Source organism: Actinoplanes sp. NPDC049802 (assembly GCF_040656595.1).
In the GTDB taxonomy this organism is placed as follows: domain Bacteria; phylum Actinomycetota; class Actinomycetes; order Mycobacteriales; family Micromonosporaceae; genus Actinoplanes.
Genome location: NZ_JBFAMR010000011.1, coordinates 113,276 through 163,795 on the forward strand (window position 1 = coordinate 113,276; position 50,520 = coordinate 163,795).

Annotated in this window: 42 protein-coding genes (1 of these 42 running past the window's edge); 15 read left to right on the plus strand and 27 right to left on the minus strand. The window is 71.1% G+C overall.

The annotated features are described in order from the left end of the window. The 4 genes from AB0I88_RS11160 to AB0I88_RS11175 form a co-directional block, all read left to right on the plus strand. Nucleotides 1-739: the 3' portion of an amino acid ABC transporter ATP-binding protein gene (locus AB0I88_RS11160; protein WP_361021198.1), read on the plus strand. The gene continues 5 nt to the left of window position 1, outside the view; 739 of the gene's 744 nt are visible here — the last part of the coding sequence; its start codon lies off the left edge, out of view; its stop codon occupies nucleotides 737-739. Between the two features lie 82 nt (nucleotides 740-821). Beyond that, nucleotides 822-1,757: a glutamate ABC transporter substrate-binding protein gene (locus AB0I88_RS11165; protein WP_361021200.1), complete on the plus strand. Its 936-nt coding sequence runs from the start codon at nucleotides 822-824 to the stop codon at nucleotides 1,755-1,757. Between the two features lie 68 nt (nucleotides 1,758-1,825). Continuing rightward, nucleotides 1,826-2,482: an amino acid ABC transporter permease gene (locus AB0I88_RS11170; RefSeq protein WP_361021202.1), complete on the plus strand. Its 657-nt coding sequence runs from the start codon at nucleotides 1,826-1,828 to the stop codon at nucleotides 2,480-2,482. After that, nucleotides 2,479-3,333 (plus strand): amino acid ABC transporter permease, encoded by an 855-nt coding sequence (locus tag AB0I88_RS11175; protein WP_361021204.1) that lies wholly within the window; start codon nucleotides 2,479-2,481, stop codon nucleotides 3,331-3,333. Before AB0I88_RS11170 ends, AB0I88_RS11175 begins: the two co-directional genes overlap by 4 nt. Nucleotides 3,334-3,340: 7 nt before the next feature. Here the strand turns inward: AB0I88_RS11175 and rny are convergent, their stop codons facing one another. From rny to AB0I88_RS11205, 6 genes are all read right to left on the minus strand, one after another. Beyond that, nucleotides 3,341-5,065 carry a ribonuclease Y gene (gene rny / locus AB0I88_RS11180; RefSeq protein ID WP_361021294.1) on the minus strand — a complete coding sequence of 575 codons (1,725 nt, stop codon included), beginning with the start codon at nucleotides 5,063-5,065 and terminating at the stop codon, nucleotides 3,341-3,343. A 1,304-nt stretch (nucleotides 5,066-6,369) separates the two neighbouring features. After that, a complete protein-coding gene (locus tag AB0I88_RS11185) occupies nucleotides 6,370-7,125 on the minus strand; it encodes a regulatory protein RecX (protein ID WP_361021206.1) in 756 nt (251 codons plus the stop codon). Between the two features lie 14 nt (nucleotides 7,126-7,139). Then, nucleotides 7,140-8,186 (minus strand): recombinase RecA, encoded by a 1,047-nt coding sequence (recA, locus tag AB0I88_RS11190; protein WP_361021209.1) that lies wholly within the window; start codon nucleotides 8,184-8,186, stop codon nucleotides 7,140-7,142. Nucleotides 8,187-8,381: 195 nt separating this feature from the next. Then, the gene (locus AB0I88_RS11195) at nucleotides 8,382-8,582 is read right to left on the minus strand and encodes a DUF3046 domain-containing protein (protein WP_361021211.1); all 201 of its coding nucleotides are present in this window, start codon (nucleotides 8,580-8,582) and stop codon (nucleotides 8,382-8,384) included. A gap of 35 nt (nucleotides 8,583-8,617) precedes the next feature. After that, nucleotides 8,618-9,280 carry a UdgX family uracil-DNA binding protein gene (locus tag AB0I88_RS11200; protein ID WP_361021213.1) on the minus strand — a complete coding sequence of 221 codons (663 nt, stop codon included), beginning with the start codon at nucleotides 9,278-9,280 and terminating at the stop codon, nucleotides 8,618-8,620. 87 nt (nucleotides 9,281-9,367) lie between these two features. After that, nucleotides 9,368-10,714: an aminotransferase class I/II-fold pyridoxal phosphate-dependent enzyme gene (locus AB0I88_RS11205; protein ID WP_361021215.1), complete on the minus strand. Its 1,347-nt coding sequence runs from the start codon at nucleotides 10,712-10,714 to the stop codon at nucleotides 9,368-9,370. Between the two features lie 63 nt (nucleotides 10,715-10,777). Between AB0I88_RS11205 and AB0I88_RS11210 the strand changes: the two genes are divergently transcribed. Together AB0I88_RS11210 and leuE are read left to right on the plus strand one after the other, a co-directional pair. Next, a complete protein-coding gene (locus AB0I88_RS11210; RefSeq protein ID WP_361021217.1) occupies nucleotides 10,778-12,016 on the plus strand; it encodes a bifunctional pyridoxamine 5'-phosphate oxidase family protein/GNAT family N-acetyltransferase in 1,239 nt (412 codons plus the stop codon). Nucleotides 12,017-12,064: 48 nt separating this feature from the next. Next, complete coding sequence (gene leuE, locus AB0I88_RS11215; protein WP_361021219.1) at nucleotides 12,065-12,721, plus strand: leucine efflux protein LeuE; 657 nt, start codon at nucleotides 12,065-12,067, stop codon at nucleotides 12,719-12,721. Between the two features lie 12 nt (nucleotides 12,722-12,733). Here leuE and AB0I88_RS11220 read toward each other — a convergent pair whose 3' ends face one another. Then, nucleotides 12,734-15,598, minus strand: coding sequence for a protein kinase (locus AB0I88_RS11220; protein ID WP_361021221.1), 2,865 nt, complete (start codon nucleotides 15,596-15,598; stop codon nucleotides 12,734-12,736). A gap of 137 nt (nucleotides 15,599-15,735) precedes the next feature. Here AB0I88_RS11220 and AB0I88_RS11225 point away from each other — a divergent pair, with 137 nt between their 5' ends. Next, on the plus strand, nucleotides 15,736-20,496 hold the full coding sequence (locus AB0I88_RS11225) for an ATP-dependent helicase (RefSeq protein WP_361021223.1): 4,761 nt from the start codon (nucleotides 15,736-15,738) through the stop codon (nucleotides 20,494-20,496). 86 nt (nucleotides 20,497-20,582) lie between these two features. Here the strand turns inward: AB0I88_RS11225 and AB0I88_RS11230 are convergent, their stop codons facing one another. Further along, nucleotides 20,583-21,512, minus strand: coding sequence for an LLM class F420-dependent oxidoreductase (locus tag AB0I88_RS11230; RefSeq protein WP_361021225.1), 930 nt, complete (start codon nucleotides 21,510-21,512; stop codon nucleotides 20,583-20,585). Between the two features lie 74 nt (nucleotides 21,513-21,586). Here AB0I88_RS11230 and AB0I88_RS11235 point away from each other — a divergent pair, with 74 nt between their 5' ends. Then, on the plus strand, nucleotides 21,587-22,375 hold the full coding sequence (locus AB0I88_RS11235; RefSeq protein ID WP_361021227.1) for an SAM-dependent chlorinase/fluorinase: 789 nt from the start codon (nucleotides 21,587-21,589) through the stop codon (nucleotides 22,373-22,375). Between the two features lie 123 nt (nucleotides 22,376-22,498). On the opposite strand, the gene AB0I88_RS11240 is transcribed toward AB0I88_RS11235, so the two are convergent. Next, on the minus strand, nucleotides 22,499-23,236 hold the full coding sequence (locus AB0I88_RS11240) for an N-acetyltransferase (RefSeq protein WP_361021230.1): 738 nt from the start codon (nucleotides 23,234-23,236) through the stop codon (nucleotides 22,499-22,501). Between the two features lie 58 nt (nucleotides 23,237-23,294). Here AB0I88_RS11240 and AB0I88_RS11245 point away from each other — a divergent pair, with 58 nt between their 5' ends. Next, nucleotides 23,295-24,086: a DNA-formamidopyrimidine glycosylase family protein gene (locus tag AB0I88_RS11245; RefSeq protein WP_361021232.1), complete on the plus strand. Its 792-nt coding sequence runs from the start codon at nucleotides 23,295-23,297 to the stop codon at nucleotides 24,084-24,086. A 1-nt stretch (nucleotide 24,087) separates the two neighbouring features. On the opposite strand, the gene AB0I88_RS11250 is transcribed toward AB0I88_RS11245, so the two are convergent. The 6 genes from AB0I88_RS11250 to rimO form a co-directional block, all read right to left on the minus strand. Further along, nucleotides 24,088-24,858 (minus strand): hypothetical protein, encoded by a 771-nt coding sequence (locus tag AB0I88_RS11250; protein WP_361021234.1) that lies wholly within the window; start codon nucleotides 24,856-24,858, stop codon nucleotides 24,088-24,090. A 30-nt stretch (nucleotides 24,859-24,888) separates the two neighbouring features. Next, on the minus strand, nucleotides 24,889-25,749 hold the full coding sequence (locus tag AB0I88_RS11255) for a PspA/IM30 family protein (RefSeq protein WP_361021236.1): 861 nt from the start codon (nucleotides 25,747-25,749) through the stop codon (nucleotides 24,889-24,891). Between the two features lie 237 nt (nucleotides 25,750-25,986). Beyond that, the gene (locus AB0I88_RS11260) at nucleotides 25,987-26,361 is read right to left on the minus strand and encodes a helix-turn-helix transcriptional regulator (protein WP_361021238.1); all 375 of its coding nucleotides are present in this window, start codon (nucleotides 26,359-26,361) and stop codon (nucleotides 25,987-25,989) included. 158 nt (nucleotides 26,362-26,519) lie between these two features. Further along, a complete protein-coding gene (locus AB0I88_RS11265) occupies nucleotides 26,520-27,011 on the minus strand; it encodes a CinA family protein (RefSeq protein WP_361021240.1) in 492 nt (163 codons plus the stop codon). 12 nt (nucleotides 27,012-27,023) lie between these two features. Further along, nucleotides 27,024-27,617, minus strand: a complete 594-nt coding sequence (gene pgsA, locus AB0I88_RS11270; RefSeq protein WP_361021242.1) for a CDP-diacylglycerol--glycerol-3-phosphate 3-phosphatidyltransferase — start codon at nucleotides 27,615-27,617, stop codon at nucleotides 27,024-27,026. Next, complete coding sequence (rimO, locus tag AB0I88_RS11275) at nucleotides 27,614-29,071, minus strand: 30S ribosomal protein S12 methylthiotransferase RimO (RefSeq protein ID WP_361021244.1); 1,458 nt, start codon at nucleotides 29,069-29,071, stop codon at nucleotides 27,614-27,616. Before rimO ends, pgsA begins: the two co-directional genes overlap by 4 nt. Nucleotides 29,072-29,159: 88 nt before the next feature. On the opposite strand from rimO, the gene AB0I88_RS11280 reads away from it, so the two are divergent. Then, entirely contained in the window at nucleotides 29,160-29,801 is a 642-nt protein-coding gene (locus tag AB0I88_RS11280) for a transcriptional regulator (RefSeq protein WP_361021246.1), read from the plus strand. Nucleotides 29,802-29,832: 31 nt separating this feature from the next. Further along, on the plus strand, nucleotides 29,833-30,336 hold the full coding sequence (locus tag AB0I88_RS11285) for a DUF3291 domain-containing protein (RefSeq protein WP_361021248.1): 504 nt from the start codon (nucleotides 29,833-29,835) through the stop codon (nucleotides 30,334-30,336). Here AB0I88_RS11285 and AB0I88_RS11290 read toward each other — a convergent pair. After that, nucleotides 30,284-32,788, minus strand: a complete 2,505-nt coding sequence (locus AB0I88_RS11290) for a DNA translocase FtsK (protein WP_361021250.1) — start codon at nucleotides 32,786-32,788, stop codon at nucleotides 30,284-30,286. The genes AB0I88_RS11285 and AB0I88_RS11290 overlap by 53 nt on opposite strands. A gap of 86 nt (nucleotides 32,789-32,874) precedes the next feature. Here AB0I88_RS11290 and AB0I88_RS11295 point away from each other — a divergent pair, with 86 nt between their 5' ends. Continuing rightward, nucleotides 32,875-33,294 (plus strand): YbjN domain-containing protein, encoded by a 420-nt coding sequence (locus tag AB0I88_RS11295; protein ID WP_361021252.1) that lies wholly within the window; start codon nucleotides 32,875-32,877, stop codon nucleotides 33,292-33,294. A 129-nt stretch (nucleotides 33,295-33,423) separates the two neighbouring features. Here the strand turns inward: AB0I88_RS11295 and AB0I88_RS11300 are convergent, their stop codons facing one another. The 5 genes from AB0I88_RS11300 to AB0I88_RS11320 all read right to left on the minus strand — a co-directional run bounded on the left by AB0I88_RS11300 (nucleotide 33,424) and on the right by AB0I88_RS11320 (nucleotide 39,474). After that, complete coding sequence (locus tag AB0I88_RS11300; protein ID WP_361021254.1) at nucleotides 33,424-34,986, minus strand: S1 family peptidase; 1,563 nt, start codon at nucleotides 34,984-34,986, stop codon at nucleotides 33,424-33,426. 88 nt (nucleotides 34,987-35,074) lie between these two features. Then, nucleotides 35,075-36,763: a ribonuclease J gene (locus AB0I88_RS11305; RefSeq protein WP_361021256.1), complete on the minus strand. Its 1,689-nt coding sequence runs from the start codon at nucleotides 36,761-36,763 to the stop codon at nucleotides 35,075-35,077. Between the two features lie 13 nt (nucleotides 36,764-36,776). Further along, nucleotides 36,777-37,670, minus strand: coding sequence for a 4-hydroxy-tetrahydrodipicolinate synthase (gene dapA / locus AB0I88_RS11310; RefSeq protein WP_361021258.1), 894 nt, complete (start codon nucleotides 37,668-37,670; stop codon nucleotides 36,777-36,779). 26 nt (nucleotides 37,671-37,696) lie between these two features. After that, nucleotides 37,697-38,239 carry a DUF2752 domain-containing protein gene (locus AB0I88_RS11315; protein ID WP_361021260.1) on the minus strand — a complete coding sequence of 181 codons (543 nt, stop codon included), beginning with the start codon at nucleotides 38,237-38,239 and terminating at the stop codon, nucleotides 37,697-37,699. A 5-nt stretch (nucleotides 38,240-38,244) separates the two neighbouring features. Continuing rightward, nucleotides 38,245-39,474 (minus strand): crosslink repair DNA glycosylase YcaQ family protein, encoded by a 1,230-nt coding sequence (locus tag AB0I88_RS11320; RefSeq protein ID WP_361021262.1) that lies wholly within the window; start codon nucleotides 39,472-39,474, stop codon nucleotides 38,245-38,247. Between the two features lie 42 nt (nucleotides 39,475-39,516). Between AB0I88_RS11320 and AB0I88_RS11325 the strand changes: the two genes are divergently transcribed. Beyond that, the gene (locus AB0I88_RS11325) at nucleotides 39,517-40,092 is read left to right on the plus strand and encodes a GNAT family N-acetyltransferase (RefSeq protein ID WP_361021264.1); all 576 of its coding nucleotides are present in this window, start codon (nucleotides 39,517-39,519) and stop codon (nucleotides 40,090-40,092) included. Nucleotides 40,093-40,111: 19 nt separating this feature from the next. Here the strand turns inward: AB0I88_RS11325 and dapB are convergent, their stop codons facing one another. The 6 genes from dapB to AB0I88_RS11355 form a co-directional block, all read right to left on the minus strand. After that, a complete protein-coding gene (gene dapB / locus AB0I88_RS11330) occupies nucleotides 40,112-40,873 on the minus strand; it encodes a 4-hydroxy-tetrahydrodipicolinate reductase (RefSeq protein WP_361021266.1) in 762 nt (253 codons plus the stop codon). A gap of 4 nt (nucleotides 40,874-40,877) precedes the next feature. Next, nucleotides 40,878-41,756, minus strand: a complete 879-nt coding sequence (locus tag AB0I88_RS11335) for a phosphatase PAP2 family protein (protein ID WP_361021296.1) — start codon at nucleotides 41,754-41,756, stop codon at nucleotides 40,878-40,880. A gap of 105 nt (nucleotides 41,757-41,861) precedes the next feature. After that, nucleotides 41,862-43,133 carry a pitrilysin family protein gene (locus tag AB0I88_RS11340; protein WP_361021298.1) on the minus strand — a complete coding sequence of 424 codons (1,272 nt, stop codon included), beginning with the start codon at nucleotides 43,131-43,133 and terminating at the stop codon, nucleotides 41,862-41,864. Nucleotides 43,134-43,190: 57 nt separating this feature from the next. Further along, entirely contained in the window at nucleotides 43,191-45,515 is a 2,325-nt protein-coding gene (locus AB0I88_RS11345) for a polyribonucleotide nucleotidyltransferase (RefSeq protein ID WP_361021268.1), read from the minus strand. 196 nt (nucleotides 45,516-45,711) lie between these two features. After that, nucleotides 45,712-45,981 (minus strand): 30S ribosomal protein S15, encoded by a 270-nt coding sequence (gene rpsO / locus AB0I88_RS11350; protein ID WP_111651421.1) that lies wholly within the window; start codon nucleotides 45,979-45,981, stop codon nucleotides 45,712-45,714. Nucleotides 45,982-46,096: 115 nt separating this feature from the next. After that, on the minus strand, nucleotides 46,097-47,029 hold the full coding sequence (locus AB0I88_RS11355) for a bifunctional riboflavin kinase/FAD synthetase (protein WP_361021270.1): 933 nt from the start codon (nucleotides 47,027-47,029) through the stop codon (nucleotides 46,097-46,099). A gap of 76 nt (nucleotides 47,030-47,105) precedes the next feature. Here AB0I88_RS11355 and AB0I88_RS11360 point away from each other — a divergent pair, with 76 nt between their 5' ends. After that, nucleotides 47,106-49,811, plus strand: a complete 2,706-nt coding sequence (locus AB0I88_RS11360) for a response regulator (protein WP_361021272.1) — start codon at nucleotides 47,106-47,108, stop codon at nucleotides 49,809-49,811. 10 nt (nucleotides 49,812-49,821) lie between these two features. Continuing rightward, nucleotides 49,822-50,211 carry a response regulator gene (locus AB0I88_RS11365; RefSeq protein ID WP_361021274.1) on the plus strand — a complete coding sequence of 130 codons (390 nt, stop codon included), beginning with the start codon at nucleotides 49,822-49,824 and terminating at the stop codon, nucleotides 50,209-50,211. Nucleotides 50,212-50,520: the final 309 nt, after the last annotated feature.

Here is a 50,520-nt window from a genome sequence, read left to right on the forward strand (position 1 = left end):
AGACGAGGCTCTCATCGTCCTTGAGAACGTCAACAAGTGGTTCGGCCCCTTGCACGTGCTGCAGGACGTGGACCTGTCCGTCGCGCGTGGTGAGGTCGTGGTCGTGATCGGACCGTCCGGGTCCGGCAAGTCCACGCTGTGCCGTGCCATCAACCGGCTGGAGCCGATCGACTCCGGCCGGATCGTCTTCGACGGACAGGTGCTGCCGGCCGAGGGTCGCGGGCTCGCCCGGCTGCGCAGCGAGGTCGGCATGGTCTTCCAGTCCTTCAACCTGTTCGCGCACAAGACCATCCTGCAGAACGTGATGCTCGGGCCGATCAAGGTGCGCAAGGAGAAGAAGGCGGTGGTCCAGGATCGGGCCATGGCCCTCCTGGAACGGGTGGGCATCGCCAACCAGGCCGACAAGTACCCGGCCCAGCTCTCCGGCGGCCAGCAGCAGCGGGTGGCGATCGCCCGCGCGCTCGCCATGCAGCCCAAGGCGATGCTCTTCGACGAGCCGACCAGCGCCCTCGACCCGGAGATGGTCGGCGAGGTGCTGGAGGTGATGACGTCGCTGGCCGGTGAGGGGATGACGATGGTCGTCGTCACCCATGAGATGGGTTTCGCGCGACACGCCGCCGACCGTGTCGTATTCATGGCAGACGGCCGATTGGTCGAAGAGGCCACGCCGGACGAATTCTTCGCGAACCCGCGCAGCGAGCGGGCGAAGGACTTCCTGTCCAAGATCCTCACGCACTGAGCGTTCTCAGGCCCGCCGCCGCATGACGGCGGACCCGATCCGTCGCTCGGCGGCGGGCTGATCCACAAGAAGGAGAAGAGATATGCGTTTCACTCGCGTAGCCGTACTGGCCACTGCCGCGGCTCTCACTTTCGGCCTCGCCGCCTGCGGTGAGGAGGGAACCCCCACCCCCAGCGGTGCCGGCGGCACCGACGCCGCGGCGCCTTCGGACACCTGCCAGAGCTCGGGTACGACGTTCACCGCCGACTCCGCGGCGGCCGTCACCGGCAGCCCCACCTTCGACAAGATCAAGTCGGCCGGCAAGGTCGTCGTCGGCGTCAAGTTCGACCAGCCGAACCTGGGCTACAAGGACACCGCGGGCACCCGCTGCGGCTTCGACATCGAGATCGCCCAGTACCTCGCCTCCAAGCTCGGCGTCGACCCCGCGAAGATCGAGTACAAGGAGATCCCGTCCGCCAACCGGGAGACCGCGATCAAGGGTGGTGAGATCGACTACTACGTCGGCACCTACTCGATCACCGACAAGCGCAAGGCGGACGTCTCGTTCGCCGGGCCGTACTTCGTGGCCGGTCAGGACCTCCTGGTCCGCAAGGACGAGACCGCGATCACCGGCAAGGACACCCTCAAAGGCAAGAAGGTCTGCTCCGCGACCGGCTCCACGCCGATCCAGCGGGTCCGCGACGAGGCGCTGACCGAGCCGGAGAACATCGTCGAGTTCAAGACCTACTCCGAGTGCGTCTCGCAGCTGCTGGACAAGAAGGTTGACGCCGTCACCACCGACGACGCGATCCTCAAGGGTTACGCCGCGCAGAGCCCGACCGACCTGAAGGTCGTCGGCCAGCCGTTCAGCACCGAGAAGTACGGCATCGGCCTGCCGCGCGACGACAAGGCGTTCCGCGACTTCTTCAACGACAAGCTGGAGGCCGCCTTCACCGACGGCACCTGGAAGAAGATCTACGACGGCACCCTGGGCAAGTCGGGCTCGCCGGCCACCGCCCCGACCCTCGAGCGCTACTGATCGACGCCACGCCGGCCGGCGTCGGGTGGTCCGCCACCCGGCGCCGGCCGGTCAGTTGAAGGACGGGCATGACGGAATTCATCAACGTTCTGACGGACAACTGGTCCTTGTTCGTCCAGGGCTTCACCAACACGGTGTATCTGTTCCTCGTGAGCGCGGTCGGCAGCCTCCTGCTGGGCGTCCTGCTCGGCGCGTTCCGGGTCTCGCCGATCCCGGCGCTCCGCTGGTTCGGCGCCAGCTACGTCAACATCGTGCGGAACACGCCGTTGACGCTGGTCTTCGCGTTCCTGGTGTTCGCGGTCCCGAAACTGGACGTCAACCTCGACTACGACCAGGCCGCGTTCACCGCCCTCACGTTCTACACCGCGGCGTTCGTCTGCGAGGTGGTCCGCTCCGGCATCAACACGGTTCCGGCCGGACAGGCCGAGGCGGCCCGCGCCGTCGGCATGACCTTCGACCAGGTGCTCGTGCAGGTGATCCTCCCGCAGGCACTGCGAGCCATGGTGCCGCCGCTGGTCAGCGTCATGATCGCGATGCTGAAGAACACCACGGTGGCGGCCGGCTTCTCGGTGCTGGAGGCGGGCGCGATCCCGGCGTACATGGCCGAGCGCGGTGAACCGCAGTTCTACGTCCTGCTGTGGATCACCATCGGCTTCCTGATCCTGATCACTCCGCTGGTGTTGTTGCAGCGGTCCCTCGAGCGCAAGTGGGCGGTGGCGCGATGACGTCGGTGCTGTACGACCTGCCCGGCCCCAAGGGCCGCCGCCGCAACCTGATCATCGGCGTCCTGGCCACGATCGCGATCCTCGGCCTGATCGCGTTCGTGATCTACCGGTTCTGGGAGACCGGCCAGTTCGAGGCCCGCCGGTGGGACCAGTTCAAGTACAAGGCCGTGCAGATGGAACTGCTCAACGGCGTCTGGTTCACCCTCAAGGCGGCCGGCATCGCGGCGGTCCTCGCGCTGCTCTTCGGCGCCGTCTTCGCGGCCGGGCGGCTCAGCGACCACGCCGTCCTGCGAGCCCCGTCCACCGCCGTGGTCGAACTGTTCCGGGCCATCCCGCTGCTCATCCTGATCTTCTTCGGGTACTACGTGCCGCTCCAGTACGGGTGGCCCATCGACAAGATGTGGGCCCTCGTCATCGGCCTCACCCTGTACAACGGCTCGGTGCTCGCCGAGATCTTCCGGGCCGGCGTCAACGCGGTCGCCAAGGGGCAGTCGGAGGCCTCCTACGCCATCGGCATGCGGAAGAACCAGGTGCTACGGCTCATCCTGCTGCCCCAGGCCTTCCGGGCCATGCTGCCGGCCATCGTCAGCCAGCTCGTCGTCCTGCTGAAGGACACCGCGCTCGGGTTCATCATCACCTACCCGGAACTGCTGACCGTCGGCAAGACCATCGGCGGGCGGCTCGCCTTCGGGCTCCCCTACGTGCCGGCGTACCTGGTGGTCGGGGCCATCTACCTCACCCTGTGCGGCATGCTGTCGATCCTCGCCTGGTGGCTGCAACGCCACCTCAGCCGACTGCCGCGGGCCAAGGCCAAACCGCTGCCGCTCACCGACGCCACCCGACAGATCTGAGACCGGCTCACCGGGCCAGTTCGGTCACCCGCGACTCACGGACCACGGTGACCCGGATCTGGCCCGGGTAGGTCAGCTCCTCCTCGATCTGCTTCGCCACGTCACGAGCCAGCACGGCGGCGCCGATGTCGTCGATGTCGTCCGGCCGCACCATCACCCGGATCTCACGGCCGGCCTGCATCGCGAAGACCTTCTCCACCCCGACCTTGCCGCCGGCGATCTCCTCGATCCGCTCCAGGCGCTTCACGTACGCCTCCAGGCTCTCCCGCCGCGCCCCCGGCCGGCCGCCCGAGCAGGCATCCGCGGCCTGCGTCAGCACCGCCTCGATGGTCTGCGGCGGCACCTCGTTGTGATGCGCTTCGATGGCGTGTACGACATCCTCGTGCTCGCCGTACTTGCGGGCCAGATCGGCGCCGATCAGGGCATGGCTGCCCTCCACCTCGTGGGTCAGCGCCTTGCCGATGTCGTGCAGGAAGGCGGACCGCTTCATCGTCGGCACGTCCAGGCCCATCTCGGCGGCCATGATCCCGGCGATGTGCGCCGTCTCCACCAGATGCTTCAGCACGTTCTGGCCGTAACTCGTCCGGTACCGCAGCCGGCCCAGCAGCTTCACCAGCTCCGGGTGGATGTTCGTGATCCCGACGTCGACCAGGGCCTCCTCGGCCGCCCGGTCGCAGAGCCGCTCCACCTCGTTCTTCGCGCTGTCGAAGACCTCCTCGATCCGGTGCGGGTGGATCCGGCCGTCCAGGACCAGCTTCTCCAGCGTGAGGCGGCCCACCTCACGGCGTACCGGATCGAAGCAGGAGAGAAGAACCGCCTCCGGGGTGTCGTCGATGATCAGGTTGACACCGGTCGTCGACTCGAAGGCCCGGATGTTGCGGCCCTCACGGCCGATGATCCGGCCCTTCATCTCGTCACTCGGCAGATGCAGCACACTGACGACGCTCTCCGCCGTCTGCTCACTCGCGATCCGCTGAATCGCGTCGACCACGATGTGCCGGGCCCGGGTGTCCGCGGTGTTCTTCGCCTCGGTCTCGATGTCCCGGATCAGGATCGCCGCCTCGCGCTTCGCCTGCCCCTCGATCGCCTCGATCAGCTCGGCACGGGCCGCCTCCGCGGTCAGCCCGGCGATCCGCTCCAGCTCCCGGCGCCTGACCTCCTCGGCCTTCGTCAGATCGGCCTCACGCTTGGTGAGAGCCGCCTCCCGGGACGACAGGTCCGTCTCCAGCGCGGCCAGGCGGCGCTCCCGTTCGACGAGACGCTCCACCTCCTCGCCGTGCAGCCGCTCCCGCTCGTCGATCCGCGCGGCCCGGCGCTCCACCTCCGCCGCCTGTTCCTTCACCGTGACGTTGAGCAGCGCGATCTCCCGCTCCCCACTCCGGCGGGCGGCGGCGCGCAACTGCTCCGCGTCGGCCTCGGCCTGGCGGTGGGCGTGCTCCAGGATGGTGTCGGCCTCACTGTGCGCCGTCTCCAGAACGCGGCGCGCCTCGGCCCGGGCCGCGCTCGCCTCGGCCTTCGCAGCGGCGGCCTCCGCACGAACCGACGCGGCCTTGGCGTTGGCGTCCTCCACCTTCGCCCGGGCGTCACCGACCGCCTGCTCCTGACGGTCCTGGGCGTCCTGCCGGTCGGCACGCAACTGGCGCAGCGCACGCGCCCCGAGGACCAGCCCCGCTATCACCGCTACAGCGATCACGATGATGGCAACCACCAGCGCCCAGTCCAGCGGGGTCATCATCTCGCCGCGTCTCCCTTCGCCGCCGGCGCGGTGCACACGCGCGCGGGCCTCTCTACGGGATGCCCGACCAAGGCAGCAGACCGCGGGCGGCACCGGCCCCGGGTACACGCGCTCCGCCGTTCGGCTACCCCGAGGTTCCAGTCTCCGTCCGGCGCCGGATCTCCGCCGGGTGCGGCGCACCACGCCCGGGAGCGACCCTCTTTCCGCGGAACGCGTGGAGGCTTCCGGGCGGGCCGGTGGCTACGTGAGGACCGCGGCGTTCTGGTCGCCGCGGAGTTCGCAGTCGATCCGGTCGCCCGGACCTTCCCGTGCTTCGCCGCGCCCGTTGCGCGCGGCGGAGCGTCGGGCGGTCCGGTTCGCCGCCGTGGGTTCCGTCGCGCCGCCGGCCATGGATTCCGCGGTTACCCGAATCGGTGGGACCCGGCAGTTGCCCGGTCACCTCGATTCGGCCACGCGGGCCGCCTCCGGCACATGAACTGCCAGAACCGTCCCTGCCGCCCGCTGTCGCGGGTGCGCTCGGGCTCCATGACCGGAGACCGCCAGCCGAATGATGAATCCGGTCAGCGTTTCCCTGCGTAGCCCTCGCCACCGCGGTCGCCCCGCCGATCGGGGCATCGTTACCGTCCGTGGGATACGACGATGGCTCGAGCGATCTTTCTCGCCCGAGATCCATCTGCTCGCCCCCGGCCGGCGCGGATGCCCCTTGCCGGCGAACCGCCCGTCGGCCGCTCGAATCAGAGTGTGTGGAGTTGTGGGGTTGACCGCCGGTATGTCGCGCCATCAGCCGCGCGGTCAGCGGCCGACGGAGGCACCTCACGGACGTCGGACCGCCCAAGTGATGCCGTAATGTAATGCGATCTATGTTGTGCCTGTTGCATGCGATGGTCGAACAAACCTTGTGTAACGCGAGGCTAGGTCGCGAGCACCACTTCGGTCAAGGACTCATGATTCGGCAGGGGATGGGACGTAGGGCACAGACCCGCTTACGCCCAGCTCACGATCCTGCTGGACATTCCCGACGTACCATGCGATCACGCCGCAGTGGTGGAAAGTCACTCCCGGGCCTCAACCATTATCGCCATGCCCGCCACCAACGCGTCACACGACACGGAGCGTAACGACGGAACGGGTCCGGCAGCCGCCCCTCTGGACCACTGCGTGATATCCCGCCTAAAGGCCACCAGCCGAGCAATCCTCACATCAGGACTATATCGGCGATCGCCCTGGTCCCGGCTCCAACACCGGGTCTTCCCATGGCGTGACGAAGCGACTCGGCGCCACGGACGAGTGGCGGGTCGTGCTCAGAGGCCGGTGGCCTCGTCCGCGAGAGCGTCCGCGTCGATCGCGTCGGCGAACTCGGCGGCCTCGGCGTCGCGGGCCGCCAGGGCGTCCTTGACCGCCCGGATGGCGATGCCCGCCGGGTAGCCCTTGCGGGCGAGCATGGCGACCAGACGCCGGAAGACCGCTTCAGGGGCACCCGACGCCGTACGAAGTCTGCGATCGACCAGCGCGCGGGCAGCGGCCGCCTCCGCCTCTTCGTCGACCGCTTCCAGCGCTTCGGAGGCCACCTCCGCGTCGACCCCGCGCTGACGCAACTCGTTGGCGAGCGCGCGCCGAGCCAGCCCCCGGCCATGGTGCCGGCTGGAGACCCAGGCACGGGCGAACGCGGCGTCGTCGATGATGCCGACCTCGTCATACCGATCGAGGACCTCGGCGATCACCTCTTCGGAGATCTCCTTGCGAACCAGCGCCTTCGCCAGCTCGGCCCGGGTCCGTGGTCGAACCGCGAGCTGACGGAGACAGATCTCCCGGGCGATCTCGGACTCACTGCGCGGCGGAGACTCCGGCCGCTCCCGCCCGGCGCCGCCCGGGACGTCAGACGAGCCTGATGCGCCCGGGACGTCAGACGAGCCGGACCCGCCCGGGCGACGGCGAGTGCCACGTCCGTCGGCGCGGCCGGTCTCCCCCGCCTGCCCGGCCGCGGGCATGCCGGTCCCGGCCCGGGGCGGGATGGCATCCCATCCTCGCCCGGACCGTGCGCCGCGCCGTCCCACCATCGCCGTTTACCGGATCAGAAGTCGACCGGCGGCAGCTCGGGGCCACCCGCCGCGTCGGCGCCGGCCTGCCCGACGCCGAGCTTCTCGAGGATCTTCTTCTCGATCTCGGCGGCGACGTCCGGGTTCTCCTTGAGGAACTCCCGGGCCTTCTCCTTGCCCTGGCCGAGCTGATCGCCGTCATACGTGTACCAGGCGCCGGACTTGCGGATGATGCTCTGCTCGACACCGACGTCGATGAGCGATCCCTCACGGGAGATGCCCTTGCCATACATGATGTCGAACTCGGCCTGCTTGAACGGCGCGGCCACCTTGTTCTTGACGACCTTGACCCGGGTGCGGTTACCGACGACGTCGGTGCCGTCCTTCAGGCTCTCGATGCGCCGGACGTCGAGACGCACCGACGCGTAGAACTTCAGCGCGCGGCCACCGGTCGTCGTCTCGGGCGAGCCGAACATGACGCCGATCTTCTCGCGGAGCTGGTTGATGAAGATCGCGGTGGTTCCGGAGTTGTTGAGGATACCGGTGATCTTTCGGAGGGCCTGGCTCATGAGACGGGCCTGGAGACCGACGTGACTGTCACCCATCTCACCCTCGATCTCGGCCCGCGGCACCAGGGCGGCCACCGAGTCGATGACGATGATGTCGAGCGCGCCCGAGCGGATCAGCATGTCCGCGATCTCGAGAGCCTGCTCACCGGTGTCCGGCTGGGAGACGAGGAGGGCGTCGGTGTCGACGCCGAGAGCCCGAGCGTACTCCGGGTCGAGAGCGTGCTCGGCGTCGATGAAGGCCGCGATGCCGCCGGCCTTCTGCGCGTTCGCCACCGCGTGCAGGGCGACGGTCGTCTTACCGCTCGACTCCGGCCCGTAGATCTCGATGACCCGGCCACGGGGCAGGCCACCGACACCCAGCGCCACATCCAGCGCGATGGAACTGGTCGGGATGACGGCGGTCTGCACGACCGGCCGCTCCCCGAGCCGCATCACCGAGCCCTTGCCGAACTGCTTGTCGATCTGTGCCAGCGCTAGTTCGAGCGCCTTCTCCCGATCGGGTCCTGCCGCCATTACCGCCACCCCTGTATTCGACTTCGCGTTCTTCGCGGACGAGCTTTTGTTCACCACGGTCGACACGGTAGGCGGTGGGTATGACAAAAATCCTCCGCCCTGTCGTGCGCTGTGGATGACCGAGTCGCTGTGGACAATAGCCGAACACCTGTACGAGGATCGAGTGACACGCCCGAACAGGCGTACTAAAGCAGCTCAGCGTAGTCGCGCAGGCACCCGATCGGGGTATGCGGCGACCACCGCGCGCCAGATAGTAGCCGTATCGACACCCTGGGCGATGGCAGTATCGATGGTCCGCCCACCCAACTCCGTGAAGGCATGATCCGCGGCGATGCTACGGGCGTAGGCAGCACCGAAACTCTGTTCCAGACGCTCCCAGAAATCTGTCAGACGCACCGTGAAAGGGTACCCACGAGCGGTCCACCGAGCCGTCAGGCGACCGCCGCGGCAGCAACTCGAAGATCATCGACCAATCCCCGGTACGCCGTCTCGCGATCATCCGCGCGCAGCACCGCCGAGGGGTGGATCGTGGCCAGTGCCTGAATCTCGGCCATCGGGAAATCCTCGGGATGCTGGGCCGACGCTGGCCACGGCATCAACCGCCCGCGCGACCGGGTCACCCGGAAGGACGGGCCGAGCAGCGCCTTGCCCGCGGTAGCGCCCAGGATGACCACGAGCTCCGGCTTGAGCAGAGCGAACTCGGAGACCAGCCACGGCCGGCAGGCGGTGATGTGGGCGGGCCCCGGGTTCTGGTGGATCCGCCGGCTGCCCCGCGACTCGAATCTGAAGTGTTTGACCGCGTTGGTGATGTAGAGGTCGGCCGGGTCGATGCCGGCGTCGTCGACCGCTTCCCGCAGCAGCCGGCCCGCCGGGCCCACGAACGGCAGGCCCTGCCGGTCCTCGACGTCACCGGGCTGCTCGCCCACGAAGACGATCTTGGCGTGGGGGGCTCCGCGGCCGAACACCGTCTGGGTCGCGTTCTGATGGAGCTCGCAGCCATGACAGTCCGTCGCGGCCAGCTTCAGCTCGTCGATGCTCCGTGGGTGCGGCGACACCCATTGCTGCGCGCCGACCGGCGCCTCCGTCCCTGGCATTGCACCGTTCTACCCGTTGCCACCGACAGAACTCGCCCCGGGCCGCTCTTCCGGGGGACGGCGGCCCTCCTCTCGCCGGTGGAGTCCTCACCGCATCGGCGGGGCCATGCCGGCCGGATTGACGGCGGCCGCCACCGCCCGGGCCAGCTCCGCCGACTCCTCGGGCTCGATCGTGCTGATCGTTATACGGATCCCCGGTGGGGAGCTGATCCGGAACAGGGCGCCGGGTGCCACCGCGAATCCCCGATCACGGAGCGCCGCGACCGCACGGGTCTCATCGGGCACCGGAACCCAGACGTTGATGCCGGTGTCGCCGAACGACGCGACCCCCTCCGCCCGGAGCGCCGCCAGCAGCGCCCGGCGGCGATCCCCATACACCCGCGCGGCGTGGGCGACCAGCGCGGTGATCTCCTCGTCCCGCCACAGCCGGAGCAGCAGCCGCTGAAGGACGGTCGAGACCCAGCCCATGCCGATCCGCATCCGCCCGGCCACCCGGGCCACGGTCGTCTCGTCGCCGGCGAGCACGGCGATGCGCAGATCCGGCCCGAACGGTTTGGAGGCGGATCTGACGAACGCCCAGCAACCGGTTACCGGACCGATGCAGCACGGCTCGTGCTCGGCCAGCTCAGCGGCATGATCATCCTCGATGACGGCGATACCCGGGTGGCAGGTCAACAGCTCCCGGAGCCGGGCGGCCCGATCGGCGCTGACCGCGGCGCCCGTCGGATTCTGTGCCCGGACGGTGATCACCACGGCCCGGGCGCCGGATCGCAGCGCGGCGGCCAGCGACTCCGGGTCGGGGCCCTCGTCGTCGACGGCGAACGGGACCGCGCGCAGCCCCAGGGCGGCCACCAGGTCGATCAGGGCCGCCCACCCAGGGTCCTCGATACCGACGGCGTCGCCTGGCCGGAGATGAGCGGTGAGCACCCGCTCGATCGAGTCGAGCGCACCCGAGGTGACCACGATCGCCGAGCCGGAGACGGGCACTCCCTCGGCCAGCAGGCGCGGCCGGGCGGCGTCGGCGAGCTCCGGCATGGTGACCGCGGACGCATACCCCCGCGGCGGGTCGATGCTCGCCGCGACCGCGACCATCGCCGGCGCCAAGGGTGGCAACAGGCGAGGATCCGGCTCCCCGCCGGCGAGATCACGCAGGCCCGCCGGCGCGGGAACGCGCAGGGCCGCACGCGTCACCGCCACGGACGGGCGGGAACGGACCCGGGTGCCGCGCCGGCCCTCGGTCTCGATCACACCGCGCTGGCGCAGCTCCTGATAGGCCCTGGCCACGGTGGCCGGGCTGACGTGCAGATCGCCCGCGAGGACCCGGACCGACGGAAGCGCCGCCCCGGCGACCCAGTCCCCCCGGACGACGCCCGCCTCGATGCTGGCCGAAATCTCGGCGGCGCTCTCACCACTGACCTGATACTGTGCTGCCACAGAAACGATTCTGTACTAGTACAGAATGAACCGCAAGCGCATACACCAGCCGGGGAGGCCACCGTGACCGACCTCTACACCCGCACCGCTCGCACGACGGCCACACGCACCCGCAAACGCATGCGATACGAGCGCGAGGCGGCCCACGCCATCCTCGACGAGGCTTATGACTGCGCGGTGGGTTTCGTGGTGGATGGTGAGCCCCGGGTGCTGCCCAATCTGCACGTGCGTGTCGACGACACCCTCTACCTGCACGGCTCCACCGGCTCGCGGCTGGGTCTCGCGGCGCGCGGCGGCGGCGTGCCGGTCTGCGTGACCGTCACCCTGCTGGACGCGCTGGTCTACGCACGATCACAGTTCAATCACAGTGCCAACTACCGCTCCGTGGTCGCCCTCGGGACCGCCCGGCCGGTCACCGACGACGCCGAGAAGCTGCGCGTGCTGATCGCGCTGGCCGACAAGGTCGGTGAGGGCCGCTCACGGGACAGCCGGCCGCCCACCCGCCAGGAGCTCGCGCAGACGACGGTGCTGGCGCTGCCGCTCGTCGAGGTTTCGGTGCGGGTTCGGGACGCCGGAGCCGTCGACGATCCGGAGGATCTGGACCTGCCGCACTGGGCCGGAGTCCTCCCGCTGCGGACGGTGGCCGGCCCGCCGGTGACCGAGCCGGGCGTCGCGGCCGCCCCACCGGGGTATCTTCCCGGTTCCCCCTCGCAGTGGCAGACACCGGTCGTGCTGGAGGGGCGGCACGTGCGCCTGGAGCCACTCACCCCCGGCCATGTGGAGCGGCTGTTCGAGGCGCTGGACGACGAGGAGGTCTGGCGGCACATCCCGTTCCCACGGCCCCGCACCGCGGAGGACCTGGCCGAGGATGTCGCGGGCGTGCTGCGCGGGCAGTGGCTGGGCGTGCGTTCCGGCTGGGCGCAGGTCGACCCGGCCACCGGCGCGGTGATGGGCATGACGACCTATCACGACATCGACACCGAGCTACGGGCTCTCGGCATCGGTCACACGATGCTGGGGCGGAAGTGGTGGCGGACCGGGGTCAACACCGAGGCGAAGCTGTTGCTGATGGAGCGGGCGTTCGACGTGCTCGGGGCCGAGCGGGTGTTCTGGTACACCGACATCCGCAACGAGCGGTCCCAGCGGGCGATCGCCCGGCTGGGCGCCAGCCGGGACGGGATGATCCGCCGTCAGCGCAAGCGGCCCGACGGCACGTGGCGTGACACCGTGCTGTTCGCCATGACGGCCGACGAGTGGCCGGCCGCGGCCCAGCGGCTCAGGGACCGGCTGGCCTCGGGATGAAACCCATCGGTGATACTCCTCGAGCCTCCGCGAGAAAGGCGACCCCCGATGCTCGGCATCACTGATTTCTGGACATATGTGGCTGGAGTGGTGGCCATCATCCTTCTGCCTGGGCCGAATTCGATCTTCGTGCTCTCGGTTGGCGCCCAGCGCGGCGTCCGCGCCGGTTACCAGGCCGCGGGCGGGGTCTTCCTGGGTGACGCCGTACTGATGGTCCTGTCAGCGACCGGCGTGGCCTCCCTGATCGCCGCCTACCCGGCACTGTTCCTCCTGCTCAAATACGCGGGGGCGGCGTATCTGTCCTGGGTCGGCCTCAACATCATCCGTAGCGCCTGGCGGCGATGGCGCACCCGTGCGGAGCCGGCTACCACGACAACGACCGGTGAGCCACCGGCCGGCATGCGGCGCCCGTTCCGCCGGGCCGCCGTGATCAGCCTGCTCAACCCCAAGGCGATCCTGTTCTTCGTGTCGTTCTTCATCCAGTTCGTCCAGCCGGGCTATGCCCATCCGGAGCTGTCGTTCCTGGTCCTCGGCGCGGTGGTGCAGTTCTTCAGCGCGCTCTACCTGACCACGCTGATCTTCGCCGGGCGCTACCTCGCCGGGCAGTTCCGGGAACGGCGCCGGCTGGCCACCGGAGCGACCACCGCCGTCGGCGCGCTGTTCGTCGGGTTCGGGGTCAGACTCGCCACGGCCGGCGTGGGATGAGCCACGCCTCGTTCACGAGGCGCCGGGAAGAGGACGGCCGGTGGAACCCGCCGCGAAGAAGGTGCCGCGGATCATCTGGATCTTTGCCAGATCCGTGGTCCAGGTCTTCTCCGCGGTCGTCCAGCCGAGGGCGTAGGCTCGGCCGTCCACGACGAACCACCGGAGAATGGTGTGCCGGGCCGCGCCGCTGCGGGAGCGGTAGCGGTACTCCCAGTCGGCGGCCTTGTGCAGCAGTGCCACCGCCTTGAGGTCAACCTTCGAGTAGCCGGGCAGGCCGTTCGGTCCGGCGAGACGGCGCTCCTCGGCCTGCAACGCCTGAACCGGGTCGGCGGTGGGGTCCCGGCCCACATCGAGGCTCAACACCCGGGAGTTGCGGGCGTTCCGGAAACAGTAGGTCGTGCCGATCCGCTGGTAGGTCCAGTCGTCGGGGACGGCGACGTGAAAACCCGACCCGTCGCTGAAGTAGGACCAACCGGTGGGCAGCGTCCATCCGTTGACACCGCGGGTCGAGCCCTTCCGTGGGGTCGCCGGCAGGCCGGCCGGGGGCGGATCGTCACAGAGGACCGGCGCGAAGGACTCCAGTCGAGGTGAGGTCGCCACGGTGGAGGGTGGCGGAGAGCTCGCCGGGGCGGGCTCCGAAAGCCCCAGCGAGCCGGCCGGCGGGGCGATCGGGCCGGGCGACGATTCCACCGGGGAGTTCGGGCCTTCGGACGGGGGCACCGAGACCGGGGCGGCGCCGGTGGGAGACGGCGTGACCGTCACCAGGGACCCCGTCGCCGTCGGCGGGGAGGGGAGGAAGACCTGCGGGCGTGGATCGTTGCGTTCGGCCAGGTAACCCGCGAGCAGACTGCCGCCGAGCACCAGCATGACCAGTGCGGTGACGGCGAGTCTGGCGTGGGTCACCCGTACCGATCGGGTGGGGGCCGGGGTTGACGTCCGACCGGACGCCGCGCGGACGACGACGGCCTGACCAACGGACGGTGCGAGCCGCGTGGCCTCCGGCTCGGTCGGAGCGGGCGGCGGTGGATCCGTGGGGTCGTTGCCGGTGCGCTCGCCGACGAGGCCTTTGTCCGGAGGGGACACGCCGGTGACAGCCGGATTGGATGGCACCGGCTTTTGCCAGCGCTCCAGTTCCATACCCGCCGCGGCCACCGGGACGACGGACACGGCCTCCCCCTGCCGCTGTCCCTGCCGCTGCTCCTGCCGCTGCTCCTGCCGCTGCTCCTGCCGCTGCTCCTGCCGCTGCTCCTGCCGCTGCTCCTGCTGCTGTTCCACGGACCGAGTGGCCCGCCCATCCGCTTCGGGTGAACCAGGCCGGGCACCGGGAATCTCCGCCTCGAGTGAACCCGCCAGGCCACCGGGAATCTTCGCTTCAGGTAAGCCCGCCAGGCCACCGGGAGTGTCCGCGGCGTCCGGTGGGGCCTGATGACTTGCCGCTGCCGTTGCGAGTGGGCCGAGCCCGTCGGAGGCGCCCGCTACGCGTTGCGTACCGGGGAAGCTTCTCGTGTCCGGCTCGACGGGATCAAGGTGGCCCGTCTCAGCGGAACCGTCGCCCTCCGCGGTCTCCCTGCGACTATCAGGCCGCACAGCGGGCGCCTGAACCGTCGGCGGCCTCTCCCCCGCGGAAGAAAGGTGCTGCTCCACCTCCGCGGGACGGACGGTGGGACCGGCCGGTTCCGCTCTTGGCCCCGCGGAGGCGGGACCGCCGGGCGACACCGGTGGAGGCGACATCCGCGTCACCTCCGGCGGTGCGGACGGCACGGACGCGGTGCCCGCGGCCCTCGCCGGGCCGGGCGCGGGTCGCGGCCGGCCGGGGCTCGTTCCCACGTCGGGGGCGACCATCGGCGGCTGCGGCGACAACCGGCTGGTCACCGACGCCGTTCCGCGGTGCGGGCGCGCCGGGGACACCGGTACCGCCGCGTGCGAGGAGCCCGGCGCCGTCTCCGGGACCGAGCCGGCGTCGGCGGTCTCCGGGACCGAACCGCTGCCGGCGGTCTCCCGGGGTCTTCCCCGGCGGCCGGCGCGCTGACCGGGCAGGAACGGGATCTTCTCCTGCGGGTCCTCGAACACGATCATGCGCAGGCGCCGTTCGATCTCCGGAACAGTGAGGCGGGTGGCCGGCTCATATCGGAGAAGGCCGCCGAGCACCGACGTCAGCGGGCCGGCCCGGACCGGCGGGTCGGGGGGCTCGGTGGCGAGCGCCGCGAGGGTGGCCATCGCGGTCTCCCGGGCGTAGGGCGACCGGCCTTCGACGGCCGCGTACAGGGTCGCCCCCAGCGACCACAGATCCGACTCGACGGTGGACGCGCCGTCACGGGCACGTTCCGGGGACACGTACTGGGGCGAGCCGACGATCAGGCCGGGCGCTGTCACCGACCCGTCGTCGACGAAGGTGGCGAGACCGAAATCGGTCAGCACCACTCGCCCGTCGGTTCCGATGAGCACGTTGTGCGGTTTCACGTCACGGTGCAGCACCCCGGCCCGGTGCGCGGCGGCGAGGGCGTCCAGGACCGCCAGGCCGATCCGCGCGGCCTCCGCCGGCCCGTACGGACCCTGATCCTGAAGGACCTGGTGGAGCGAGCGGGACGGCACATATTCCATGACGATCCAGGACAGTCCCGCGGCGTGCACGACATCGTAGATGCGGACCACGTGAGGATGGTTGAGGCGGGCCGCGCTGCGCGCTTCACGGAGGGTCCGCTCACGCAGCCGATCCTGTTCAGCACCGGTCATCCAGTCTGGCGGGACGATCTCCTTGACGGCCACGTCGCGGTGGAGCATCTCGTCGCGGGCGAGCCAGACCCGCCCCATGCCACCGGCGCCGACCGGCTCCAGGAGACGGTACCGGCCCGCGACGAGCATCTGCCTGACCGCCATCGGCACCCACCCATCAAGTCGGGTATCAGGATAATCAGCCACAGACCGACCAAGGAACGACGATCACCCGGTCCCCGCGTGGGACCGCTCGGCGACGCGGGACGGTTTTGTCGTACCCCCGGGGCAGGATGTGAGGTGTGCGAGAGGTGCTCGAGAAGTTCGGGCCGGCCACCCGGGAGTGGTTCAAGGCCGCCTTCGCCGCGCCTACCGCCGCTCAGACCGGGGCGTGGCGGGCGATCGGCGCGGGGCGTAACGCCCTGGTGGTCGCGCCCACGGGGTCCGGCAAGACGCTGGCGGCCTTCCTCTGGTCGCTCGACCGCCTGGCCGGTGAGCCGGTCCCCGAGCAAGCCCGGCAGCGGTGCCGTGTGCTCTATGTCAGCCCGTTGAAGGCGCTGGCCGTCGACGTCGAGCGCAATCTGCGCGCCCCGCTCACCGGGATCCGGCAGGCGGCCGGGCGGTTGGGGCTTCCCCCGCCGGAGATCACCGTGGGGATGCGGACGGGAGACACGCCGGCCGACGAGCGGCGCGGTTTCGCGCGGACCCCGCCGGACATTCTGATCACCACGCCCGAGTCGCTGTTCCTGCTGCTCACCTCAGCCGCGCGAGAGTCGCTGCGGGGTGTCCAGACGGTGATTCTCGACGAGGTGCACGCGGTCGCGGCCACCAAGCGGGGCGCGCATCTGGCACTCTCCCTGGAGCGGCTGGACGCGTTGCTCGAGCGCCCGGCCCAGCGGATCGGCCTGTCCGCGACGGTGCGCCCGATCGACGAGACGGCACGGTTCCTCGGCGGCGCGCAGGATGTCGAGATCGTGCAGCCGCGCAGCGCCAAGACGATCGAGGTGTCGGTCGAGGTCCCGGTGGAGGACATGACCCGCCTCGACGAGCAGCCCGATCCGGATCCCGGCGAGCCGGGCGGCGGCCGGCACACACCGTCGATCTGGCCGGCCGTCGAGGAGCGGGTGCTCGACCTGATCGAGGCGCATCGGTCGACGATCGTCTTCACCAACTCGCGGCGTGGCTCGGAGCGTCTGTGCGCCCGTCTCAACGAGCTGGCCGCGGAGCGGGCCGATCCGTCGTTCGCGCAGGCGGCCGCCGGTTCCCGGATGCCCGCGGAGATCATGGCCCAGGCCGGCGGCACCCGGGGCGCGCCGCCGGTGGTGGCCCGCGCCCACCACGGCAGCGTCTCCCGTGAGGAGCGCAAGCAGATCGAGGAGGCCCTGAAATCCGGGCAGTTGCCCGCCGTGGTCGCGACCTCCAGCCTGGAGCTGGGCATCGACATGGGCGCGGTGGACCTGGTGGTGCAGATCGAGGCGCCGCCGTCGGTCGCGGCCGGACTTCAGCGCATCGGCCGGGCCGGTCACCAGGTGGGCGCGGTGTCCCGGGGCGTGGTCTTTCCGAAGCACCGTGGCGATCTTCTGTCCTGCGCCGTGGTGGCGGAGCGGATGGGCGAGGGTGCGATCGAGGAGCTGCGCTGTCCGCGCAACCCCCTCGACGTGCTCGCCCAGCAGATCGTGGCGATGGTCGCGCTGGACGAGTGGCAGGTCGACGATCTCGCCATTCTGGTGCGCCGGGCAGCGCCGTTCGCCGAGCTGCCGTCCTCGGCGCTGCACGCGGTCCTCGACATGCTCTCCGGGCGGTACCCGTCGACCGCCTTCGCCGAACTGCGGCCCCGCCTGGTGTGGGACCGCGCCACCGATCAGCTCACCGGGCGTCCCGGCGCGCAGCGGCTGGCGGTGACGAGCGGCGGCACGATTCCCGACCGGGGGACCTTCGGGGTCTTCCTGGCCGGTTCGGAGCGTGCTTCCCGGGTGGGCGAGCTCGACGAGGAGATGGTGTATGAGTCTCGCGTCGGCGACGTCTTCCTCCTGGGCTCGACGTCCTGGCGGATCGAGGACATCACCCCCGACCGGGTGCTCGTCTCCCCGGCGCCGGGCGCGCCCGCGCGGATGCCGTTCTGGAAAGGCGACTCCCCCGGGCGCCCGATCGAGCTGGGCCGGGCGATCGGCGCCCGGCTGCGCGCGCTGGCCCGCTCCGGCGACGACAAGGCCACCACCGACCTGCGCGGCTCGGGCCTGGACGAGTGGGCGGCCGGCAACCTGGTCGCCTACCTGCGCGAGCAGCGGGAGGCGACCCGCCACCTTCCGGACGATCGGACCGTGGTGGTGGAGCGGTTCCGCGACGAGTTGGGTGACTGGCGGATGACCGTGCACTGTGTGCTGGGCGCCCGGGTCAACGCGCCGTGGGCGCTGGCGATCGGCCGTCGGCTCAGCGAGCGGTTCGGGGTGGACGGTCAGGTGATGCCGTCGGACGACGGCATCGTCGTGCGCCTGCCGGACACCGCGGAGGAGCCGCCCGGTGCCGACCTGATCACCTTCGATCCGGAGGAGATCGCCCAGATCGTCGAGGAGGCGGTCGGCACGTCGGCGCTGTTCGCGTCCCGGTTCCGGGAGTGCGCTGCCCGGTCGCTGTTGCTGCCGCGCCGCGATCCCCGCCGCAGGCAGCCGCTCTGGCAGCAACGGCAGCGCTCGGCGCAGCTGCTGGACGTGGCCCGCGAGTTCGCCGACTTCCCGGTGACTCTGGAGGCGGCCCGCGAGTGCCTGCAGGACGTGTTCGACGTTCCCGGACTGGTCGGGCTGATGCGGGAGATCTCCGGCCGCAAGGTTCGGTTGGTCGAGGCGGAGACGGCGCGGCCGTCGCCGTTCGCCCGTTCACTGCTGTTCGGCTACGTCGGCGCCTTCCTGTATGAGGGTGACGCCCCACTGGCCGAGCGCCGGGCCGCCGCGCTGACTCTCGACTCGACGCTGCTCGGTGAGCTGTTGGGGCGGGTGGATCTGCGGGAGCTGCTCGATCCCGACGTGGTGGCCGAGACCGAGGCCCAGTTGCAGTGGCTCACCGCCCCGCGCACCCCGCGCGACGCCGAGGACGCGGCGGAGCTTCTGCGGCTGCTCGGTGATCTGGCCGCGGCCGAGCTGGCGGTGCGCGGCGTTCCGGAGGAGTGGCTGGAGCAGCTCGCCGCGACCCGGCGTGCGATCCGGGTGCGGGTGGCCGGCGAGGAACGCTGGATCGGCATCGACGACGCCGGGCGTTATCGGGACGCACTCGGGGTGGCGCTGCCGGTCGGCATTCCCGAGGCGTATCTGGAGCCGGTCGCCGATCCCCTCGGTGACCTGGTCGCACGATATGCGCGGACCCACGGCCCGTTCGCGGCGGCCACCTGTGCGGCCCGGTTCGGGCTCGGGGTGTTCGTCGTCGAGCAGGCACTCAAGAGGCTCAGCGCGACCGGCCGGGTCACGTCGGGTGAGTTCTCCCCCGGTGGCGCGGGTAGCGAGTGGTGCGACGCCGAGGTGCTGCGGATGCTGCGGCGCCGTTCGCTGGCCGCCCTGCGCCGGGAGATCGAGCCGGTTCCACCGTGGGTGCTGGCGTCGTTCCTGCCACGCTGGCAGCAGGTCGGCGGCAACGCCCGTGGGGTGGACGCGCTGGCGGCCGCGATCGAGCAGGTGCAGGGCGTGGCGGTGCCGGCGTCGGCGTGGGAGCGGCTGGTGCTGCCCGCCCGGGTCGCCGACTACGCACCACCGCAGCTGGACGAGTTGTGCGCGGCCGGGGAGGTGTTGTGGGCGGGATCCGGCTCGATCGCGGGTGGGGACGGCTGGGTGACGCTGGCCTACGCGGAAAGCGCGCCGCTACTGCTGCCACCCCCTGACGAGGAGTTCGCGGCGACCCCGCTGCACCAGTCGGTTCTGGACGCGCTCGGTGATGGGCAGGCGCTGTTCTTCAGGTCATTGTCCGACCGGGTCGGCTCGACCGACGACACCGAGCTCTCCGCCGCGGTGTGGGACCTGGTGTGGGCGGGTCACCTGACCAACGACACGTTCGCGCCGTTGCGGGCGCTGCTCGGAGGCAGCGGCGCGCACCGGGCGAAAGCCGCACCGGCCCGCGCCCGCTACCGACGTCCCGGACGGCCGAGCATGCCCGCTCGGGGCGGGCCGCCGAACATGGCGGGCCGCTGGTCCCGGCTGCCTGAGCGGGATCCCGACCCGACCCGGCGGGCGGCGGCGATCGCCGACGTGCTGCTGGAGCGGCACGGTGTGGTGACCCGGGGTGTGGCCGCCGCCGAGGGGGTGAGCGGCGGGTTCGCGGCGATCTATCCGGTGCTGGCCGCGCTGGAGGAACGCGGAGCCGCCCGGCGGGGCTACTTCGTCGAAGGGCTCGGTGCGGCACAGTTCGCGGTGCCGGGCGCCGTCGACCGGCTGCGGGCGCTCAACGAACCAGGCACCGCCGACCGACCGCGCACCACCGATGAGCCCGGCGCCATCAGCCGGCCAACGGCGCCCAACGAACCAGGCACCGCCGACCGACCGCGCACCACCGATGAGCCCGGCGCCATCAGCCGGCCAACGGCGCCCAACGAACCAGGCACCGCCGACCGACCGCGCACCACCGATGAGCCCGGCGCCATCAGCCGGCCAACGGCGCTCAACGGGCCGGGCGCCGCTGGCCGACCACCCGCCGCGGTGGTGCTGGCCGCGACCGATCCGGCGAACCCCTACGGCGCGGCACTTCCTTGGCCCGACCGCGTCGTCGACAGCGGCGACGGGGAGACGGTCGCCAAGGCCGGCCACCGCGCGGGCCGGAAGGCGGGCGCCCTCGTGGTGCTGTCCGGTGGAGATCTGGTCCTCTACGTCGAACGCGGCGGCCGTACCCTGCTGTCGTTCGTGGACGTGCCCGAGCTTCTCACCCGGGCCGCGCATGGTCTGGCCGGCGCGGTCCGTTCGGGCGCGCTGGGTGCGATGTCCGTGGAGCGCGCCGATGGCGAGTCGGTGCACGCGTCGCCGTTACGGGACGCTCTGACCGCCGCCGGCTTCCGCACCACGCCGAGAGGCCTGCGGCTCCGCGCCTGACCCGGCCGTGGAGCGGGCGGGCCCGGCGAAGCGCCGGGCCTACCCGCCCGCGAGTGGCCCGGCGCCGATCCGCTTGAGCGGAAACGTCAGAGCTTCGGCGCGACCTCGGCCGCCACCAGGTCCACATGGTCGAGGTCGGTCAGATCGAGCACCTGCAGGAACAGACGCGAAGCCCCGGCCTCCGCGTAGCGGCGGATGGTGTCGACCGCTTCGGCCGGCGTGCCGACGACACCGCCGTTGGCGCGCATCTCGTCGGCATCGCGCCCGATCGCGGCGGCCCGGCGACGGACCTCGGCGTCGTCACGGCCGACGCAGAGGACCGCGGCGGCCGAGTAGGTGAGCGGCTCGGTGCGGCCGAGGGACTCGGCGGCGGCGCGGACCCGGGCGTACTGCGCGGGAATGTCCTCGAGCTTGGCGAACGGGACGTTGAACTCGGTGGCGTACCGGGCCGCCAGGTAGGGGGTGCGCTTCTTGCCGTAGCCGCCGACGATGACCGGCGGGCGGGGCGACTGGGCCGGCTTGGGCAGCGCGGGCGAATCCAGGACCTGGTAGTGCTTGCCCTGGAAGTCGTAGGTGGCACCGACCGGGGTCTCCCACAGCCCGGTGATGATCTCCAGCTGCTCCTCGAGCCGGTCGAAGCGCTCGCCGAGCGTCGGGAACGGGATGCCGTACGCCTGGTGCTCCGCCTCGAACCAGCCACTGCCGAGCCCGAACTCGACGCGGCCACCGCTCATGGCGTCCACCTGGGCGACGGCGATCGCCAGCGGGCCGGGCAGCCGGAAGGTGACCGAGCTGACCAGCGTGCCGAGCCGGATCCGGGAGGTCTGCACCGCGAGAGCGGCGAGCGTGATCCACGCGTCGGTCGGGCCGGGCAGGCCGGACACATCGCCCATCTTGAGGTAGTGGTCGGAGCGGAAGAACCCGTCGTAACCGCCGTCCTCGGCGGCTTTGGCGACCCGCAGGAGATCGTCGTGGGTGGCACCCTGCTGGGGTTCGGTGAAGATCACGAGACGCATGGATCAACACTGCCACGTCAGTTCGGCGTGCCCGCCCTCCACCCCAGGAGCGACAGGCAGTAACGTTGACCACCATGGGCGGTTATGGATGGATCAGTTTCACGACCGATTACGGCACATTTGATGGCTTCGTAGCCGCCTGCCACGGATCGATCGCCCGCGTCTCCCCGGACACCAGGGTGATAGACGTCACTCACCACGTGCCGCCGGCCGACGTCAGCCGGGGCGCCGCGGTGCTGGCACAGACCGCGCCCCACCTTCCGCCGTCGGTGCATCTCGCGGTCGTCGACCCGGGTGTCGGCACGGCTCGCCGCGGTGTCGTCCTCGTCACGCCGAACGGCCTGTTCGTCGGCCCCGACAACGGCCTGCTCATCTGGGCCGCCGAGGCGCTCGGCGGCATCACCGCGGCCTACGAGCTGGACAACAAGGACTGGATGCTCGGCGACGTCTCCCGGACGTTCCACGGCCGTGACCTGTTCGCCCCGGCCGCGGCCCGACTGGCGGCGGGCGCCGATCCGTCCGAGGCCGGCCCCTGCGTGGACCCGGTCGGCCTGACCCGCCTGCCGGATCCGGTGGTCACCATCGGCGACGGCTGGCTCGAGGCAGAGGTCCTGACCGTCGACCGTTTCGGCAACGTCCAGCTGGCCGCCGAAGGTTCCGCGCTCTCCGGGCTCGGCATGGAGCTCATGGTCAACGGCGGCGTCCGGGCCCGCCGCGGCGCGACGTTCGCCGACGTCAACGTGGGCGAGCTGCTCGTTTTCGCCGACTCGGCCGACCGCGTCGCGATCGCCGTCAACAGTGGCCGCGCCGTGGTCCTTCTCTCCGTGGTCCCCGGCGACATCGTCCGCATCACCGCCCGCTGAAACCCTTCTCCGGTACGCGGCGAGCCGCCCCCGAAAGCACCCGCCCCGTTCCGCCGTTCCACGCGGGCCCCTGCCACTCCAGCCCGTGCCGCGCCCACCGGGCTGAGATCGGTGGCCAGGCCGTCAGATGCGGTGGTGGACCCAGACGTTGGGCTCGACGTAGACCGCGTGATCCTGGTCCACGTCGCAGTGGACGGGTGACAGTGCGTCCGGCACGTCGACCGGACCGGTGGCGTCGAAGGGCAGGCCGGTCCACGACCGCCACTGCTCCAGCGTCCCGGCGTAGGTCATGCTGTAGTGCGCCACGTTGACGATCGTCGCCCCGGCTCGGACGTGCACGCGCAGCCACGGGTCGACGGGCAGTCCGTCGTCACGGGTCGCGTACGCGTACGCATCGATGGGTTGTCTGATCTGAGCGTGTTTGCCGCTGGGCCGGACGGGCGCGACCAGGTCGGTGAAGCCGTGTTCGGCCGCGTTGTCACGCATCGCCGAGAGCATCCGGCCGGAGAGGCCGCAGCCACGCAGATCGCGCCTGATGTTGATCTCCAGGGCCGAGACCATCGTGGGTTTCGTCCCGCTGAGGTGATCATGGACGGCCTGCCGGATCACCCAGTCCCAGCCGCCCTCGGGCAGCCCGCCGGCCGGGTCCTCGTCCCACGCGAACGGCACCGAGTGCGCCTTGGCGACCGCCCGCCCGGTCTCCTTGTCCACCGCGAGCAGTGAGAACTCCGGCCAGAACCGGTCGAAGTAGCGGTAGTAGAGGGCACCGGTCGGATCCTTGGACATGAACTCGGGCCAGCCACCGCCGAGTTCGTCATAGAGGTCGAACCGGTCCCCGATCGGTGCGATGTCGAGCTCCATGCGGGCAGGATGCCAGGCGCCCGGGGTCGGGGCACCCGTTTTTCGAGAGGATGGGGCCATGCCGGAAGGGGACACCGTCTGGAACACCGCACGCGTGCTGGAGCAGGCTCTCGCCGGGGAGGTGCTGACCGGCTCCGACTTCCGGGTTCCGCGGCTGGCCACCGCCGACCTCAGCGGATGGACCGTCGCCGAGTCGGCGAGCCGGGGAAAGCACCTGCTGCTGCGCCTGAACAGGGACGGCCGGCCACCGCACACCCTCCACTCCCACCTGCGAATGGACGGCGCGTGGCGGGCCTACGCGCCCCGGGAACGCTGGACCGGACGGCCCGCCCACCTGATCCGGGTGGTGTTGCGCACGGCCCGCTCGGTGGCCGTCGGGTACCACCTGCACGAGGTGGCGCTGATCCCGACAGTCGACGAGGAGCACCTGGTCGGGCATCTCGGCCCGGATCTGCTGGGAACCGACTGGGATCCGGCCGAGGCGGTTCGCCGGATCGCCGCGAAACCGTCGGCGACGATCGCCGAGGCGCTGCTGGATCAGCGGAATCTGGCCGGGGTGGGCAACCTCTACAAAGCCGAGACGCTGTTTCTGCGCGGTCTCTGGCCGTGGACGCCGGTCGCCGGGGTGGCCGATCTGACCGGCACGGTGGAGCTGGCGCAGAGGCTGGTCGCCTCCAACCGGGGCCGCTGGACCCAGACCACCACCGGTTCGTTGCGCAAAGGCGAGACGAGCTACGTCTACGGCCGTCGCGCCCAGCCGTGCCGCCGCTGTGCCACCGCGATCCGCAAGGCCGAACAGGACGAACGCGTCACCTACTGGTGTCCGCGCTGTCAGCCGGAGCCGGGCTGAGTCAGCCGGCCGCCGCCGGTGGTGTGCGGATCTCGGTGGTCCGCAGCTCGGCCAGGCCCTCGGCGATGCCGCGCAGCCGGTCGGCCGCGTCGACGAGACTGAAGTAGGCCGGGTGGCGGGTGTCGATGAGCGGCTGCCCGTCCTCCGCGACGTAACTGGCGGCGGCCGCGACCAGCGCCTCGAACGCCTCGACGCCCTCGCTGAACTGCTCGGCGAGCCCGGCGTGCGACTCCACGAGCGCGTCGCGCCGACCGCCCTGACCGAGCGGGATGGCCCGCTCGACGCTTGCCGCCCGCTGACCCAGGTCACGCAGCCACTGCTCGGCGGTGGCCGCCTCGAACACCGCGGCCTCGCCTTCGCCGGTCAGCCGCCCGGCGAGCCCGGCCATGGTCTGTGAGGCGCGCTCCAGCCGGTCCCACGAGTCGGCGATGACCGACCCGCGCAGGGCGAACCGGTTCTTCTGGCGGCGCACCTCCTGCACCACGGTCCGCCCGGCGGGGAACCGCTGCAGCGCCGCGGTCAGCTTGGTCTCCGGCAGGGCGGGCGGCGGCGCCGGCTGGGCGGCCAGCTCACGATGGTCGCTCCAGCGCCACCAGGCCAGCACGGCCGACGCGCCGGCGCTCGCGGCCCAGGCCGCGTCGGCGATGCCTATCCCCACATACGGGGTGAGGACGGCCGCCGCGGCGGTCAGGCCGCCACCCAGCACGCTCCATCGGCGCGCGGAGCCCCGCAGCCGCTTGAGCCGCCGGAAGTACCTGGTCCGCTCGTCCACCGTCGCTCCCCTCCCCGTCGTCTCCGCCGCTCAGCCCGCGGCGGTGGTGTCGCCCCGCTTCTGATTGAGGCTCGCCCTGATCTCGTCGAGACGGGCCACACCGGCCGGATCGGCGGCCGGGGCAGCCGGCTGCTCGACGGCCGGGCGCTCGGTGGCGCCGCCCAGCTTCTCCCCCGCCATGCTGGCGCGGATCTGCTCCAGGCGCGACGAGCCGGCCAGGTCCAGGCTGGATTTCTGCACCTCCAGCATGCGGCCCTCGACCGAGTTGGCGGCCAGCTCGGCACGGCCCATGGCGCTCGCATACCGCTGCTCGATCTTGTCGCGCACCTGGTCCAGCGACGGGGTGTTGCCCGGCGCGGCAAGCTGCGACATCGACTCCAGCGACTTGGCCACGGTCTCCTGCATCTTGGCCTGCTCGAGCTGGCTGAGCAGCCGGGAGCGCTCGGCGATGCGCTGCTGAAGGACCATCGCGTTGTTCTCGACCGCCTTGCGGGCCTGCCCGGCGGCGGCGAGCGCCTGGTCGTGGAGGGTCTTCAGATCCTCCATCGACTGCTCCCCGGCGACCAGTTGGGTGGCCAGGGTCTGCGCGGTCGACTCGTACTTCTGGGCCTCGGACTCGTCACCGGCGGCGCGGGCGCGGTCGGCGAGCACCAGAGCCTGGCGGGCCATGCCCTGCAGCTTCTCGACCTCGGACATCTGCCGGGACAGCTTCATCTCGAGCTGCCGCTGGTTGCCGATGACGGCGGCGGCCTGCTGCACGAGAGCCTGATGCTGGCGCTGAGCGTCCTCGATGGCCTGCTGGATCTGGACCTTAGGGTCGGCGTACTCGTCGATCTTCGCGCCGAAGAGCGCCATCATGTAGTGCCAGCCCTTGACGAACGGATTCGCCATCTCGTGGTGTCCCCTCAAATGTCGCTCCATCGGACGCGTCACCGCAGTTTCGAGCGGTAACGCGAAACCCATCGTGACAGCCGGACGCCAGCGGCGTCACGGGTCCTCCGGGGGATCTCAGGGTCTCCCCTGGCATCGAGGCTACGCCTCCCTGAGTGGCTTGAGCGAGGCGCCGAACCGACACACGAAACAGGCCGGACCGCCCAGGGAGCGGCCCGGCTGATCGCGTCATCATGATCAAGCGGCGTAGACGATGTCCCGCTTCGGTTTGCGGGTCGCGTGCAGCGTCGTCTTCAGCGGAGAATCCTGGCGCACGGAGACGGAAACGTCCCCCTCGGCCGGCTGACCCTCGACCGGGACCAGCACACCCTCCATGTTCTCCGCCAGCGCCAGCGTGTTGCTGACCTCGCTGAGCAACTCGGAGAGCCGGGCGCCGAGCGCGTCACAGATGGCCGCGAGGAGCTCGCTGGAAGCCTCTTTCTGGCCACGCTCGATCTCGGACAGATATCCCAGGCTGACGTTCGCGGCGGTCGACACCTCGCGCAGCGTGCGGTGCTGCCCCTGCCGGCGCGCACGAAGAGCGTCGCCGATAACACGGCGTAGCAGGACCATGGCACCTCCTCCTGCGAGCTCGCCGCCGGCATACGCCGGAGGCTTCCCGCAACCGTACCTGGCCCGCGCCGCCCCGACATCCCGCCCCGCCGAATTACCGGGCCCCTCGGCCCGCGGCAGAACCGGACAACCGGCGTAGCATGGCCTGTATTCGCAGCTCAGGCCGGGGCCGGTGTGGCACGGAGAGAGTCGGTGAGCAATTGCAGGACGGCCGTCACACTTTCGGTGCGGATGGCGGCCCGGTTTCCGTCGAGTTTCAGCTCGCGAACCTCGGTCCCGGAGGGACCGGCGACGGCCACGAAGACCAGCCCGACCGGCTTGCCGTCCTGTGGCTCCGGGCCCGCCACGCCGGTGGTGGCCAGGCCCCAATCCGCGCCGCAGCGCTCCCGGGCGCCCTCGGCCAGCGCGGCGGCCACGTCACCGTCGACCGGCCCGCGCTCCTCCAGCAACCCTTCCGGTACGCCGGTCAGCCGCGCTTTGAGATCAGTGGCATACACCACCATGCCCCCGCGGTAGACGGCGCTCACCCCGGGGATCTCGACGATCGTCGCGGCCACCAGACCACCGGTGAGCGACTCCGCGGTCGCCATCGTCTGCCGTCGCTCCACCAGCGCGTGCACCGCGGCGGCGGCCGCCACCGAGATGTCCATCCGGTCCCTCCGTCACTGACTCCGCGTGCCTCGCCGCAGCCGCATCGCCTGGACCACGTAGTCGGCGCCGGTCACCACGGTGACCACCAGCGCGGCGCCCATCAGGGCCACGCCGACGAGATGGAACGGCTCCGGCACCGGCCACAGATACCACGCGATGGCCACGGTCTGCAGCCCGGTCTTCAGCTTGCCACCCCGGGAGGCGGGGATCACGCCGTATCGGATCACCCAGAACCGCAGGGCGGTCACGCCCCACTCGCGGATCAGGATGGCCCCGGTCACCCACCAGGGCAGCGTCCCGTACAGCGAGAGCAGGACCAGGGCGGTGCCGGTGAGCGCCTTGTCGGCGATCGGGTCGGCGATCTTGCCGAACGAGGTGACCAGCGACCAGCGACGGGCGATCCAGCCGTCCGCGAAGTCGGTCGCCGACGCGACGCAGAAGGCGAGACAGGCCGCGATCCGCCAGTCCGGCTGGGTCATCTCGGAGACGACGACCAGGAACAGGAAGACCGGCACGAGCACGATCCGGACGACGGTCAGCGCGTTGGCGGCGTTGTAGAGCGACACCACCCGCGCCGCCGGAACCGGAGCCGGCTCGTTGGTCACCGCGTCACCGGGGCGGCAGAGATCATCTCGACCGGGACGGCGATCAGGTCCACTCCCTCGGTGCCGGTGACCTTCGCCCGCACCAGGTCGCCGGCGCGCAGCATCGCCAGGTCGACCCCGGCGCCGCCGGCCACGAGGCTGGTCGAGCCGTCCACCTCGGGGGCCTGGTGCTCGGCGCGACCCTCGATCTCGTCACCGTCGATCGTGTCGATCAGCACCTCGACGGTGTTGCCGATCCGGTCCTCGGCGCGCTGGGCGCACAACTCCTCGGCGAGGGCGACGACCCGGTCGTACCGTCGCTTGATGGTCGCGTCGCTGACCTTGCGGTCGAGGCTGGCGGCCTCGGTGCCGTCCTCGTCGCTGTAGTCGAAGACGCCGATCGCGTCGAGGCGGGCCTCGGTCAGGAACCGGACCAGCTCGTCCACGTCCTGCCTGGTCTCACCGGGGAAGCCGACGATGAAGTTGCTCCGGGCGCCGGCCCAGGGCGCCAGCTTGCGGGCCGAGTCGAGCAGATCGAGGAAGCGGCCCGTGGAGCCGAACCGGCGCATCCTGCGCAGCACCGGCTCGCTGGAATGCTGGAACGACAGGTCGAAGTAGGCGGCCACCCCGGGCGTCGTGGCGATCGCCTCGACCAGGCCGGGACGGGTCTCGGCGGGCTGGAGGTAACTGGCCCGGACCCGGACGATGCCGTCGATCGCGGCCAGCTGTGGCAGCAGCTTCTCCAGCAGGCGCGGGTCGCCCAGATCCTTGCCGTACGACGTGCTGTTCTCACTGACCAGCACCAGCTCGCGGACGCCGGTCCCGGCCAGCCACTCCGCCTCGGCGAGCAGCTCCTGCGGGTCGCGGGAGACGAAGGCGCCGCGGAAGGCCGGGATCGCGCAGAACGCGCAGCGCCGGTCGCATCCGCTGGCCAGTTTCAGCGACGCCACCGGGCCGCTGTCGAGCCGGCGGCGCAGCACGGTCCGCAGATGGGCCGGGGTGTGCTCGTCGACGGTGGCGTGGCCGGGCACCACGACCTTGGCGGTGTGCCGCTGCACCGGGGTGATCGGGAGCAGCTCGCGACGGTCCCGTGGGGTGTGCGCCGCCAGGCTCTCGCCACGGAACACGCTGTCCAGCCGGTCCGAGATGTCGGTGTAGTCGTCGAAGCCGAGCACCGCGTCGGCCTCGGGAAGGTTGTCGGCGAGCTCTTTGCCGTACCGCTCGGCCATGCAGCCCGCGGCGACCACCTTCGCCCCGGTGTCGGACGCGGCGAGCAGGGTGTCGATCGAGTCCTGTTTCGCCTTCTCAACGAAACCGCAGGTGTTGACGACGACCACGTCGGCGCCCTCCGCGTCGGTGCCGACCTCCCAGCCACCGGCGTCGAGGCGGGCGGCCAGCTCTTCCGAGTCGACCTCGTTACGGGCGCAGCCCAGAGTCAGCAGCGCGACACGGCGGGTGGGAGGAGTTCCAGACACCCGCCAAGGTTACCGGGCAGCCCGCGGCGGTCGTTCCTCCGCTCGTCCAGCTTCTAGCACCAAGCGGAATTGACAATACGATTACCCCGTGACGACCTCGGAGAACTGGGACGATCTCGCCGCCGTGACGGCACTGAGCGACGGGGTGCGGCGTTCGGCGTACCGGGTGGTGGCCGACGGCGGGCCGGAGCCGGTCGGCCGCGACGAGGTGGCGGAGACGCTCGGCGTGGGCCGTACTCTGGCCGCCTTCCATCTGGACAAACTGGTCGACGCCGGGCTGCTCGAGGTCTCCTACGCCCGCCGGACGGGGCGCAGCGGTCCGGGCGCCGGCCGCCCCGCCAAGCTGTACCAGGTCGCGCGCTGGGAGCACTCGGTCAGCGTGCCGCCGCGGGCCTACCGCAGCGCCGCGGAGATGCTCGCCGAGGCGGTCGAGCGCGGCGGCGCCGATCAGGCCCTCTTCGACGTGGCCCGCGAGCAGGGCCGGGAGCGGCCGGCCGGCGACCCGGCCGCGGCGCTCGCCGAGCGGGGCTACTCCCCGGTCGCCGAGGACGGCCGCATCGAGCTCCGGAACTGTCCCTTTCACCGGCTCGCCGAGCAGTTCCCGCCGCTGATCTGCGGGATGAACCTGGCACTGATCGACGGCATGGTGGCCGGCTCGGAGTGGACCGCCCGGATGGACCCGGCGCCCGGCCGATGCTGCGTGACTCTGTCTAAAAACAATTTCGATTGACATTAGATGGCGACGCTGGTGAGGTGGATGCATGACCGACTTCCACCTGGCCCAGATGAATGTCGCCCGGCTCCGAGCCCCGCTGGACGATCCCTCCATCGCCGGGTTCGCGGCGGGCCTCGACCTGATGAACGCGCTGGCCGACCGCTCACCCGGCTTCGTCTGGCGGATGACGGAGGAGGATGTCGACGGCTTCCCGGCACCGGATCGCGGAGACCCCGCCGTGATCGCCACGATGTCGGTCTGGGAGTCGCTGGAGCATCTCCGGGCGTATGTGTATCAGTCCGCCCACCTCGACTACCTGCGGCAGCGGCGCGACTGGTTCGTGCCCGGCGGTTCGTCCCTGGTGCTGTGGTGGGTGGAGGCCGGCCACATCCCGGGCGTCCCGGAGGGCCTGGAGCGGCTCCGGCGGGTGACCACGGAGGGCCCGGGGCCGGAGGCGTTCACCTTCCGCAAGCCGTTCCCGGCCCCCGGGCCGGGTGCTACCCGTCCACGCGGAGAGCGGCCAGAGCCTCTTCCAGCTCGTCCGGCTTGATCAGCACGTCGCGCGCCTTCGAGCCCTCGGAGGGGCCGACGATGCCGCGGGTCTCCATGAGGTCCATGAGACGGCCCGCCTTGGCGAAACCGACACGCAGCTTGCGCTGGAGCATCGAGGTCGAGCCGAACTGACTGGTCACCACCAGCTCGATCGCCTGGATCAGCAGCTGGAGATCGTCGCCGATCTCCTCGTCGATGTCCTTCTTCTTGCTGGGCGGCGCGTCGGTGACGCCCTCTCGGAACTCCGGCTCGCGCTGGTCCTTGCAGAACTTGACGACCGCCGCGATCTCTTTCTCGTCGACCCAGGCGCCCTGGATGCGGACCGGCTTCGAGGCACCCATCGGGAGGAAGAGGCCGTCGCCCCGGCCGAGCAGCTTCTCGGCGCCCGGCTGGTCCAGGATGACCCGGCTGTCGGCGAGCGACGAGGTGGCGAAGGCCAGGCGGGACGGCACGTTCGCCTTGATCAGTCCGGTGACCACGTCGACCGAGGGGCGCTGGGTGGCCAGCACCAGGTGGATGCCGGCGGCACGGGCCAGCTGGGTGATCCGGACGACCGAGTCCTCCACGTCGCGCGGGGCGACCATCATCAGGTCGGCCAGCTCGTCGATGATCACCAGGAGGTAGGGGTAGGGCTTCATCTCCCGTTCGCTGCCCGGCGGCGCCTTGATCTCGCCGCTGCGGACCTTGCGGTTGAAGTCGTCGATGTGCCGGACCCCGTTGGCGGCGAGGTCGTCGTAGCGCATGTCCATCTCACGGACCACCCACTCGAGGGCGTCCGCGGCCTTCTTCGGGTTCGTGATGATCGGCGTGACGAGGTGAGGGATCCCCTCGTAGGCGGTCATCTCCACCCGCTTCGGGTCGACCAGCAGCAGCCGGACCTCGTCGGGGGTCGCCCGGGTCAACAGGGAGACCAGCAGGGAGTTCAGGCAGGAGCTCTTGCCCGCGCCGGTGGCGCCCGCGATCAGGATGTGCGGCATCTTCGCGAGGTTCGCCACCACGAACCCGCCCTCGATGTCCTTGCCGAGCGCGGCCAGCATCGGGTGGTGGTCGCCGGTGGCCGCCCGGGACCGCAGCACGTCGCCGAGCGACACGTTCTCCGGGTCGGTGTTCGGGATCTCCACGCCGACCGCGCTCTTGCCCGGGATCGGGCTGAGGATCCGCACGTCCGGCGATTTCACGGAGTAGGCGATGTTCCGGGAGAGCTGGGTGATCCGCTCCACCTTGGTGCCGGGACCGATCTCCACCTCGTACCGGGTGACCGTCGGGCCCCGGGTGAAGCCGGTGACCACGGCGTCGACGTTGAACTGGTCGAAGACCCCGGACAGCGCGGCCATGATCTCGTCGTTGGCACGGCTGCGGGCCTTCGGCGGGGCGCCGGCGGCGAGCAGGTTCGGCGGCGGCAGCCGGTAGTCGCCCTTGACCACCGAGATCTCCAGCTGCTCGGCCCGGGTGGGCGGCGGCGAGTGCTCGGGCGGCGGCTTCCTCCGGGTCTTCGGCAGCTTCGGCAGGGCCACCGTGTCGTGCAGGACGAGCTCCTCGTCGAAGTCGTCCGGCGGCTCCTGATCGAGCGGCGGGGGCTCGGCCATGGTGGCCTGCCGGCGGCGGGCCGGGCGGCGCGGCCGGGCGGGCGTCTCCCCCTCGTCCGGATCGTCGTCCAGGTCCAGCGGCGGGCGCGGGGCGCGGTTCCCGGATCGCCCGGAGACCAGGTCGAGCAGGAGGACGACCCGCTCCGGGACCTTGGCGATCGGCGTGGCGGTGATCACCAACAGGCCGAAGACGAAGAGCAGCAACAGCAGGGGTACGGCCACCCAGGCGGTGACGGCCCGCTCCAGCAGACCGCCGATGCCGAAGCCGAGCAGACCGCCGGCCTGGCCCACCTTCGGCTTGTCCACCTCGGGTCCGGAGATGTGCAGCAGTGCCGCGGTGGCCACGATGATCGCCGTCCAGCCGACCAGGGTCCGCCCGCGGTGTTCCGGGTCGGCGGGCTCCCGCATCAACCGGACCGCGCCGAAGAAGAGCAGCAGCGGCAGCAGCACGGCCAGGCTGCCCAGGAAGAGCCGCACCATGTCGGCCACCCAGACCCCGACCGGTCCGGCGCTGCCCGCCCAGACGGCGACCGCGATCAGGATGCCGGCGCCGAGCAGGACGAGTCCGGCGCCGTCCCGGCGGTGCTCGGGCGCGATGCTGCGGGCGGTGGCGGCCTGCCGGCCGGCACCGCGGGCCAGCCAGCCGACGCCGCCGGCCAGGCCCGTCCAGAGGGCGCCGACACCGCGGGCCAGACCGGGGCCGACGGCCGGCTGCTTCCGGACGGCGGGACGCCGTGTGGGAGTCTTACGCGCGGTCGTCTTGCCGGTGGCCTTACGCGCCGGCTGACGGGCACGGTTGACCGCCGCGCCCCGGGTTGAGGACGCGGCGCGGCTCCGGCCCGCCGGAGGAGTTCGGCCCGCCATGGATGTCACCGTAGCGGCGGCCGGGCAATCCTTCGAGAAGGCGCACCGTGACTGCTTTTCACTTTCCCGGCATTTACCATCGCAAGGTGCAACCTCTCAGCAACGACATGATCAAGGCAGCGCTGGACGGACGAGGCTTCTCCTACTTCGTCGATGCCGACGGCGACATCGCCGGCAACTTCCAGAACAACCTCATCTACTTCTTCCGGCTCGGCGCGCGGAAGGAGATCCTCCAGGTGCGCGCCATGATGCAGCACGTCTTCTCCGTCGACGACGTCCAGAAGCTGTACGAGTTCTGCAACACCTGGAACCGCGACCAGCTCTGGCCGAAGGCGTACGTGCAGGTCACCGACGACGGTCAGGCAATCGTGGTGGGCGAGGTGACGACCGACTGGGAGCACGGCGCCACCGTCGAACAGCTCGACCAGGTGCTGCTCTGCGGCATCGCGACCGGCTGCCGTCTCGGCGAGGCCCTGGGCGAACTGAAATCGGGAAAGGCGAAATGAGATCGGGGCCCCCACGCGCGGCGTGAGGACCCCGATCCGATGCCGGGTCACGGATTCCCGGCCGGTAGGCAACCGGACCCGGCGGCGGGACCGGGCGGCTTCCACGCCCCGCCCCGCCGAGCCGGTGGGCTACCGCACGTTGAACCCGAGGCTGTAGGCACCGGTGCCGGCGGACGCCACGACCACGTACCGGTAGGTGCCGGAGCGGCCGGTGAAGGTCAGCGTCTTGTCACCGTCGCCGGTGGACCGGGCCACCGTACGGAAGCCGCCACGGTTGTTGAGCCGCTGCAGGACCAGGTCGAAGTCCGCCCCGTCCGGCGCGTCGAGGCAGGCGGTGTGCGTGCCGGCCCGGGCCCGGTAGGCGCCACCGTTCGGCTGGGCCTGGGCCTGGCCGGTCCGGTTGATCGTGCCGGTCCGCTGCACCGGCAGAGCGCCGCACTCGGAGCCCTCCCCGGCGGGCGGGGCGGAGGTCGGCGCGGTCGCCGGCGGCGTGGTGGGCTCCTCGCCGCCGCCGGCGCCCTCGCTGGTGACCAGGGTCAGGTTCTGCGCCGCCAGGATCTCGTTGACCGGCTGGAAGAACGTCTCGCCGCCGACCGTGCAGTCGCCGGAGCCGCCCGAGGTGACACCCTGAGCCTGGTCGCCGGAGAGCCACGGGCCGCCGGAGTCGCCGCCCTCGGCGCAGACGTCGGTCCGGGTGAGGCCGGTGACGGCGCCCTCCGGGTAGCGGACGGTCTGGTTCTTGGCCAGGATCGTGCCGCAGAACGTGCCGGTGGTGGAGCCGGACCGGCAGACCGCCGCGCCGACCGGGGCCTCGGTGTTGCCGGCGACCGGCAGCTCGTTGCCCTGGAAGTCGTTGACCACCGGGCGCGGCGTCCACTGGCCGTTCACCGCGACGAAGCCCATGTCGGCCTCTCCCGGGAAGACCGAGAATTCCACGGTGCCCTGGGCCTGGTTGTTGAAGCCGGTGGTGGCGGTGCCCTCCTCGCCACAGTGGCCGGCCGTGACGAAGCCGGTCGTCACCGAGAAGCCGATCGAGCAGCGTGCCTGCCCGCCGCCGACGTTGATGAAGTACGGGTCGGCGCCACGCACGTCGAACAGCGGCTTCGGCCGGGCTTTGCTGATCTTCACGGTCACCGCGTCGGACGAGACGCCGGCCGACCTCGCCGCCGCGAGCGCGGACGACCTCTCACCCGGCCGCGCGACGACGACCACCTTGTTGGTGGCCACGTCGACGTACCAGCCGGTCAGGCCGTCGGTGTCGGCGGCGGCCGCGTCCAGCCTGGTCTTCACCGCGTCCAGCTCGGCCTCGCTCCGCTTGACCAGCACCGGGACGGCACCGGCGGCCTTCACCGCGGACGCCGCCTCGGAGTCGGTCACCGCGACCTTGAGCGTGGTGCCGTCGGACGCCAGCCAGGCGCCGCCGAAGTCCTCGCCGGTCTGGGCGGCCAGCGTCGCGGAGACGCCCCCGGCCCATTCCGAACGGGCCAACCGCGTGGCCGCCTGCTCGCCGTCGAGGCCGAGGTCGCGTTTCATGGCCGCGAGCAGCTCCGGGGAGAGACCCCCCGGAGTGTCCGTCGCGGCCGTCGACCGGCCGGCTCCGTCGGTGCCGGCCAGCGACGGCAGGGTGAACGCGACTGCCGCCGCGCCCGCCACCGCCACCACCGCTGCCACGGCGATCGGTCTGCGCTGCATCTGGAAGACTCCCTCCGCCACGGGTGCCGTGGGGGCGGCACCGGTGCCTGGGAGTACGCAGCCCGGCCGGGAATGGTTGAAAAATACCTCAGACTTCCACCACGGTCGGCACGATCATCGGCCGGCGGCGGTAGGCGTCGTTCACCCATCGGCCCACGGTCCGCCGCACCACCTGCTGCAACTGGTGGGTGTCGGTGATCCCGTCCTCGGCGGAGCGGTGCAGTGCCGCGGTGAGCAGCGGGACCACCGGGTTGAACGCCTCCGGATCCTCGGAGAAGCCCTTCGCCGAGATGACCGGCTCGCCGACCACCTTGCCGGTGACCGAGTCGATCACCACGGTGGCCGCGATGAACCCGCCGTCGCCCAGTATCCGGCGTTCGGTGAGCAGGGACTCGCTGACGTCGCCGACGGCGAGACCGTCCACGTAGACATACCGGCTGCGGACCCGGCCGACCACCCGGGCGTGGCCCTCGACCAGGTCGACCACGTCACCGTCCTCGCACAGCACCACCCGGTCGGGCGCCACACCGGTCTCGATGCCGAGCTGGGCGTGGGCACGCAGGTGACGCCACTCGCCGTGCACCGGCAGCAGGTTGCTGGGCCGGGTGACGTTGAGCAGGTAACGCAGCTCGCCGGCGGGCGCGTGCCCGGAGACGTGCACCTTCGCCGTCTCCTTGTGGACGACCGTGGCGCCGGCCCGGGAGAGCTGGTTGATCACCCGGTAGACCGAGGTCTCGTTGCCCGGCACCAGCGAGCTGGCCAGCACCACCGTGTCGCCGGAGGTGATGCTGATGTGCCGGTGGTCGCCGGTCGACATCCGGCCGAGGGCGCTCATCGGCTCGCCCTGCGACCCGGTGGACATGAAGACGATCTCGTCGGGCGGCAGGTGGGTGGCCTCGTCCAGGCCGACCAGCAGGCCGTCCGGGATACGCAGTAATCCCAGGTCACGGGCGATGCCCATGTTCCTGACCATGGACCGGCCGATCAGGGCGACCTTGCGGTCGTACTCCCAGGCGGCGTCCATCACCTGCTGCACCCGGTGCACGTGCGAGGCGAAGCTCGCCACGATGATCCGGCCGCGGGCCTTGCCGAAGATCGAGCTGAGCACCGGGCCGATGTCGCGTTCCGGGGTGACGAAGCCGGGCACCTCGGCGTTGGTCGAGTCCGACAGCAGCAGGTCGACACCCTCCGCGCCGAGCCGGGCGAACCCGGCCAGGTCGGTGATCCGCCCGTCCAGCGGCACCTGGTCCATCTTGAAGTCGCCGGTGTGCAGCACCAGGCCCGCGGGCGTACGCACGGCGACGGCCAGCGCGTCCGGGATGGAGTGGTTCACCGCGAAGAACTCGCACTCGAACGGCCCGAGCCGCTCCCGCTGCCCCTCGCGGACGGTCAGCGTGTACGGGTCCAGCCGCCGCTCCGCCAGTTTCGCCTCGACCAGGGCCAGGGTGAACTCCGACCCGACCAGCGGAATGTCCGGTTTGTGGGCCAGGAGGTACGGCACCGCGCCGATGTGGTCCTCGTGCCCGTGGGTGAGCACGATCGCCTGAATGTCGTCGAGCCGGTCCAGAATGGGCGCGAAGTCGGGCAGGATCAGGTCGACACCCGGTTGCTCCACATCGGGGAAGAGCACCCCGCAGTCGATGACGAGAATCTTCCCGTCGAACTCGAGGACCGTCATGTTGCGGCCGATGGCGCCGAGCCCGCCGAGCGGGATGACGCGCAGGGCGCCCTCCGGCAGCGGCGGCGGCGGACCCAGCTCCACGTGAGCTTGACTCATTCGCCTCTTCCTGTCAGAGCACGATGCCGGCCGCGGCGGCGTCCTGGCGCAGTTGGTTCAGTTCCTCACCGGTCGCGTCGACCAGTGGCGAGCGGACCGCCCCGGCGGGGCGGCCCAGCGCGTTCAGCCCGGCTTTGACCAGCATGACGCCCTGGGTCCGGAAGATCCCCGTGAACAGCGGCAGAGCCCTGCGGTGCAGGGCCAGCGCCGCGGCCGTGTCGCCCCGCTCCCAGGCCTCGATCATGTCCTTGGCCAGTGGCCCGGTGAAGTGTGTCGAGGTGCCGACCAGGCCGACCCCACCGATGGAGAGCAGCGGCAGGGTGGCGGCGTCGTCACCGGAGTAGTAGGCCAGATCGGTGCGGGCCAGCACCTGGGAGCTGGCGACCAGATCACCCTTGGCGTCCTTGACCGCGACGATCCGCTCGTGGTCGGCGATCCGGCACATGGTCTCGGTGGCGATCGCCGTGCCGGCCCGGTGAGGGATGTCATAGACCATGATCGGCAGGCCGGTCGCGTCGGCCACGGCCCGGAAGTGCCGCTCGACGCCCGCCTGCGGCGGCTTGCTGTAGTACGGCGTGACGACCAGCAGGCCGTGCGCCCCGGCCTTCTCCGCGGTGTGCGCCAGCTCGATGGTGTGGGCGGTGTTGTTGGTGCCCACGCCCGCCAGCACCCTCGCCCGGTCCCCGACGGCCTCGATCACGGCGCGGAGCAGCGACTCCTTCTCCGCGTCGGTGGTGGTGGGGGACTCACCGGTGGTGCCGCTGATGACGAGCGCGTCGTTGCGCTGCTCGTCGACGAGGTACACGGCGAGACGTGCCGCACCCTCGAGGTCCAGGGAACCGTCCGGGGCGAACGGGGTCACCATGGCGGTCAGCAGCCGTCCGAAGGGCCGCGGGTCGTGCGTCATACCTGACAACCTATCGGACGCCCCGCTCACACGTAGAAAGCGGTGAACGGCGCCCAGGGGAGGTTACGCAGGATGCTCCACACACCCCAGACCGCCATGAATGCGATCATGGCGGCCGGACTGACCGAGAACTCGGGCAGACTCCGGCGGAACAGGCGGCGCCCGGCCCACGCCACGTACAGATAGATCAGGAACGGCACCGCGAAGACGAACACCAGATGGTGCCGGGCGGCCGCCGGCAGGTCGCCGTGCAGCAGGAACCACGCCGCCCGGGTCCCGCCGCACCCGGGGCAGACGAAGCCGGTGAGGTATTTGAGCAGGCAGGACGGCGGATCACCGGCCTGCGCCGTGGTCGGGTCGGTGAGCAGCGTGTAACCGACCGCGCCACCGGTGCAGGCCAGGATCGCGAGCGGGGCCAGCCAGATCGGGGAACGCGCCGAGACACGGTTGACGAGGCGGGTCAGCCGGTCCGGCCGGGCATATCCGTACTCGAACCACTCGGGCGGCACCGGGGGACCCTGGGTCGGCTGATCGGCCAGCCAGGGGGGCGGCTGGGCGGCGGCACTCATGGCCGTCACGGTACACCCGCGGCGCTGTCCCGCAGCGCGCTCGCCAGCGGGCCGGTGAAGTCGCCCCGCTCCGGTGCCGTGACCGTGCCGAGGCCCAGCCAGCCGGCCAGCCTGCGCAGCTCGGCGGCGAGCGCCGGCGCGGTCTCCTCCGGGTCCGCCCCGGGCTCCCGCCAGGCGGCCGGGATCCGCAGCTCACCGGTCTTGCGGTCGGCTTTCAGGTCGAGCCGGGCCGCGAACCGCTCGCCCATCAGGAACGGGAGCACGTAATACCCGTACAGCCTCTGGGGTTTGGGCACGTAGATCTCGATCCGGTAGGCCATGCCGAACAGCCGCTCGGTCCGCGCCCGCTCCCAGATGAGCGGGTCGAACGGGCTCACCAGGGTGGCGGCGGTGACCCGGCGCGGCAGTCTCGCCTCGTGGTGCAGCCACGCCGTCTTCCACCCGGGGATCGTCACCGGGCGCAGCACCCCGGCCTCGGCCAGCTCGGCGATCGCCTGCCGGCACGGCTGCAGGGGAAGGCGGAAGTAGTCACGCAGCTCGGCCTCGGCGGCCACCCCCAGGGCCCGGGCGGAGAGCTCGACCAGGGCCCGGAACGCCTCCTCCGGCGCCGGGGTGGGCGCGGCCAGCACCTCGGCCGGCAGCACCCGCTCGGGCAGGTCGTAGCGGCGGGCGAAGGACGTGGTGCGGTCGGCGGCGGTCACCTGACCGGTGTAGAAGAGCCACTCGAGAGCCTGCTTGACGACCGACCAGTTCCACCCCCACTGGTTCTTGCCGCGGGGCGCGTCGTGCTCGATCTCGGCGGCCGTGACCGGCCCGCGGTCGCGCACCTCGTCGAGCACCCAGGCGACCAGATCGGGCTGCTCCACGGCGACGCGCCGCATGTTGCCCCAGGCGAACTCGTGCGCCCGCGCCATCCGCCAGCGGAACAGCGGCTGCAGGTCGGAGCGGATCAGCGACGCCTCGTGGCCCCAGAACTCGAACAGCTCGCGGGGACGGCGGTAGGCGGCCCGCTCCAGCAGCCCGGAAGGATACGGCCCGAGCCGGCTGTAGAGCGGCATGAAGTGGGCGCGCTGCAACACGTTCACCGAATCCATCTGGATCAGGTGCAGCCGGCGCAGCACTCGGCGCAGGTGGCGCAGATCGGTGGCGCCGCCGGGCCTGGGGTCGGTGAAGCCCTGGGCCGCCAGCGTGATCCGGCGGGCCTGGGAAACGGAGAGTGATTCGGACACGGCCATCGTGGAGAGAGACTAGACGCGGGGTATGACAGAGTTGCCGCCATGGCACTCGGCTTCGTCCGTCCCGCCCGTCCCGAGGACGCGGGAGAGATCGCGCGCATCCAGCTGTCCACCTGGCGTACCGCGTACCGGCGGATGTTCCCGGCACACGTGCTGGCCAGTCTGGACGAGGGCTATCTGGCCCGCGGATGGACCGAGGCGATCACCGCTTCCCCGTCCGCGCGGCACCGGGTGCTGATCGCCGTCGAGCAGGGGGAGAACACGGCGAACGTGGTCGGGTTCGCGGCCTCCGGCCCGGCCGACGAGCATGCCCTCGCGCCCGAGGAGCCGCCGCTGGCCGACGACGTCGCGGCCGTCACCGACCTGCTGATCGAGCCGCGCTGGGGCCGGCGCGGCCACGGCAGCCGGCTGCTCGCCGCCGCCGTCGACAACTGGCGTGACGACGGCTTCCACACCGCGGTGGCCTGGGTCTACGACGCCGACGAGGTGATGCGCAAGTTCCTCGGCTCGACCGGCTGGGAGCCGGACGGGGCGGGCCGCGCCCTCGACGTCGAGGACCTGCTCGTACCCCAGATCCGGCTGCACGTGTCGCTGACGGCCCAGGAGCCCGTCTCGTAAGGAGACATCCGCCCGGACCCTAGTCCGCCAGCAGCGGGTCCAGGCCGAGCGTCAGGCCCGGCCGGCCCAGGATGTTGCGGACGGCGAGCAGCACGCCCGGCATGAACGACGACCGGTCCAGCGAGTCGTGCCGGATGGTCAGCGTCTCGCCGGTGGTGCCGAAGAGCACCTCCTGATGGGCGACCAGGCCGGCGGCCCGGATCGAGTGGACCCGGATCCCGTCGACCTCGGCGCCACGGGCGCCCTCCAGCTCGTCCTTCGTGGCGTCCGGCATCGGGGCGCACCTCGCCTCGGCCCGGGCCTCGGCGATCACCTTGGCGGTGTGCATCGAGGTGCCGCTGGGCGCGTCGAGCTTGCGGGGGTGGTGCTGCTCGATGATCTCGACCGAGTCGAACCAGCGGGCCGCGCGGGCGGCGAACTGCATCATCAGGATCGCGCCGATCCCGAAGTTCGGCGCGATCAGGACGCCGACGCCGGGCTTGCCCGCCAGCCAGCCGCGCACCCGGTCGAGCCGCTCCTCGGTGAAGCCGGAGGTGCCCACCACCACGCTGATGCCCTGCTCGACGGCCCAACGCAGGTTGTCCATCACGACGTCGGGGTTGGTGAAGTCGACGAGAACCTGCGCGCCCGCGGACGAGGCCTGGAACAGCTCCTCACCCTGATCGATCATCGAGACCAGGGCGAGATCCTCGGCGGCGTCGACCGCTTTGCACACCTCGAGGCCCATGCGGCCCCGGGCGCCGAGAACACCGACACGAATGGTTTCAGGCAGGTCAGTCACACCGTCAACTTAACGTACGCCGGCGGTCGGCCCACCAGTGCTCGCCCAGGCCGACCACCAGGAACACCACCCCGACGTACGCCCATCCGACCAGCACGTCGATCACCCAGTGCTCGGCCGTGTAGACCAGCGTGAAGGTCATCGACAGCGGGTACGCGAACAGCAGCGGCCACCACCGTCTGCGGACCACCGGCAGGAAGAAGACGACGGACATGAAGGCGAAGGCGGTGTGCAGCGAGGGCATCGCGGCGACCGGGTTGGACGCCTCGATCTGCAACGCGTTCAACGTGTTGCCGGCGCCTTCCAGCCCGATCGCCTTCCAGCCGTTGGTGGAGATCCGGATCGCCTCGATCAGCGAGCCGTGCTCCGGCAGGGCGGCCCACCACGGCGGCGCCGCCGGATAGAGGAAGTAGGTGATCAGGCCCAGCACGCAGAGGGTGAACCAGCGGCGCATGAATCGGGCCCACTGCTCGCGGTTCTGCATCCACAGCACCACGGCGACGGTGGGCATGGTCAGGAAGTGCGAGAAGTAGATCAGGGAGACGACCACCTCCCACCACTGCACGACGCCCGGCTGGTAGAGGTGCTCCTGCAGCCACTCGGTCGGGGTGACCCCACCGAACATCCACTTGTCGAACGCGATGAGCTCGGTCACGTGCGGCTCGAAGAACCGGTCGGCGAAACCCCGGGACACGTTGTAGATCACCAGCAGCAGGCAGATCGGCAGCCAGTCGCGCAGGAACCGCAGATGGGTGCGCCACGGCTCGTGGTTGCGCCAGGCGATGGTGGCCAGCCACAGCCAGCCGAACGCGATGAGCGGGTCGCTGGTCGGCACTCCGACGAAATACACCCCGACGGCGAAGACCACCGCCCAGATCAGCATCCCCAGGGCCCGCCGCCTCCGAAGATCCGGTGGCGGCGGGGTGGCGGGGGTATCGGGCGGGGTCTCCAGCGTCGTCACGGTGACCAAGGGTAGAACGGCGGCTTGCTAGGCGGGTAATTCATCCTCGTCGAAGGGACCCACGACGGCCAGCGACATCGGCTGGGCGAGCAGGTCCGTGGCGACCGCGCCGACCTCGTCGAGGGTCACCGCGTCCACCCGGGTCAGCAACTCGTCGACACCCATCAGGTCGCCGTGCAGCAGCTCCGACTTGGCGAGCCGGCTCATCCGCGAGCCGGTGTCCTCCAGGCCCAGCACGTACGAGCCCTTCGCCATGCCCTTGCCACGGATCAGCTCCTCCGGCGTGATGCCGTCGGCGGCGACCCGGTCCAGCTCGGCCCGGATCAGGTCGAGCACCTCACGGGACTTGGCCGGGGCACAACCCGCGTAGACGCCGATCAGGCCGCTGTCGGCGTACTGGCCGGAGTACGAGTAGACCGAGTAGGCCAGGCCGCGCTTCTCCCGGATCTCCTGGAAGAGACGGCTGGACATGCCTCCGCCGAGCACGTTGTTGAGCACGCCGAGCGCGAACCGCCGCTCGTCGTGCCGGCCCACCCCGGGGCCGCCGAGCACGATGTGCGCCTGCTCGGTGTCGCGGTGCAGGACGACGTTACGGGCTGCGCGTACGCGTACCCTCTTGTCGCCCACGCGCGGCTGAGCCGGTGCGGCCGGCCCGGTGTCCAGCGGGGTGCCCGCCAGGGCCTTGCGAACCAGCCGGACCAGCGTGGCGTGGTCGAGGTTTCCGGCGGCGGCGACCACGATCTCCGGCGCCGTGTAGCGGCGCCGGTAGAAGCGGTTGATCTGGTCCCGGGTCATCGGGCTGATCGAGTCGGGGGTGCCGGAGATCAGCCGCCCGAGCGGATGGTCCCCGTAGATCGCCTCGGCGAAGACGTCGTGCACCTCGTCACCGGGCTCGTCCTCGTGCATGGCGATCTCCTCCAGGATCACGCCACGTTCGGTTTCCACGTCCGCCGGGTCGAGGATCGAGTCGGCCACCGCGTCGACCAGCACGTCCACCGCCAGCGGCAGATCGGCGTCGAGCACCCGCGCGTAGTAGCAGGTGTACTCCTTCGTGGTGAAGGCGTTGGTCTCGCCGCCGACCGCCTCGATCTGCGAGGAGATGTCCAGGGCGGTGCGTTTGTGGGTGCCCTTGAAGAGCAGGTGCTCCAGGAAGTGCGAGGCGCCGTGCAGGGCGGGCGTCTCGTCACGGGATCCGATCCCGACCCAGATGCCGAGCGCGGCGCTGCGGGTCGTCGGGATCGCCTCGGTGATGACGCGCAGTCCACTGGGCAGGAGGGTCTTCTTGACGCCGTCCTGCAGGGTGCGGGTAGAGACGCGGGCCGGCCTCTCGGCCGACCCGCCGGAAAGCTTCGTCACTTAGTCGCGACGCTCTCCACGCTCACCACCGGCCGGGCGCGACCGGCGACGCCGGGGCTCGCCGCCACCCTCGCGGGGAGCACGCTCCTCGCGCGGCGGACGGCCCTCGGCGGGCGCGGCCGCGGCGGCCGGGGCCTCCTCGCCCTCCGGGCGCACCTTGTCCAGGTAGATCTTGCCGCGCGCGTCGATGTCCGCGATGGACACCTCGACCTTGTCGCCGACGTTGAGGAAGTCCTCGACCTTGTCGACCCGCTTGCCGTCGCCCACCTTGGAGATGTGCAGCAGGCCGTCACGGCCGGGCAGCAGCGAGATGAACGCGCCGAACGCGGCCGTCTTCACCACGGTGCCGAGGAACTTGTCGCCCACCTTCGGCAGGGTCGGGTTCGCGATCGCGTTGATCCGCTCGACCGCGGCCTCGGCGGCCGGGCCGTTGGTCGCGCCGACGTAGATGGTGCCGTCGTCCTCGATGGAGATGTCGGCGCCGGTCTCGTCCTGGATCGCGTTGATGGTCTGGCCCTTGGGGCCGATCACCATACCGATCTTGTCGACCGGGATCTTCACGGTGGTGACCCGCGGGGCGTGCTCGCTCATCGCGGCCGGGCCCTCGATCGCGGCGGTCATCACGGCGAGGATCGTGGCGCGGGCCTCACGGGCCTGCTCCAGCGCGCCGGCCAGCACGTCCGACGGGATGCCGTCGAGCTTGGTGTCCAACTGCAGGGCGGTGACGAACTCAGCCGTGCCGGCGACCTTGAAGTCCATGTCACCGAACGCGTCCTCGGCGCCCAGGATGTCGGTCAGCGCGACGTACTGCGTCTTGCCGTCGACCTCGTCCGAGATCAGGCCCATGGCGATGCCGGCGACCGGGGCCTTCAGCGGCACACCGGCGCTGAGCAGGGCCAGCGTCGAGGCGCAGACCGAGCCCATCGAGGTGGAGCCGTTGGAGCCGAGGGCCTCGGACACCTGGCGGATCGCGTACGGGAACTCCTCGCGCGACGGCAGAACCGGCACGAGGGCCCGCTCGGCCAGGGCGCCGTGGCCGATCTCGCGGCGCTTCGGCGAGCCCACCCGGCCGGTCTCACCGGTCGAGTACGGCGGGAAGTTGTAGTTGTGCATGTAGCGCTTGGTCTTCTCCGGCGCCAGGGTGTCCAGCGCCTGCTCCATGCGCAGCATGTTCAGCGTGGTGACGCCGAGGATCTGGGTCTCGCCGCGCTCGAACAGCGCCGAGCCGTGCACCCGCGGCAGCACGCCGACCTGGGCGGTCAGCGGGCGGATGTCACGCGGGCCGCGGCCGTCGATGCGGACCTGCTCGCGCAGCACCCGCTGCCGGACCTCGGACTTGGTGATCGAGCGGAAGGCGGCCGAGACCTCCTTCTCGCGACCCTCGAACCGCTCGTCGAGCAGCTCGTGGGCCTTCGCCTTGACCAGGTCGAGGGCTTCCTCGCGCTCCTGCTTGCCGGCGATCTTCAGAGCCTCGGCGACCTCGCCGCGGACCGCGTCGGAGACGGCGGCCAGCACGTCATCCTGGTAGTCCAGGAAGACCGGGAACTCGGCGACCGGCTTGGCGGCGATCTCGGCCAGTTCGCTCTGCGCCCGGCACAGCTCACGGATCGCGGGCTTGGCGGCCTCCAGGCCACCGGCCACGATCTCCTCGGTCGGGGCGGTGGCGCCACCGGCGATCAGCTTGACCGCGTGCGGGGTGGCCTCGGCCTCGACCATCATGATCGCGACATCGCCGTCCGGCAGGGTACGGCCCGCGACCACCATGTCGAAGGTGGCGCGCTCCAGCTCCTCGATGGTCGGGAACGCGACCCACTGGCCGTCGACGTGCGCGACCCGGGTCGAGCCGACCGGGCCGCTGAACGGCAGGCCGGAGAGCTTGGTGGACATCGACGCGGCGTTCATCGCGACCACGTCGTACGGGTGGGCCGGGTCCAGCGCGAGGATGGTCTCGACGACCTGGACCTCGTTGCGCAGGCCCTTGGTGAAGGACGGGCGCAGCGGCCGGTCGATCAGGCGGCAGGTGAGGATGGCGTCCTCGGAGGGGCGGCCCTCCCGCCGGAAGAACGAGCCCGGGATGCGGCCCGCGGCGTACATCCGCTCCTCGACGTCGACGGTCAGCGGGAAGAAGTCGAAGTGGTCCTTCGGCTGCTTGCTGGCGGTGGTCGCGGAGAGGACTGTGGTGTCGCCCAGCTGGACGATCACGGAGCCGGCGGCCTGCTGTGCGAGGCGGCCGGTGGAGAACACGATCTCCCGGGTGCCGAACGAGCCGTTGTCGATGACGGCCGTACGGGTTTCGTTGCCGAGAGCGTTGTTCTGCTCTGTCATGAAGTGCGGTACTCCTTCGTCGAGGACCCGGCGGTCAACAGCGCGAGATTCAGTCGAGCCGGTCTTCGATCGAAGTGCCCAGGAGAGACGTGCCTGGGAACCACTACCGAGGACCGGTGCTGGACGGTGTGATCCGCGCGGGTCCGTGGGGTGGAAATCCTGGGGGAGCGACCCGTGAGACGCTCCCCCGGTCAAACTATCGGCGCAGGCCGAGACGCTCGATGAGCGTCCGGTAGCGGGCGATGTCCTTCTTCTGCACGTAGTTCAGCAGACGGCGGCGCTGACCGACCAGGAGCAGCAGGCCACGACGGCTGTGGTGGTCGTGCTTGTGCACCTTGAGGTGCTCGGTCAGGTCGGCGATCCGCTTGGTGAGCATGGCGACCTGAACCTCGGGCGAACCGGTGTCGCCCTCCTTGGTCGCGTACTCACCCATGATCTTGTTCTTGGTCTCTTGATCGAGCGCCATGTTCTCCAAAACTTCTGTGTTGCCGATTTCACGGTTACCCCGCGACCCGCGGCGTCGGGCAGGCAGGCGGGACCGGTGTCGGATATTCCAACGACGTTTCCACCCTACCAGGGGGTCAACTCAGCAGCCTCCGGGTCTCTTCGACATCGGCCTGGATCTGCGCGATCAACGGCTCGATCCCGTCGTATCTGCGCTGCTCACGGAGGTGTGCCACGAAATCGAGGCTCACCCGCTCGCCGTACAGATCACCTTCGAAGTCCAGAACGTACGCCTCCACCCGGCGCTCCCGGCCGGAGAATGTGGGATTGGTGCCGATCGAAACGCTGGCCGGCCGCCGAACGCCGAACTCGCCGCCGCGCGTCAGCCAGGCGGCGTAGATTCCGTCGGCGGGCACTGCGGCGTACCGGTGCGCCATCAGGTTGGCCGTCGGGAAGCCCAGCTCGCGCCCCCGCTGATCGCCGCGGACCACCACGCCGGCCAGACGGTGCGGCCGGCCGAGCGCGGCCGCCGCGGCCCGCACGTCCCCGGCGTCGACACAACTGCGGATGTACGTCGAGGAGAACACCAGCCCGTCCTCGGACACCAGCGGCGCGTCCTCCACGGTGAACCCGAACGTGCGCCCCAGCGACTCGAGCAGCCCCACGTCGCCGGCGGCCCTGTGCCCGAACCGGAAGTTGTCGCCGACCACCACGACCGCGGTGTGCAGGGACTCGACCAGCACGTCGTGAACGAACTCGTTCGGCGTCAGGTGGGAGAACGCCGGGGTGAACGGCACCACGCAGAGCGCGTCGACGCCGAGCGCCTCGATCAGCTCGACCTTGCGGACCGGCTCGGTGAGCACGGCCGGATGCGAGCCGGGCCGCACCACCTCGGCCGGGTGCGGGTCGAAGGTCATCACCACCGACTGGAGCCCGGCGTCGCGGGCCCGTTTCACCGCGTGCCCGATGATCGCCTGGTGGCCACGGTGCACGCCGTCGAAGACCCCGATCGTCACGACCGAGCGGCCCCACCCGGAGGGAACCGCCTCCAACCCCCGCCATCGCTGCATGGCCCTAGCGTATCGATCGTTCAGGAGACCGGTGTGGCCCCTCCGGTCCGGCAGGATAGGTACGATAAATCGTGAAATGAGACTCGAGTGGACCCGGGCCGTCCTGCTCGCCGCGGAGATCACCTTCGCGGTGCTCTTCCTGCGCGCGCTGCTCGCCTGGGCCCGCCGGCGCGACCCGCTGCAACGAGACGTCGCCCTGGTCTTCGCCCCCTTCCTGGTGGCGCTCTGCGTCGACCTGCTGCGACTGGCCCACGGCACCCTGCCGAACTGGGTGAACATCGCCAACGCGGCGGCACTGCTGGCCCAGCCGTACCTCACGCTGCGCCTGGCCGGGCGGCTGCGGTCGGTGCCCCGCGTCCTGACCACCGTGGTGCTGCTCACCTATTTCCTGGTCCTCGCCCTCCTCGCGGTCCTGCCCCGGCCGCTGCCGCTCTGGGCCCGGCTCGCCGCGGCGCTCTATTTCCTCGGGGTCGAGCTGATCGCCGCGGGGCTGCTCTACGGCGAGGCGCGTGGCCGTACCGGCGCGAACCGGGCCCGCCTGATGAACGCGGCCGGCGCCACCGTGGTCTTCGGCCTGGTGATCCTGCTGCGGTTCGGGCCCAGTGACTCGCCGCAGCGGGCGCTCAGCGTGGTCGTCGCCCTCGGCAGCGCGCTCGGCTACCTGGTCGCCTTCCAGCCGCCCCGCCGGTTGCGGCGGCACTTCTCGGCGCTCGCCGCCCAGTCGGTCACCGAACGGCTGCTGCGGGCGCCGGCCGACTCGCCGGAACGGGTCTGGCAGACGTACGCCGAGATCATGCGGGTGGAGACCGGCGCCGACGCGGTGGCCGTCCTGCTGCCCGGCGCGGACCGGACCTACCACCGGATCGCCTACGCCGGACCGGACCTGCCCGACGCCGGACCGCCGATCGACGGCCCGCTGCCCCGCCCCGGCATCCCGGTGCGGATCCGCGAACACGGGCCCGGCCTGGTCGCCCACTTCGGCGCCGGGCTGGCCGACGACTTCGTCCGGGTGCTGCCGATGCGGGCGCCGCCGGACGTCGAGGGCGCGATCCTGCTGTTCAACCGGCACCGGAACCTGTTCAGCGAGGACGACCTGGGCCTGCTCGCCGACCTGGGCGGGCACGCCGGGGTACTGGCCGAACGTCAGGCGATCACCGCCGAGCTGAGCGCCTCGGTGGCCGCGCTCACCCGGGCCGGCCAGGCGAAGAGCGACTTCCTGGCGAACATGAGCCACGAGCTGCGCACCCCGCTCAACGCGATCATCGGGTTCAGCGATCTGATGCGGCTGGAGGAACCCGTCGGCGACCGCCGCCTGGTGCCCGCCGACTGGGTGGACCACGTCCACGGCAGCGGCCGCCACCTGCTCGGCCTGATCAACGACATCCTGGACCTGAGCAAGGTGGAGGCCGGCCGGCTGGAGCTGCGGCCCACCCCGGTACGGGTGAACACCGCGATCGAGGACCTGCTCACCTCGCTGACCCCGCTCTTCGCCGGCAAACGCCTCACCGTGCGTACCGAACTGTCGCCGGTCACCGCGCTCGCCGACCGGCTGCGGTTCCGCCAGATCGTCGAGAACCTGCTGTCCAACGCGGTCAAGTTCACCCCCGAGGACGGCACGGTCACGGTCACCGCGCGAGCCGACGGCGACCGGGTGCGGGTCACCGTGGCCGACACCGGGGTAGGCATCGCCACCGACGACCTGGAACGGGTCTTCGAAGAGTTCCAGCAGGTCGGCGACCCGAGTCACCGGCACTCCGGCACCGGTCTGGGACTGGCGCTGACCCGCCGGCTGGTGACCGCCCACCACGGTGAGATCACGCTCACCTCCGAGCCGGGCCATGGCAGCGAGTTCACCGTGATGCTGCCGGCCGCACCGGTGGCTGCCTCGTCCGGCGCCGCCGGCCCCGGGCCGTACGTGCTGCTCATCGAGGACGACCCGCAGTCCGCCGAGCTGATGCGCACCCAGCTCGGCAACGCCGGGTACCGGGTCGAGGTGGCCGGCACCGGCGAGAGCGGCCTGGCGCTGGCCCGCGAACACCGCCCCGACGCCGTGGTGCTGGACGTCACCCTGCCCGGCATCGACGGCTGGGAGGTGATCCGCCGGTTGAAGTCGGACGACCGGCTCAGCTCCATCCCGGTGTTCTTCGCCAGCATCCTGGACGAGGCGCCCGCCGGACTGGCCCTCGGCGCCCACGACTACTTCGTCAAACCGGTCGACCAGACGGCCCTGCTCAGCGCCCTGGCGAATGTCATCGCGGCCCGCCCGGCGCCGCGCGTGCTGGTGGTCGACCACGACGACACGGTCCTGCACGCCATCGAGGAGGGCCTGCGCGCCGGCGGCGCCGACGTGGTGGCCTGCGCCGACGGGCGCGACGGGCTGGCCCGCAGCCGCCGGGAGAGCTTCGACCTGATCGTCTGCGACATGCAGTCGCCCGAGGAGGACGGTTTCAGCCTGCTCGCCGCCATCGAACAGGACCCGTCCGGACGGCACACCCCGGTTCTCGGTCTCAGCGCCGCCGCACTCGCCTCCGGCAACGCCACGCCCCTGATCGCCACCGCGATGGCCGGCAGCGCCGTCGCCGAGGCGATGACCGGCAGCGCCGTCGCCGAGGCGATGACCGGCAACGGCTGGGAGGGCCTGCCCCCGCTGCTGCACACCCACCCGGCCGGGCGCGCGCCGTCGCCGTTACCGCCCGCCCCACCCCGGACCAGCCGGTTCACGGCCGGCCCGGTCGCCGTCGAACTCCGCAACGCCGTACCGCCACCCGACTCCCAACCGTGAGGACCCACCCGTGAGCGCACCCCACCGCATCCTCCTGGTCGAGGACGAGGAACTGAACCGCATGCTCGTCAAAGCGGTCCTCGCCCGTGCCGGCATACCCGCCGTCCGCGACGCCGAACTGGTCGACGCCGAAACCCTGGCCGCCGCCCGCGATCGCCTGGCCGGCGGCGATTTCGACCTGATCCTGCTGGATCTCAACCTGCCCGACGGCAACGGCCTCACCCTGGCGCGCGAACTCGCCGCCCACGACCAGCCCAAACCCCACGTGGTCGCGGTCACCGCGAGCGTCCTCCCCCAGGACCAGAAGGCCGCACTCGAAGCCGGCTGCGACGACTTCCTCGACAAGCCCTACGCCGCCGCCGACCTGGTCGCCACCGTCGCCCGCCACCTCCCCACGTAGCCCCACCCCCCTCACCCGGCACCGGCGCTCACCCGGCACCCCGGGTCTCACTCCCGGCCCAGTCACCGGTCACCCCCGCAAGCCGGCACCAGGCACGTGCTTCCCGACAACCCGTCTCCGGTACGCGGCGGACCGTCCCCAAAGGCACCACCACCGTCCCGCCCGCTCCCCGCGAGCCCCTGCCCACTCCCGCCCGCGCCGCGACCGCCGGGCTGAGCCTGATCGGGCGGCTGGCGCCGCACGATCCGGCCCGGGCGGCTGGCGCCGCACGGGCCACTGGGTCCGGCTTTCTCGCGACGCGGCTGCCGG

Bases quoted from the DNA above. Each gene is read 5' to 3' on its own strand.
- AB0I88_RS11260 (WP_361021238.1), bottom strand. From the start codon at position 26,361: ATGGTCCTGCTACGCCGTGTTATCGGCGACGCTCTTCGTGCGCGCCGG.
- AB0I88_RS11360 (WP_361021272.1), top strand. From the start codon at position 47,106: ATGAGACTCGAGTGGACCCGGGCCGTCCTGCTCGCCGCGGAGATCACC.
- AB0I88_RS11245 (WP_361021232.1), top strand. From the start codon at position 23,295: ATGCCGGAAGGGGACACCGTCTGGAACACCGCACGCGTGCTGGAGCAG.
- AB0I88_RS11285 (WP_361021248.1), top strand. From the start codon at position 29,833: ATGACCGACTTCCACCTGGCCCAGATGAATGTCGCCCGGCTCCGAGCC.
- rpsO (WP_111651421.1), bottom strand. From the start codon at position 45,981: ATGGCGCTCGATCAAGAGACCAAGAACAAGATCATGGGTGAGTACGCG.
- AB0I88_RS11335 (WP_361021296.1), bottom strand. From the start codon at position 41,756: ATGCTGATCTGGGCGGTGGTCTTCGCCGTCGGGGTGTATTTCGTCGGA.
- AB0I88_RS11240 (WP_361021230.1), bottom strand. From the start codon at position 23,236: ATGGAGCTCGACATCGCACCGATCGGGGACCGGTTCGACCTCTATGAC.
- AB0I88_RS11345 (WP_361021268.1), bottom strand. From the start codon at position 45,515: ATGACAGAGCAGAACAACGCTCTCGGCAACGAAACCCGTACGGCCGTC.
- AB0I88_RS11220 (WP_361021221.1), bottom strand. From the start codon at position 15,598: ATGGCGGTCAGGCAGATGCTCGTCGCGGGCCGGTACCGTCTCCTGGAG.
- AB0I88_RS11235 (WP_361021227.1), top strand. From the start codon at position 21,587: ATGGGCGGTTATGGATGGATCAGTTTCACGACCGATTACGGCACATTT.
- dapA (WP_361021258.1), bottom strand. From the start codon at position 37,670: ATGACGCACGACCCGCGGCCCTTCGGACGGCTGCTGACCGCCATGGTG.
- AB0I88_RS11175 (WP_361021204.1), top strand. From the start codon at position 2,479: ATGACGTCGGTGCTGTACGACCTGCCCGGCCCCAAGGGCCGCCGCCGC.
- AB0I88_RS11315 (WP_361021260.1), bottom strand. From the start codon at position 38,239: ATGAGTGCCGCCGCCCAGCCGCCCCCCTGGCTGGCCGATCAGCCGACC.
- leuE (WP_361021219.1), top strand. From the start codon at position 12,065: ATGCTCGGCATCACTGATTTCTGGACATATGTGGCTGGAGTGGTGGCC.
- AB0I88_RS11355 (WP_361021270.1), bottom strand. From the start codon at position 47,029: ATGCAGCGATGGCGGGGGTTGGAGGCGGTTCCCTCCGGGTGGGGCCGC.
- AB0I88_RS11185 (WP_361021206.1), bottom strand. From the start codon at position 7,125: ATGGTGGGACGGCGCGGCGCACGGTCCGGGCGAGGATGGGATGCCATC.
- AB0I88_RS11200 (WP_361021213.1), bottom strand. From the start codon at position 9,280: ATGCCAGGGACGGAGGCGCCGGTCGGCGCGCAGCAATGGGTGTCGCCG.
- AB0I88_RS11255 (WP_361021236.1), bottom strand. From the start codon at position 25,749: ATGGCGAATCCGTTCGTCAAGGGCTGGCACTACATGATGGCGCTCTTC.
- AB0I88_RS11170 (WP_361021202.1), top strand. From the start codon at position 1,826: ATGACGGAATTCATCAACGTTCTGACGGACAACTGGTCCTTGTTCGTC.
- AB0I88_RS11165 (WP_361021200.1), top strand. From the start codon at position 822: ATGCGTTTCACTCGCGTAGCCGTACTGGCCACTGCCGCGGCTCTCACT.
- AB0I88_RS11325 (WP_361021264.1), top strand. From the start codon at position 39,517: ATGGCACTCGGCTTCGTCCGTCCCGCCCGTCCCGAGGACGCGGGAGAG.
- AB0I88_RS11300 (WP_361021254.1), bottom strand. From the start codon at position 34,986: ATGCAGCGCAGACCGATCGCCGTGGCAGCGGTGGTGGCGGTGGCGGGC.
- rny (WP_361021294.1), bottom strand. From the start codon at position 5,065: ATGACCCCGCTGGACTGGGCGCTGGTGGTTGCCATCATCGTGATCGCT.
- AB0I88_RS11230 (WP_361021225.1), bottom strand. From the start codon at position 21,512: ATGCGTCTCGTGATCTTCACCGAACCCCAGCAGGGTGCCACCCACGAC.
- AB0I88_RS11290 (WP_361021250.1), bottom strand. From the start codon at position 32,788: ATGGCGGGCCGAACTCCTCCGGCGGGCCGGAGCCGCGCCGCGTCCTCA.
- AB0I88_RS11265 (WP_361021240.1), bottom strand. From the start codon at position 27,011: ATGGACATCTCGGTGGCGGCCGCCGCCGCGGTGCACGCGCTGGTGGAG.
- recA (WP_361021209.1), bottom strand. From the start codon at position 8,186: ATGGCGGCAGGACCCGATCGGGAGAAGGCGCTCGAACTAGCGCTGGCA.
- AB0I88_RS11320 (WP_361021262.1), bottom strand. From the start codon at position 39,474: ATGGCCGTGTCCGAATCACTCTCCGTTTCCCAGGCCCGCCGGATCACG.
- AB0I88_RS11305 (WP_361021256.1), bottom strand. From the start codon at position 36,763: ATGAGTCAAGCTCACGTGGAGCTGGGTCCGCCGCCGCCGCTGCCGGAG.